This is a genomic window from Mycobacterium sp. RTGN6, assembly GCF_033804605.1.
Taxonomy (GTDB): Bacteria; Actinomycetota; Actinomycetes; order Mycobacteriales; family Mycobacteriaceae; genus Mycobacterium.
In genome coordinates this window covers 112,481-168,919 of sequence record NZ_JAPZKZ010000006.1, presented here as the reverse complement: position 1 = coordinate 168,919, position 56,439 = coordinate 112,481, and the positions used below count along the sequence as shown (strand labels likewise).

Below are 56,439 nucleotides of genomic sequence, written 5' to 3'. Positions count from 1 at the left end.
ACCAATGTCGGCAGGTTTCGCGAGCCTGCCGAGTGGCACGTTCTTGGAGATCGCCGCGATGGAGTCGGCGTCGCCGTAGAACAGCTCCGACTGCTCCGTCTCGACCATCCCGACGACGACCGAGTTCACCCTCACCTTCGGCGCCCATTCGACGGCGAGGGTGGTGGTCATGTTCTCGATTCCGGCCTTCGCCGCGCCGTAGGCGACAGTGCCCGGGGTGGGCCTGCGCCCGCTCACGCTGGTGATGTTCACGATCGACCCGCCAGCGTCCTGGGTCTGCATGACGGCGTTGGCATGGGTCGAGACCGACAGCGCACCAAGCAGGTTGAGTTCGACGATCTTGGTGCTGAACTTCGCCGACGCGTCGGCGGCCAGCACGTAGGGCGAACCGCCTGCGTTGTTGACCACGACGTCGATGCGGCCGTGCTTGGCGACGACGGCCTCGATGAGCGCCTTGACGGAGTCGTCGTCCCGGATGTCACAGGAGTGAAAGTCGTACGGACTGCCCTCGACGGGGCGGCGCGCACACGTGACGACGGTGGCCCCCTGACCGGCGAAGACTGCGCTGATTCCAGCACCGACGCCACGCACTCCGCCGGTCACGAGGACCACTGCACCGGTGAGTTGCAGATTGATTCCAGCGTCGTCGCTCACTGTGCTAGCGTACCAAGCAAGTGCTTGCTTAGGTAGTCACCCCAGGAGTAGCCGCACATGACCATCACCACCAAGACAGTCGAACCGGGCATCGTCGCGGTCACCGTTGACTACCCGCCGGTCAACGCCATCCCGTCCCGCGGCTGGTTCGAGCTCGGCGACGCCATCACCGCGGCAGGCCGCGACCGCAGCACCCACGTGGTGATCCTGCGCGCCGAGGGACGCGGCTTCAACGCCGGCGTCGACATCAAGGAGATGCAGAACACCGAGGGCTTCACCGCGCTCATCGACGCCAACCGCGGCTGCTACCACGCGTTCCGTGCGGTGTACGAATGCGAGGTGCCCGTCGTCGCGGCGGTCAACGGATTCTGCGTCGGCGGCGGCATCGGCCTGGTCGGCAACGCTGACGTCATCGTCGCGTCCGACGACGCCAAGTTCGGGTTGCCCGAGGTCGAACGCGGCGCACTCGGCGCGGCCACCCACCTGTCCCGGCTGGTCCCTCAGCACATGATGCGGCGCCTCTTCTTCACCGCCGCGACGGTCGATGCGGCCACCCTGCACCACTTCGGGTCGGTGCACGAGGTGGTACCGCGCGCCGAACTCGACGAGTCCGCACTGCGGGTGGCCCGCGACATCGCATCCAAGGACACCCGCGTCATCCGGGCGGCCAAGGAGGCACTCAACCTCATCGACGTACAGCCGGTCAACGCGAGATACCGTATGGAACAGGGCTTTACGTTCGAGCTCAACCTGGCCGGGGTGTCCGACGAGCACCGCGACGCGTTCGCGGGCACGACCAAGGGGAAAGAATGAGCGACAAGCGGACCACGCTTGACGACGCCGTCTCGTCCATCGAGAGCGGTATGACCATCGGCCTCGGCGGCTGGGGTTCGCGGCGCAAGCCGATGGCCTTCGTCCGCGCGCTGCTGCGCACCAGTGTCACCGACCTGACCGTCGTCACCTACGGCGGACCCGACCTCGGGCTGCTTTGCTCGGCGGGCAAGGTCAAGCGGGTGTACTACGGCTTCGTCTCACTGGACTCGGCGCCGTTCTACGACCCGTGGTTCGCCAAGGCCCGCACCACCGGAGCCATCGAGGCGCGCGAGATGGACGAGGGCATGCTGCGGTGCGGGCTGCAGGCCGCCGCACAACGGTTGCCGTTCTTGCCGATTCGCGCCGGGCTTGGCAGTGACGTGCGCGCGTTCTGGGGCGACGAACTCAAGACCGTCACGTCGCCGTACCCCACCGGCGACGGATACGAGGAACTCGTAGCGATGCCCGCGCTGAACCTCGATGCCGCCTTCGTGCACCTGAATCTCGGTGACGCACAGGGCAATGCGGCCTACACGGGCATCGATCCATACTTCGACGACCTCTTCCTGATGTCGGCGGCGAAGCGCTTCCTGAGCGTCGAACGCGTGGTGTCCACCGAGGAACTCGTCAAGGCGGTGCCGCCGCAGGCGCTGCTCATCAACCGGATGATGGTCGACACCGTCGTCGAGGCGCCCAACGGAGCGCACTTCACTACCGCCGAACCCGATTACAAGCGAGACGAGAAGTTTCAGCGCCACTACGCGGAAGCCGCTGGCTCCGATGAGACGTGGCAAGAGTTCGTCGCCACGTATCTGTCCGGTAGCGAGGCCGACTACCAAGCGGCAGTTCGCAAATTCAAGGAGGCTGCCCAGTGATCTCCGTGACCCGCGCCGAGGTGTGCGCCGTCGCGTGCGCCGAATTGTTCCGCGACGCAGGCGAAATCATGGTCAGCCCGATGACCACCATCGTGTCGATCGGTGCGCGGTTGGCCCGGCTGACGTTTTCGCCGGACATCCTGCTCAGCGACGGCGAGGCCAGGCTGATCGCCGACACCCCCGCCATCGGGGCCGCCGCCACGATCGAGGGCTGGATGCCGTTCGGGCGCGTGTTCGAGACGTTGGCCTGGGGCCGGCGTCACGTCGTCATGGGGGCCAACCAGCTCGATCGCTACGGCAACCAGAACCTCTCGGCATTCGGTCCGATCCAGCACCCCAAGCGACAGATGTTCGGTGTCCGAGGTGCTCCTGGCAACACCATCAACCACGCCACCAGTTACTGGGTCGGCAGCCACTCCAAGCGGGTCTTTGGCGAGTCCGTCGACATCGTGTCCGGAATCGGCTGGGACAAGGTGGATCCCGACAACCCGGCCTACCGGTTCGTCAACGTCTACCGCGTGGTGACCAACCTCGGCGTGTTCGACTTCAACGGCCCCGACCACCAGATGCGGGCGCTTTCGCTACATCCGGGCGTCGAGGCCGGGCAAGTGGCCGAGAACACCTCCTTCGAGGTGCATGGCCTGGACACCGCCGAGGAGACCCGGCTGCCGACGGGTGACGAGCAGAGGCTGATCCAAGAGGTCATTGACCCGAAATCGCTGCGGGACAAGGAAGTCAAGGTCTAAACCCATGAGCAAGCTGCGCACGCCGCTCACCGAACTGGTCGGCATCGAGCACCCCGTCGTGCAGACCGGCATGGGCTGGGTGGCCGGTGCTCGGCTGGTGTCGGCGACGTCGAATGCCGGCGGGCTCGGCATCCTCGCGTCGGCCACCATGACGCTGGACGAACTCCAGACGGCCGTCACCAAGGTCAAGGCCACCACCGACAAGCCGTTCGGCATCAACATGCGCGCCGACGCGGGCGATGCCGGAGACCGCGTCGACCTGTTGATCCGCGAGGGCGTGAAGGTCGCGTCGTTCGCGCTCGCCCCGAAGCCCGAACTGATCGCCAAGCTGAAGGACGCGGGCGTCGTCGTCATTCCGTCGGTGGGTGCCGCCAAGCACGCGAAGAAGGTGGCGAGTTGGGGTGCCGACGCGGTGATCGTGCAGGGCGGTGAGGGCGGCGGCCACACCGGATCGGTCGCGACGACGCTTTTGCTGCCGTCGGTGCTCGACGCCGTCGCCGACACCGGCATGCCCGTCATCGCGGCAGGCGGGTTCTTCGACGGGCGTGGGCTGGCCGCGGCACTGTCGTACGGCGCCGCGGGCGTCGCCATGGGCACGCGCTTCCTGCTGACCTCGGATTCGACGGTCCCCGAGGCGGTCAAGCGGCGCTACCTCGACGCGGCGTTGGACGGCACCGTAGTCTCCAAGCGCGTCGACGGCATGCCGCACCGCGTACTGCGCACCGGCCTGGTCGAGAAGCTCGAGAGCGGCTCGCGGGCACGGGGTTTCAGCGCTGCGATCGGCAACGCCGCGAAGTTCAAGAAGATGTCGGGCATGACGTGGCGGTCGATGATCCGCGACGGGTTGGCGATGCGCCACGGCAAGGAACTCACCTGGTCGCAGGTGGTGATGGCCGCCAACACTCCGATGCTGCTGAAGGCCGGGCTGGTCGAGGGCAATACGGACGCGGGCGTGCTGGCCTCGGGTCAGGTGGCCGGCATCGTCGACGACCTGCCGTCGTGCGCCGAACTGATCGACTCGATGGTCGCGGACGCCATCAAACACCTGCAGGCTGCGGTCGCGTTCGTCAATTAGCTGAAGCTGCGAAACGGCCAAAACCGCTCCCCGTGGTTCCTACACTCGGCCGGATGAAGACGAACGGCGCAGTGCTGTGGGAGTACGGCTCGAATTGGTCCGTCGAAGAACTCGAGTTGGATCCGCCGGGCGACGGCGAGGTGCTGCTGTCCTGGGAGGCGACGGGGCTGTGTCACTCCGACGAACATGTCCGAACGGGTGACCTCCCCGCACCGCTGCCGATCCTCGGCGGTCACGAGGGGGCGGGCATCGTCCAGGAGGTCGGGCCAGGCGTACGGGACCTCAAGCCCGGCGACCACGTCGTGGCATCGTTTCTGCCCGCGTGCGGGCGGTGCCGGTTCTGCGCGACCGGCCACCAGAACCTGTGCGATCTCGGCGCGCTGCTCATGTCGGGCTTGCAGGCCGACGGCACGTATCGCAGACGGATCCGCGGCCAGGATCTTGGCGTCATGTCCTTCGTCGGCACGTTTTCGCAGTACGGCGTCGTCACGGACGCCTCGTTGATCAAGATCGACGACGACCTGCCGTTGTCGCGCGCCTGCCTGCTTGGATGCGGCGTCACGACTGGTTGGGGCTCTGCGGTCAACACCGCGAACGTCCGGCCCGGAGACACCGTCGTCGTGATCGGCTTGGGCGGCATCGGCAGCGGCGCCGTCCAGGGCGCGCGACTGGCGGGTGCCGAACGGATAGTCGTCATCGAGCCCGTCGAAGACAAACGCGAGCGGGCGATTCAGTTCGGGGCCACGCACTTCGTGACCGCGATGCCTGAGGCCATGGCTCTGATCGCCGAACTGACCAAGGGCGTGATGGCCGACTCCGCGCTGCTCACCGTCGGGCTGCTCGACGGGTCGATGATCGAGGACGCGCTGAACCTCGTCCGCAAGGGCGGAGCGGTGGTGGTGACGGCGCTTGCGTCGATGACCGACGTCACCCCGACGCTTCCGCTGATGATGTTCACGCTGTTTCAGAAGCGCCTGCTCGGAAGCCTCTACGGAGAAGCCAACCCGCGCAACGACATTCCTCGCCTGCTCAGCCTCTACCGCGACGGACAGCTGCTGCTCGACGAGACGGTGACGAGCGAGTACAAACTCAACGACATCAACGAGGCCTACGACGACATGCGTTCGGGCCGCAACATCCGCGGCGTGATCATCCACGACCACTGACGCCGAACGGCGCATCGCCACGCGCGACGTCGATGATCTTGCCAACACGACTACGAATTGATGACAGAATTCATTTGCCACGCCGATGCGTGGCTTCGTAATCGGTGATTGGGGAACGCCGTGTCACGGATTTTATTGAGCCATGCGAGCGCCGATACGCGACAGGCGGTGGCGCTGAAACAATGGCTGTCCCAGCAGCGTCCACAGTTGGCCAATGAGATCTACCTCGATGTCGACCCAGTTTCGGGGATTCAGCTGGGCGACAAGTGGAAAGCTCAGTTGTTCCAAAGCAACTCTCGCTGCGAAGCGGTCATCTGCCTGCTTTCCAGACAGTGGCTGGCCTCTGTGGAGTGCAAGACCGAATTCCGGACCGCCGAAAACCTGGGCAAGCAGATTCTCTGTGCGCGCTTGGAGGACACGGACGATGGGGACATCACGGCCGAATGGCAGCGCTGCGACCTATTCGCCGACGGACCTCAAACCACCGTCGCGGTCGCTGGTGGTCAGCCAGTGCAATTCAACGCCGTTGCACTCGATCGGCTACGAAGGGCGATAGAGGGCACCGGGGTCGGGCCGGAGAACTTCGTATGGCCGCCCGCCGAGGATCTAGAGCGCGCGCCGTATCGCGGCTGGGAGCCGTTCGACGACGTCGACGCCGGGGTGTTCTATGGCCGCGACGCCGCGATCGTGCGCGGACTCGACGAGCTGCGTGCCATGCGGCTGGCGAGCGCAAAGTCGCTGTTCGTCGTGCTCGGCCCGTCGGGTAGCGGCAAGTCGTCGTTCTTGCGAGCGGGCTTGATTCCGCGGTTGCAGCGACAGGACCGCAGCTTCTTCGTCCTCGGAATCATGCGACCCGAACGCGATGCGCTTACTGGGGAGCACGGACTGGCGGCGGCCATCCACAGCGCGCGACATGCGCTGAAGCTGGGTGGAGCACCGTTGGGCGAGGTGAAGCGGGCCTGCCTGGAGAACCCCGAGCGCGTACTCGAGATGCTTGCAGAGATACGCGCATCGGCGGCCGAGCGGTTAGCCGAACCCGGGCACCAGATAAGCGCGCCGACGATGGTGTTGCCGCTGGACCAGGCCGAGGAGCTCTTCAGCTCTGACGCCGGACCCCAAGCCGAGCACTTCCTGGCGCTGCTCGCCGATGTGGTGAGCCGACTCAACGCGACCGAGGTTGGCTTGATCGTGGCGGCCACGATTAGGACTGACCGCTACGAGGCGATGCAGAACCATCCGAGCCTTGGTGCGGTGAATTCGGCGCTGTTCGACGAGCTCAAACCCATGCCACGCGCTCAGTTCAAGGAGGTCATCACCGGCCCGGCCAGCCGCAGCCAACACGCTGAACAGCCAGTCGAACTCGCGCCCGCCTTGGTGGAGCAGTTGCTGTCCGACGCAGCCGAGGGTGCCGACACGCTGCCGCTGCTGTCGCTGACCCTCGCTCGGCTGTACGCCGACTGGATCGATGCCGGCGACGAGGGCCTCACGCTCGAAGACTACGAGTCGATGGGCGGCATGGGCGACGTCGTCAACAACGAGATCGAGCTCGTCCTCGCTAGCAGCGCGCACGATCGCCCGACCGCGCTGACGCTACTGCGATCGGCGTTCATTCCGTGGCTGGCGACCATCAATCCCGAAAGCGATCATCCGATGCGCAGGGTCGCCCGCTACGACGACCTGCCCGACGGGAGCAGGCCACTGATCGACGCACTAGTAGCGAAGCGACTAGTGGTCAAGGACACCCGCGGGGGTGAGACGGTGGTCGAGGTGGCGTTGGAGAGCCTGCTGCGCCAATGGGACGAGCTCGCAGGCTGGTTGCGCGAAGAGCGCCAGAATCTCGTCGCCGCCGACGACGTGGAACGGAACTCGACCGCCTGGGCCGCCCATGACCGCAACCCGGCCTGGCTGCTATCCGGAACCCGGCTCACCGATGCCGAAAGCTTGCTCTTCACAACCGAATTCGGCGACCGAATGGCTGGCACTCGCGACTACGTGACCGCCTCTCGCGCCGCCGAGGACGAGCGGCTGGCCGCCGAGGAACAACACCGCCAAGCCGAGCTACGGCACGCGCAGGAACGCCAACAGACCGCTGAAGCTCACGCCGTTACGTTGCGCAAACGTTCCCGGGTCTTGGCCGTCGTTGCCGTCATCGCCGTCGTCGGCGCGGTCGTGGCCATGATCTCCTACAAGCAGGCAAACGACGCCAAAGCACAAGCCCAGCAGAGCTTCCGTGAAGCCACCGCACTGCGTTTGAACTCAGACGCCGGCGACATGCTGGCTGGTACCAATTCGGGCGGTGATGCGCGTGCCTTCAAGGAACTGCTTGCGGCCCGCACGCTGGGCGGTGCCCTCGACGAGGGGTCCCTTCTCGAGGCCGTCGTGCGACGCGCCACCACACTGAAGATCATCGACACGAACGCCGTCGTCAACGCAGTGGCGTTCAGCGGCCGGCGCGCGGCCAGCGCCGAAGCCGACGGCACGGTGCGGTTGTGGGACGCCGAGAACGGTCAACCGCAAGGTATCCCGCTGACCGGGCATTCTGGCTGGGTATTCAGCGTGGCGTTCAGTCCCGACGGCAACCGGCTGGCCAGCGCGGGCGACGACGGCACGGTGCGGTTGTGGAACGCCGAGACCGGCCAACCGCGCGGCGCCCCAATGACCGGTCACGCTCGCGCGGTCAACAGCGTCGTGTTCAGCCCCGACGGCCACCGACTGGCCAGCGCGGGCACCGACGGCACCGTGCGGTTGTGGAACGCCGACACCGGCCAACCTCTCCGCGATGCACTTACGAGCCGCACCGGTCCCGTCAACAGCGTGGCGTTCAGCCCCAACGGCCACCGACTGGCCAGCGCGGGCACCGACGGCACCGTGCGGTTGTGGAACGCCGACACCGGGCTACCTCAGGGTGAGCCGATGACCGGTCATGCCGGCGCGGTCAACAGCGTGGCGTTCAGCCCCGACGGCCACCGACTGGCCACCGCGGGCGGCGACGGCACCGTGCGGTTGTGGAACGCCGACACCGGCCAACCCTTGGGTGACCCGATGACCGGCCACGTCGACGAAGTGCGGGGTGTGGCGTTCAGCCCCGACGGGGACCGACTGGCCACCGCGGGCGGCGACCGGACCGTGCGTTTGTGGGACGCCCACACCCACAAGCCAATCGGCGACCCCATGCGGGGCCACACCGGCGCGGTGAACGGGGTGGCGTTCAGCTCCGACGGTCACCAGTTGGCCACCGCGGGATTCGACGGCACGGTGCGGTTGTGGAGCGCCGATGGCGGCGAGCAAGCCCTTCCGCTGAAGGGCAACGACGATGCGGTGTTCGGTGTGGCGTTCAGTCCCGACGGAAGCCAGCTGGCCACCGCAGGCGCCGATGGCACGGTGCGGCTGTGGGACGCCGGCACGGGTCGACAGCTGGGCAATCCGATGGCCGGGCATGCTGGCCCCGTAAACGCCGTGGCGTTCAGCCCCGACGGAAATCAGGTCGCGAGCGCGGGCGCAGACAGGACCGTGCGATTGTGGAACGCCCAAACCGGCGAACCTCGCGGCGTGCTGACCGGTCACGGCGGGGCGATATTCGGCGTGGCCTTCAGCCCCGACGGCAGCCGGCTGGCGACTGCCAGCTTCGACCACACCGTGCGGTTGTGGGACGTTCACGCGCGCGCGCAAGTGGGCGACCCGTTGCGGGGTCACACCAACTCGGTGACCGACGTGGTGTTCAGTCCCGACGGGCAACGTTTGGCCAGTGCGAGCGCCGACGAGACGATGCGGTTATGGGACTCGAAAACCGGTCTGCCCGTTGGCGCCCCGATGACTGGGCATACCGGCACCGTCCGCGGCGTGGCGTTCAGCCCCGACGGGCGCCTGTTGGCCAGCACCAGCTACGACACCACGGTTCGGCTGTGGAACGCCGACACCGGCCAACCCATCGGAGCGCCGATGACGGGCCACACCCGGGAAACGGTCGGCGTGGCATTCAGCCCAGACGGACACCGGGTCGCCACCGCGAGCGCTGACCAGACGGTGCGGTTGTGGAACGCCGACACTGTGCAAGCGCTCGGCGTGCTGACGGGCCACACCGACAGGGTGCGCGATGTGGCGTTCAGCCCCGACGGACGGCGCCTGGCCAGCGCCAGCTATGACAAGACGGTGCTCATCTCACCAGCAGTCGCCGAGCCAAAGATGTTGTGCGACAAACTGACCGCCAACTTGAGCCACAAACAGTGGCAGGAGTGGATCTCTCCGGAGCTCCCATACGTCACGCTGTGCCCGGGCCTGCCGATTCCGGTTGACTGAATCGAGCTCCCTGCGGAACTGAAGGCTCCTCAGGCCCCACTACCGGCGGGCAGGTGTCACCCTCGAGCACCCAGGTGCCGTCCGGGCATTCGACGGGCTTGGGGCAACTCTGGCCTTCAGCAACCGAGGTGCCGTCCGGACATGTGACCGTCTGGCCGCAATGCCGTCCAGCGGGTGCCGTGCTGCCGTCGGGACATTGCGTGCCGAAGGTCGACGGCGGGCAGTGGATGCCGTCGGGAGCGCTGCTGCCGTCCGGACATAGGATCGGGCTCTCTTGCGGGCAGCTTTCGCTGGCGGGCGCGGTGCTTCCGTCCGGGCATTCGATTTGGGGGTTTCCGGTGGGAGTCGGGCAACTCTGACCTGCCGGCACCGTGGTGCCGTCAGGACATTCCGTGGGCGACGTCGTCGAACTCGGTCGCGACGTGGACGAGCCGCCCGTCCGCGTACTGCCCTCTGCCGGCGATGTGCTGGTCGACGACGGACTGACGCTGTTAGTGGGCTCCGTAGTCGTGGTGGCCGTGGTGCTAGTAGGTGCACTGCCGCTTCCGCACGCCGAGACGGCTCCCACGCTCAGCGCAAGTACCACTGCCACGAAAAGCGCCACCGGCGCGCGCAAGTACCGTTCCAGCGGCCCGCGTTCGCCGTATCCCAATCCCCGTGTGAAATTTGCATTCCACATGTCGCACCCCCGAGATCACCCTAACGCGGCATCAACTCGCAAAGCGCAATTTTCGAGGAAGTTCGAGCGGTATCACTCGCGCAATGGCACCAGCCGACTCGATATCTTCCGGACTGACGGCGCAACGCTTTTGACCGCGAATTGTTGCCTGGCAACGTGGCACGAACGCGGCGACTAGAGCCGTTCGATGATGGTGACGTTGGCGGTGCCGCCGCCCTCGCACATCGTCTGCAGCCCGTAACGACCGCCGGTGCGCTCCAATGTGTTCAGCATCGTCGCGAACAGCTTGGCGCCCGTCGCGCCGAGGGGATGGCCCAAAGCGATGGCCCCACCGCTGGGGTTGACCTTTGCGGGATCGGCCTTGGTCTCCTTGAGCCAGGCCATGACGACCGGAGCGAAGGCTTCGTTGATCTCGACGGTGTCGATGTCCTCGATCGACAGGCCCGTCTTCTCCAACGCGTAGTGGGTGGCCGGGATCGGGCCGGTCAGCATGTACACCGGGTCGGCGCCGCGCGCGCTGACGTGGTGGATGCGGGCCCGCGGCTTCAGCCCGTGGTCCTTGACGGCCTGCTCGGACGCGATCAGCACTGCGCTTGCGCCATCGGAGATCTGGCTGGCCATCGCGGCGGTCAGGCGGCCGCCGTCGACCAGTGTCTTGAGCCCGGCCATCTTCTCGAGTGACGTGTCACGCGGGCCTTCGTCGGTGACGAACCCGTCGACCGGGATGATCTCGTTCTCGAAGTACCCGGCCCTGATCGCTTCCTGCGCACGCTGGTGGCTGGTCAGCGAGTATTGCTCCATCTCCTCGCGCGAGATGTTCCACTTCTCGGCAATCAATTCCGAGCCACGAAACTGCGAGATCTCCTGATCGCCGTACCGGTGCAGCCAGCTCTTCGACTCGTTGGTGGGCGAGGTGAACCCGAACTGCTCGCCGACGATCATCGCCGAGCTTATCGGGATCTGGCTCATGTTCTGCATGCCACCCGCGACGATGAGGTCGGCGGTACCCGACATGATCGCCTGTGCCCCAAAGGAAATCGCCTGCTGGCTCGAGCCGCACTGGCGGTCGACGGTGACGCCCGGCACCTCTTCGGGGTAGCCGGAGGCGAGCCATGACAGCCGCGCGATGTTGCCCGCCTGGCCGCCAATGGCGTCGACGCAGCCCGCGATCACGTCGTCGACGGCGCCGGGGTCGACGTCGTTGCGGTCGAACAGCCCACGCCATGCGGCGGCACCGAGATCGACCGGATGGACACCGGCCAGCGATCCGTTGCGCTTGCCGACTGCGGTGCGTACGGCATCGATGATGTACGCCTCGGCCATGTTCGTCTCCTTGGGTTACGGGGCCCCGGCGGTGATTCCGCCGAGGACGATGTCGAGGTACTGCCTGCCGACCTGTTCGGCCGTGAGCGGTCCACCCGGCTGATACCAGCGGACCGACACCCAGGTGGTGTCGCGGATGAACCGGTAGACGAGGTCGACGTCGAGGTCCGGCCGGAAGCAGCCCTCGGCGACGCCCTGCTTCAGCACGTCCAGCCACATCTTGCGCTGCTCGCGGTTGCGGGCGTCGACGAAGGCGAACTGCGGCAGCGCCGACAGCCGCTTCGCTTCGTCTTGATAGATGACGACCTGCGCGTGGCGGTGCTCGATCGCCTCGAACGACGCCATGAAGAGTCCCTTTACGCGTTCGAGGGGATCGGCCTCACGGTCGACGATCTCCTGATACCGCGCGAACAGCCAGTCGAGGAAGTCGCGCAGGACCTCCTCGGCCATCTGCTCCTTGGACTTGAAGTGGTGATAGAGGCTGCCCGAGAGGATGCCCGCCGAGTCGGCGATGTCCCGCACGGTGGTGGAACGCAGGCCGCGCTCGGCGAACATCGTCGCGGCGAGCTCGAGGAGTTCGTCGCGGCGGCTCGGAAGGGCCTTGTCCACCAGATCAGAGTATCAACCAAGCGCTTGCTCGGCTAGCGGGGTCTCAGCGCAGGTACGCGGAAACCCAGTACTGCTCGCACTCATCGTCGCCTGAACGGGTGTCGCCGTGGTTGGCACGCGACCGCGACAGGTTGAACTCGTACCAGGCGTCCGGCTCGTCGTCGCGGTACTTCGCGCACCGCCGGATCGACTCGGGCAGGCGTGCGAGGGACTGCTCGACGTCCTCGGACAACGACAGCAGATAGTCGGTGTCCAACTGGCCGGTCTGTTCGTAGCGGTCGATGTTGCGCTCGGCGATCAACCGCTCGGGGTTGATCGCCGCCACGCCGAGCAGTGTCGCCACGCCCGTCACCAGGACCGCGTGGGGAAGCCAGCGTGCCGTCATCCCGATGCCCGCGATGGCGATGAGTACGAACACCGCGCCGAGCCAGGACTCGATCGCGATGACCATGACCCGCTGCACGCTGAACCCGTACGCCTGCTGATAGAGCCACATCCGGTGGATCGCCGAGATCACCACCACCACGGAGGTGACGCACGTCGTCCCCAGCAGTGCCCGCAACATCCGCCGATCGGCGGTCGCGACGCGCCCCGCCACCCGGACGACGGCGCTGATCACGAGCAGGGTCAACGCGGAGACCCAGAGCAGCTGCCAGAACCCCTGGCGGGCGTACTCGGCGTAGGTCAGCCCCTCGGTCTGCAGCACGTGGTCGTGGCCACCGAAGAGGACAGTCGCCTGCACCGCCACGAAGGCGATGAACAGAGCGTCGAGCACGCCGAGCGGCACCGCCCACTCCCACCTCGGGATGGGCTTCATCGGCGCCGGAGCCATGGCGTCCAACCGCGGCGCGAACCGCATCAGGTAGCCGCCGGCCAGCACGAAGGCCACTACGAGCGCACACACCACGACACGGGCGACGACGTCGCCGACGTCGAACGCGGGCACGAGGTTGCCCACCAGGTGCGCGAAGGCCGGATCAGCAGCGGCGAACAACCCGCCGAAGACGAGCAAGAGGGCGAGCGTGACCGCGAAGACCGCAGCGGCGCGGCCCACCTTCGGCAGGCCCACCCGGTGCGGAACCAACTCTGACGCCGCACGCCGGACCCAGCCAGTCACCCGCGCGGGAAGCAGCCACGGCACGAACGGCGCGGTGAACACCGAGGTCCACGTGCGGCCGCCGACCAGCGTGCACCAGCCGACCAACCACGCGGCCATGATGCAGAGCACCCCGAGCCACTGCGCCGCGAGCAGGGCAGGCACCGCAAGCAGCACCAGGGTCAGCCCGATCCCGACCCATTCCCCGCGGGTGGGACGACGCTCGCCGGTGCCGTAGACCACGGCGAAGACCATCACCCCGACGACGAGATAGCCGATGCTCAACACCGACGGCCGCCACAGTGCCGTGCCCAGCACACCGACCAAGAGGGCTCCTACGACGAGCCGACGCGGCGCACTCGCCAGCGGATCGAGCGGCCATACGCGCGGCGGCCACATCGTCCAGCCCGGTTCGCCGTGCCGTGGGAGCGCAGGACCGACCATGGGCGGCGGAGGAGGTGGACCGTACGGGCCCGTGTACATGATCGTCATACAAGCTCCTCCGTCGGCTCTGGAATGGTGACCGCGATGCGGCAACCCGTCCGGGCATCCATGACTTCTATTGCACCGCCGTGCAATTCGACTGCCCACCGAGCGATCGCCATACCAAGGCCGGTGCCTCCCGCGGACGTCGCGCCGCGGGTGAAGCGTTGGAAGACCCGCTCGCGTTCGGCCGCCGGAATACCTGGGCCTTCGTCGCACACCTCCAATCGCAGCGCCGACGGCTCGGCCGCAAAGGCGTGAACGGACACCCGACCACCTGCCGGGCTGTGTCGGATCGCGTTGTCCACCAGGTTGACCACGACCTGCCGCAACCGCGCCTGGTCGGCAACCGCGGCCAATCCGGGCGGGGACACCCGCACGACGACGTCGACGTCGGCGGTCGACACGGCGACGTGCGCGATGGCTTCGCCGAGGAAGTCGCCGACACGGAACCGGCTGATTTGCAAGGGAATTGCGCCGCCTTCCAGGCGGGAGAGGTCGAGCAGGTCGGCGACCAGTTCGCCGAGCCGCTCGGTCTGCGACAACGCCAACCGCATGGTTTCGGCATCGGGTTTCGCGACGCCGTCGACGACGTTCTCGAGCAACGCCTGCAACGCGGCGATCGGCGTGCGCAACTCGTGTGACACATTGCCGATGAGTCCACGCCGGTACTCGTCGGCGGCGCCGAGGTCGGCGGCCATCTGGTTGAAGGCCGTTGCCAGCTGCCCGATTTCGTCGCGTGAGGTGGCGCGCACTCGGCGGCTGTAGTCGCCACGGGCCATGGCGCGCGCGGCGGCGGTCATCTGCCGCAACGGGGACGTCATGCCGTGAGCGAGGAACTGGGTGAACACCAACGACGTACCCAGCGCCGCCAATAGTGCGTAGCGAAACTGCCAGCTGGCGCCCACCCAAAACGTGAACGCCGCCAACGTGATCGCGCCCCCGACGAGCAGCCCGGTCTTGACCTTGAAGGACGCGAACGGATCGAGCGGACGGGGCAACCGATCCCAGAACGCGGCCAGGCCGCTCACCGGGGTGTCTCCAACGCGTAGCCAACCCCGTGCACGGTGCGTATCAGTTCGGCTCCCAGCTTGCGTCGCAGGGCCTTGACGTGGCTGTCCACGGTGCGACTCTCCACGTCGGATGGGGGCCCCCAGATGTGTTCCAGGAGTGCCCTACGTGAAACCGCGGCCCGGGGCCGGCCCGCGAGGAAGGCGAGCACGTCGAATTCGATTCTGGTCAGGTGAATTTCCTCGGCCCCACGATGAACGCGGCGCGCCTGCAGGTCGATTCGGTATTCGCCGACCGAAAGCGGGGCCGCCTCACCCGAGCGCTCCACGCGGCGCAACAACACCCGGACACGGGCGACGAGTTCGCGCATGCTGAACGGTTTTGTCAGGTAGTCGTCGGCACCGATGCCGAGGCCGACCAACATGTCGGTCTCGTCGCTGCGGGCGGTCAGCATCAGCACCGGGGTCGAGCGCACCGCCTGGATGCGTCGACACACCTCCAAGCCATCGAATCCGGGCAGCATCACGTCGAGCACCACCAGGTCCGGTTCGGTGGCCGCGGCCGCCGCCACCGCCGACGGCCCGTCAATCGCGGTCTCCACGAGGAATTCCTCGGCCCGCAGTCGAGTCGCGACCGCGGCCAGGATGGTCGGCTCGTCGTCGACCACCAGAATTCGCTTCACAGAACCGACTGTAGGTGCCAGTCGTGGTGCTTCCGGGCAGCGCTCGTGAAGAAACTGTGGAGAAATGCGCCCGTCAGGCCACGTCGCTGATCTTGGCGTTCTGCTTGTCGGGGCGCTGACAGAAGCCGATGAGGATCACCCGCTCCGCCTTGACGTCACCGGTCGAGGCGTTTCGGCCGTCGCGCTCCTTGAGCATCTTGGCGGTCGTCGCATCCTTGTCGTCCTGGCTCATGACCAGGAAGTCCTTGCAGATGGTGTCGCCGCCGTTGTTGCTCGCACCGCCTGAACACCCGCCGACCAGGGCCACCACGCTCGCGGCCACCGCCAGCGCGGCCGACACTCGACTGATCGCGAACCGTTCCTCTACGCCGTGCACCCGATGAGCATGCCCGACGAGGCTGAGAAACGGCTTACGCGCGCTGACTCGACACCGAGATGACCTCGCCCGTCAGATAGCTCGAATAGTCGCTGGCGAGGAAGGCGACGGTGGCCGCGATCTCCCATGGCTCGGCGGCGCGGCCGAACGCCTCGTCGGACGACAGCTGGTCGAGTAGTACCGACGAGCTGGTCTTCTCGAGGAACTTGTGCCTGGCGATGCTCGGCGACACCGCGTTGATGCGCACCCCGTACTCGACGGCTTCGATTGCGCTGCAACGGGTCAACGCCATCACCCCGGCCTTGGCCGCGGCATAGTGTGACTGGGAGTGCTGGGCACGCCAGCCGAGCACGCTCGCATTGTTGACGATCACGCCGCCGTGGCCGGCGTCGCGGAAGTAGCGCAGCGCGGCGCGGGTGGCTCGCATCACCGATGTCAGGGTCACGTTGAGCACGCGGTCCCATTCGTCGTCGGTCATGTCGACCAACGGTGTCTGGCCGCCCAGCCCGGCGTTGTTCACCAGCACGTCGAGCCGGCCCATCTTCTGCACGGCCGTCTCGATGAGCGCGTCCACGGCCTCGGTCGACGTCACGTCGCACACCACGGCCTCGACCCGGCCGAGGCCCAGCCCGGCGAGCTCGTCGCGAGTCTCCCCCAGCCGCCGCTCGTGGTAGTCCGAGACGACGATGTCAGCGCCCTCGGCGAGCGCCCGCCGGGCGGTCGACGAACCGATGCCGGTGCCCGCGGCGGCCGTCACCAGCACCACCTTGCCCGCGAGCAGCCCGTGCCCCTCGATCTCCTTCGGTGCGACCGATAAGTCCGTCATCCCTTGACTTCCCTGGGTAGACCGAGCACCCGCTCGGCGATGATGTTGCGCTGGATCTCGTTGGAACCGCCGTAGATGGTGTCGGCGCGGGTGAACAGGTAGAGGTGCTGCCACACGTCGAACTCGCCATCTTTGGCCACCAGACCGGCCTTCCCGACGATGTCCATCGCCAGCTCACCCAGATCGCGATGCCAGTTGGCCCACAACAACTTCGACACGTTGTCCTGACCCGGCTGTTCGACGTCCATCGTGGCCAGCGCGTACGACCGCATGGTCTGCAGACCCGCCCACGACCGGGTCAACCGCTCCCGGATCAACGGATCGTCGTCGGCACCGGTGCGCTTGGCCAGCTCCGCCAAGTTGGAAAGCTCACGCGCGTAACGGATCTGCTGACCCAGGGTCGACACACCGCGCTCGAACGTCAGCGTGCCCATCGCAACCCGCCACCCGTCGCCGGGCTCGCCGACGACCAGATCGGCATCGGTGCGGGCGTCGTCGAAGAACACCTCGTTGAAGTCCGCTGTCCCGGTCAGCTGCACGATCGGGCGTATTTCGACGCCCGGTTGGTCCAGCGGCACTAGGAGATACGACAGGCCGGCGTGACGCTTCGAGCCCTTCTCGGTGCGCGCGACCACGAAGCACCACTGCGACAGGTGCGCCATCGACGTCCACACCTTCTGGCCGTTGATCACCCACTGGTCGCCGTCGAGCTCGGCCGCCGTCGACACGTTGGCCAGGTCGCTGCCTGCGCCGGGTTCCGAGTAGCCCTGGCACCACAGTTCGGTGACGTCGAGGATCTTCGGCAGGAAGCGCTTCTTCTGCTCTTCGGTGCCAAACGCGATCAGCGTCGGGCCAAGCAGCTCCTCGCCGAAGTGGTTGACTTTGTGGGGCGCATCCGCGCGGGCGTACTCCTCGTAGAACGCGACCCGGTGCGCGACGGACAAACCACGCCCACCGTGTTCCTCCGGCCACCCAAGACAAGTCAACCCCGCGGCCGCGAGCTGCTGATTCCACGCCCGACGTTCGTCGAAGGCCTCGTCCTCGCGCCCTGGGGCGCCGAGGCCCTTGAGCGCGGCGAATTCGCCGACGAGATTGTCGGAGAGCCATTGCCGGACCTCGGCCCGGAACTCCTGGACCTCTATCACCTCTGTAGGCTAACCTACCAAGCACTTGCTTTGTTAGAGGAGCGTCAATGACGACCGAGCCGAGGACCATTCCCGCGGTCCTGGACCGGATCAGCGTCGAGTTCGCCGATCGCGAGGCCCTGGTCACCGACGACCGCACGTTGACGTACGCGGAGCTGAAGTCCGAGGTCAGGCAGGCTGCGGCGGCGATCATCGACCTCGGCGTTGCGGCCGGCGACCGCGTTGCGATCTGGTCCCCGAACACCTGGCATTGGGTGGTCGCATGCCTGGCCACGCACTACGCGGGCGCCGTCGTGGTGCCGCTCAACACCCGCTACACCGCCAGCGAGGCCTCCGACATCCTGAGCCGGACGGCCGCACCGCTGCTGTTCGTCAGCGGAGAGTTCCTCGGCGCGGACAAGGGTGCCGAACTCGACCGCGGTGCACTACCCGCGCTGCGCGACGTCGTGCGGATCCCCATCGACAAGTCCGATGGCACGTGGGATGAATTCATGGCGCGCGGGACCGCGCTCGCGGAGGTCGACGCCCGCGCCGCCGCGGTGACGCCCGACGACGTGTCCGACGTCCTGTTCACGTCCGGCACCACCGGCCGCAGCAAGGGCGTGCTGTCCGCTCACCGACAGTCCCTCGAGGCGCCGGCGGCGTGGGCCGCGTGTGGAGAACTCACCAGCGCCGACCGCTACCTGTGCATCAACCCGTTCTTCCACAACTTCGGTTACAAGGCCGGGATCCTGGCCTGCCTCCAGAGCGGCGCCACCCTTATCCCCCAGCTGACGTTCGACCCGGAACGCGCGATGAAGGCGGTGCAGGACCAGCGCATCACGGTGCTGCCAGGACCGCCCACCATCTACCAGACCCTGCTCGACCATCCCAAGCGCGGCGACTACGACCTCACGTCGCTGCGGTTCGCCGTCACCGGTGCGGCGACGATCCCAGTGGTGCTCATCGAGCGGATGCAGACCGAGTTGGACATCGACATCGTGCTGACCGCCTACGGGCTCACGGAGGCAAGCGGTTTCGGCACGATGTGCCGCGCCGACGACGACGCGGTCACCGTCGCCACCACCAGCGGCCGCCCGATTGCGGGCTTCGAACTGAGCATCGCCGACGACACCGGCGAGGTGCTGCTGCGCGGGCCCAACGTGATGCTCGGCTACCTCGACGACCCCGAGGCCACCGCGGCGACCATCGACGCCGACGGCTGGCTGCACACCGGCGACGTCGGAGCGCTCGACGAGCGCGGCAATCTGCGCATCACCGACCGGCTCAAGGACATGTACATCTGCGGCGGCTTCAACGTCTACCCCGCCGAGATCGAACAGGTACTGGCCCGCCTCGACGGGGTGACCGAGGCCGCCGTGATCGGCGTGCCCGACGAGCGGCTCGGCGAAGTCGGCAAGGCGTTCGTCGTGCGCAAGCCGGGAGCCGAACTCGACGAGCAGTCCGTGATCGGCTACACCCGTGAGCATTTGGCGAACTTCAAGACCCCGCGCTCGGTGGTCTTCCTCGATTCGTTGCCGCGCAACCCCGGAGGCAAAGTGGTCAAACCTCAACTGCGAGAGCTCACCTGATGGACCTGACGTTCGACGACGAGACGCAAGAGTTCCGCGCCGAGGTGCGCGACTTCCTCGCCGCCAACAAAGCGCACTTTCCTACCGAGTCGTACGACACCGCAGCGGGATTCGAACAGCACCGGCATTGGGACAAGGTGCTGTTCGACGCCGGGCTCTCGGTGATCGCCTGGCCAAAGAAGTACGGCGGACGCGACGCGACCCTGCTGCAGTGGATCGCGTACGAGGAGGAGTACTTCCGCGCCGGCGCACCGGGCCGCGCGAGCGCCAACGGCACCTCGATGCTCGCGCCAACGCTGTTCGCCCACGGCACCGAGGAGCAATTGGACCGCGTGCTGCCGAAGATGGCCAGCGGCGAGGAGATCTGGGCCCAGGCCTGGTCCGAACCCGAGTCGGGCAGCGACCTGGCGTCGCTGCGCTCGACGGCTACCAAGACCGACGGTGGCTGGAAGCTCAACGGCCAGAAGATCTGGAGTTCACGCGCCGTCTTCGGCGACCGGGCGTTCGGGCTGTTCCGCTCCGACCCGTCCGCGCAGCGCCACAAGGGTTTGACGTACTTCATGTTCGACCTCGAGGCCAAGGGGATCACCGTCCGCCCCATCGCCCAGCTCGGTGGTGACACGGGCTTCGGGGAGGTCTTCCTCGACGACGTCTTCGTGCCCGACGAGGACGTGATCGGTGCGGTGCACGACGGTTGGCGCGCGGCGATGAGCACGTCGAGCAACGAACGCGGCATGTCGCTGCGCAGCCCGGCGCGCTTCCTGGCGCCCGCCGAGCGACTCGTCGAGGCCTGGAAATCCGAGCGCAATCCCGCGTATGCCGACCGGGTGGCCGACGCGTGGATCAAGGCCCAGGCGTACCGGCTGCACACGTTCGGCACGGTGACCCGGCTCGCAGCGGGCGGTGAGCTCGGCGCCGAGTCGTCGGTCACCAAGGTCTTCTGGTCGGACCTCGACGTCGCGTTGCACCAGACGGCGCTCGACATGCGCGGCGCCGACGCCGAGCTCGCCGACTCGTGGACCGACGGCCTGCTGTTCGCACTCGGCGGTCCGATCTACGCGGGTACCAACGAGATTCAGCGCAACATCATCGCCGAGCGGCTGCTGGGCCTGCCCCGGGAGCCCAAGTGAGATTCGACCTGGACGACCAGCAGCGTGACTTCGCGTCGAGCATCGACGGCCGGCTGGGCGCCTCGGACGTGCCCGCCGCCGTACGCGCCTGGTCCGATGGAGACACCGGACCCGGTCGCAAGGTGTGGACGGCGCTGGCCGAGCTCGGCGTGACGGCGCTGACCGTCTCCGAGGAGTTCGACGGCATCGACGCGCATCCCGTCGACCTCGTGGTCGCGGCGGAGCGATTGGGGTACTGGGGCGTGCCTGGCCCCGTCACCGAATCGATTGCGGTGGCGCCGGTTCTGCTCGCAGGTGACGAGCGCAGTGCCGCGCTGGCCTCTGGCGACCTCGTTGCGACGGTCGCCATGCCTCCGCACGTGCCGCGCGCCGTCGACGCCGACTTCGCGGGCGTGGTGCTGTTCGCAGCCGACGGCACGGTGTGTGACGGCACCGCAGGCGATTTGCACGCGTCGGTGGATCCGGCCCGCCGGCTGTTCGACGTGACCGCCTCCGGTGAGGCTTGGAATGCCGATACCGCAAGGGCTTTCGAGTTCGGAGCGCTGACGACCGCCGCCCTGCTGGTCGGCGCAGGCCAAGCGATGCTGGACGCGTCAGTCGAATACGCCAAGCAGCGCACCCAGTTCGGCCGGGTCATCGGGTCGTACCAGGCGATCAAGCACAAGCTTGCCGACGTCTACATCGCCGTCGAGCTGGCCCGGCCGCTCGTCTACGGCGCCGCGCTGTCGCTGGCCGACGGTTCGCCCGAAACGGCGAGGGACGTCAGTGCCGCCAAGGCCGCCGCCTCCGACGCCGCACTGCTGTCGGCACGCTCGTCGTTGCAGGCGCACGGCGCCATCGGCTTCACCGAGGAACACGACCTCTCGCTTCTGCTGCTGCGCGTACAGGCCTTGCGCTCGGCGTGGGGCGATCCAACCTGGCACCGTGCTCGAGTCTTGGAGGCCCTCACCGTATGAGTGAAGAACGCGAACTACTGAGAGAGACGGTCGCGTCGCTCGTCGAGAAGCACGCAGGACCAGAGGCCGTGCGCCGGGCGATGGAGTCCGAGCGAGGCTACGACGAGAAGTTGTGGACACTGCTGTGTGAGCAGGTCGGGGCGGCGTCGCTAGTGGTTCCCGAGGAGTTCTGCGGCGCGGGTGGCGAACTGGCCGACGCGGCCGTGGTGATCTCCGAGCTCGGCAAAGCCCTGGTGCCGACGCCGTTGCTCGGCACCACGCTCACGCAGTTGGCGCTGCTGGCCTCCGACGAACCTGACGCCGACGCGTTGGAGAAGCTCGCCGAAGGCAGCTCGATCGGGGCCGTGGTCTTCGATCCCGGCTACGTGATCAACGGTGACGTCGCGGACGTCGTCGTCGCCGCGGCGGACGGCAAGCTCACCCGCTGGACCGAGTTCACCACCGCGCCCGTGACGTCGATGGACCCGACCCGACGGCTGGCACGCCTCGAACCTACCGCCACCACGGAGCTCGGCGCCGACCCCGGCCTGGCCGACACCGCAGCAATCCTGTTGGCATCAGAGCAGATTGGCGCGGCGAGCCGATGCCTCGACCTCACCGTCGCCTACAGCAAGGACCGCGTCCAGTTCGGCAGGCCCATCGGCAGCTTCCAGGCCCTCAAGCACCGCATGGCGGACCTCTACGTCAAGGTGCAGTCGGCGCGCGCGGTGGTCGACGACGCGATCGCCGACCCGACGCAGGTGTGGGCAGCGCTGGCCCGTGTCGCGGCTAGCGACGCGTTCACCGACGTCGCCGCCGAATCCATCCAGATACACGGCGGCATCGCCATCACCTGGGAACACGACATCCAGCTGTACTTCAAACGCGCCCACGGCAGCGCACAGCTACTCGGTCCGCCAAGCGAGCACCTGCGACGGCTGGAATCCGAGGTCTTCTAGCCGAGCGCGACGGCGTTCGCGTCGACGACGTCCGCGGTGCGCCCCGGCGCGCTCTGATGCGACCAGTACAGATTGGTGTGGGCAATCACTTGTTCCGGCGGCGGTGCGCCCCACCGCGTCAAGTCGTCGGTGGTGTGCGCGTCTGCGACGAGTGTGACGTCGTAGCCGCGGGTGAAGGCACCATGCAGCGTGCTGCGCACGCAGGCGTCGGTCGAGGCGCCGACGACGACGAGCCGGCCGACACCCAGTTCGCCAAGGATGCTCTCGAGCGTGGTGTCCTCGAAGGAGTCACCGTAGTGCTTGTCGACGATCGGTTCGCCGTTCCGGGGGTTCAGTTCGGGCACGATCGGCCAACCCTCGCCGCCGTGGGTGAGCTCGTCATCGGAGTGCCGCACCCACACCACCGGCACGCCCTCGGACCGGGCACGGTCGGCAAGCAGGGCGATGGCGGCGACGACGTCGTCGCGTCGAAGCGCGTCGGCCACCACGCCCACCTGGACGTCGATGACGAGCAACGCGCTGTTCGGTCGGTTCTTCAGAGTGGCCATCGTGAGAGCAGACTAGCCTCGAATCGATGACCGACAACAGCCAGCGCGTGGCAGTGCGCGCGGGAATTCCGCCGTTCTACGTGATGGACGTGTGGCTGGCCGCCGCGGAGCGCCAGCGCACGCACGGCGATCTGGTGAACCTGTCGGCCGGCCAGCCCGCCGCCGCGGCACCGCGCCCGGTACGCGCGGCGGCCGCGGACGCATTGGCGAACGACAAGCTGGGATATACGGTCGCACTTGGCATTCCGGACTTGCGCACGGCCGTCGCGGCTTCCTACCTGGATCGCCACGGCATCACCGTCGACCCCGCCGACGTCGTCATCACCACCGGCTCAACGGGTGGCTTCCTGTTGGCGTTCCTCGCGTGCTTCGACGTCGGAACACGCGTCGCCGTGACCTCTCCCGGATATCCCTGCTACCGCAACATCCTTTCGGCGCTGGGCTGCGAGGTGGTGGACGTGCCGTGCGGTCCCGACACGCGGTTCCAGCCGACCGTCGAAATGCTGGCAGCGTTGGATCCGCCCGTGAAGGGGCTGGTGATCGCCAGTCCCGCCAACCCGACCGGCACCGTTCTTCCGCCGGATCAGCTTGCTGACATCGCATCGTGGTGCGAGCAGTCCGGCGTCCAACTGGTCAGCGACGAGATCTACCACGGCCTGGTGTATCCCGGCGCCCCGCAGACCAGCTGCGCGTGGGAGACGTCGCGGGAAGCCATTGTGGTGAACAGCTTTTCGAAGTACTTCGCCATGACCGGCTGGCGGCTCGGTTGGCTGCTGGTCCCGCCTGTGCTTGCCCGCGCCGTCGACCGGCTCACCGGCAACTTCTCCATCTGCCCGCCCACGCTGCCGCAGCTTGCGGCCGTCGCGGCGTTCACGCCGGAGTCGATCGCCGAGGCCGAAGCACTCGTCGAGCAGTACACCGTCAACCGGGACCTGCTACTACGGGGGCTTCCGGCGATCGGACTGCCGCGGCTGGCACCCGCCGACGGAGCGTTCTACGTCTACGCCGACGTGTCCGACTACTCGACGGACTCGCTCGCGTTCTGCGCGAAGCTGTTGGCCGACACGGGGGTTGCGATCGCGCCGGGAGTCGACTTCGACACCGTTAACGGCGGCGCGTACGTCCGGTTGTCGTTCGCCGGTCCGAGGTCCGACATCGAAGAGGCCCTGCGGCGACTGGGCCCCTGGCTGGCCGACCGGCGCTGATCATCGCTCGGGCCGCGCGCCCCCAACTCCGACTCCACGATCAGTCGGCGGCAACCCATGCTAGGTGACCACGACACCACGTTCGGATCTGCGACATACGGGTCACGGACCAAATGACTGTCGGGTTCACGCTGGCGGCCACCTAGCTTCCAGCAAAGATTCAGCACGCTGGCGATGGCGCACCATTGAACGACGCCAACCACGACAACCGGCCAGATGACACCGGCGAGACCGGCGACCAGCATTCGCGTGACCCTGCCCAGCCCAGCCGGGCCTGTCCGCTCCCCGACCACGACGGCGCACAACGTACAAGCGACGAAGCCCAGCAAATACACTGATAGGATGGCATCCGGCATCATCGCGTTGGCACACCGCCGTGTCGTTCGTGCCCCCCGTGGGTCCCCCGTCGGCAGCCGCGCCCGACGTGCAAGCCCACCTCTCGGACACCAAGTGTCCAACCCCCCACCCAAGCCCTCCTCGATAGATTCGTGGCCCCCGCCTACGGTCAGCGGCGCGCTACCGTAGTTCTTGGCAAAGCTTGATGAGTGCGCCTGAGTGCACAGTCCGTACCCTAAGGTCTTCTTACTCTAGAGTCAATTACCTTGGAGTAAGTTACTCATGGGTAAGTTAACGACGCGGGTAACACTCGAGTCGCCCACGGGGCGCGTTCGGATTGGGGCTAGCGGGCGCTCCAGCCGCCGTCCATCGTGTACGACGCGCCGGTCACCATGCCTGCGGCCGCCGAGGCGAGCCAGCCCACCAGGGCGGCGACCTCCTCGGGCTCGACAAGCCGCTTGATCGCCGACTCGGAGAGCAGGATCTGCTCCAGCACCTGCTGCTCGCCGATACCGTGAGTGCGGGCCTGGTCGGCGATCTGCTTGGTTACCAACGGAGTTCGCACGTAGCCGGGGTTGACGCAGTTGCTGGTGACGCCGTGCGGGCCACCTTCGAGCGCGGTGACCTTGGACAGGCCCTCCAACCCGTGCTTGGCGGTCACGTAGGCCACCTTGAACTCAGAGGCGCGTAGCCCGTGGACCGACGAGACGTTGACGATCCGCCCGAATCCCTTGGCGTACATGGAAGGTAGCGCGGCGCGGATCAACAGGAACGGCGCCTCGACCATGAGCGCGAGCATGGAACGGAAGCGGTCCGGCGCGAAGTCGGCGATCGGGTCGATGGTCTGGACACCGGCGTTGTTGACCAGCACGTCGACGTCCAGCGTCAGCTTCTCCAGCGCCTCGACGTCGAACAAGTCGACGGCCCAAGCGGTTCCGCCGATTTCGTCGGCGACCGCCTTCGCCGCGACCTCGTCGACGTCGGCCACCGTCACGCTGGCGCCGCGGGCCGCGAGCTCCCTGGCGCAGGCCGCTCCGATGCCACTCGCGCCGCCGGTGACGAGGGCGGTGCGGCCGGCCAACTCCGTCATCCGACCGCGGCGCGGCGCTCGCCGGCCAACTCCTCTGCATCCGCCTCGTCGAGCGACTTCAGGTCGATGCCGTTGGTCTCGCGGGTGAACAGCACCGCGACGAGGGTGATGGCGCAGGCCGCGGCCAGGTAGATCGCCACCGGTACCGCGGAGTCATAGACGTCGAGCAACTTGACTGCGATGAGCGGGGCCAGCGAGCCCGCCACGATCGAAGTTACCTGATAGCCAAGGGACACACCGGAATAGCGCATCCGAGTGGGGAACATCTCCGCCATGATCGCAGGCTGTGGGGCGTACATGAACGCGTGGATCATGAGTCCGAGCGTGACCGCGGCGGTGATGATGACGTAGTTGCCGCTGTTCATCATCGGGAAGGCGAAGAAGCCCCAGGTGGCGCCCAGGACCGCCCCGACCAGGTACACGGGACGCCGTCCGAAGCGATCCGAGAGGTGCCCGACCAGGGGGACGACGGCGAAGTGCACCACGTGTGCGACAAGCAGGTACCGCAGGATCGAGCTGGTGTTGGCACCCACCTGCACCTTCAGGTACGTGATGGAGAAGGTGACGACCAGGTAGTACATGATGTTCTCGCCGAACCGCAGCCCCATCGCGGTGAAAACGCCACGCGGGTAACGCTTCAGCACCTCGATGACGGACAGCGAGCTGGCCTTCATCCGCTCCGCTTCCTGTTGGGCCTCGACGAAGATCGGCGCGTCGGTGACCTTGGTGCGGATGTAATAGCCGATCAGTACCACCACCGCCGACAGCCAGAACGCCACGCGCCAGCCCCACGACAGGAAGTCCGATTCGGACAGCGTGCCCGTGAGCACGAGCAGGACCACGGTCGCGAGCAAGTTGCCGGCAGGGACGCCGGCCTGTGGCCAACTGGCCCAGAAGCCGCGCTGACGGTTCGGGCTGTGTTCGGCCACCAGCAGCACCGCACCGCCCCACTCGCCGCCGACGGCGAACCCCTGGATGAACCGCAAGGTGACCAACAGCCCGGGGGCCCAGTAGCCGACCTGCCCGAACGTCGGCAGACAGCCCATCAGGAACGTCGCCGCGCCGACAAGCAGAAGCGAGAACTGGAGCAGCTTCTTGCGGCCGTACTTGTCGCCGAAGTGTCCGAACACCACGCCGCCAACCGGACGCGCAACGAAGCCGACCGCGTAGGTGGCGAACGCCAGGAAGATCGCGTTGAGCTCGCTGGTGGTCTCCGAGAAGAACACCTTGTTGAAGACGATGGTCGCCGCAGTGCCGTAGAGGAAGAACTCGTACCACTCGACGACGGTGCCCGCCATCGACGCGACGACGACCCGTCGAAGGCCGGTCGGTATCGGCGTTCTCATCAAAAGACTCCTTTGTGATGCGGCACACATTGGCTCTGAGTATCGATGCAGGTTCCCAGATGTCGCAATGGCCAAACCTGCAGGATCAATCTGCGAAAATGCAGATATGCCCGCCCCCGTGCCAGTGCGCAGGCTCAGCGCTGACGACCTGTTGGTGCTGCTCGCGGTCGGTCGATCCGGTCGCTACGTGACCGCAGCCGAGGAACTCGGCATCAACCACACCACCATCGCGCGCCGCATCACCGCGCTCGAACAGTCACTCGGCGGACGCCTGCTCGCCAGGGTCGCCGGCGGGTGGGAGCTGACCGAACTCGGCCGCGACGCGCTGTCGGCGGCCGAAGCGGTGGAGTCCGCGGTGCGCTCCCTAGCGACCGCCGACGGGGTCAGAACACTGGAGGGCGTCGTGCGCATGTCGGCGACGGACGGCTTCAGCGCCTACATCGCCGCCCCAGCCGCGGCCCACGTGCAGCGCCGACATCCGAAGGTGTCGGTCGAGATCGTCGCGGCGACACGGCGAGCCACCCAGCAGCGTTCCGGGCTCGACATCGAGGTGGTCGTTGGCGAGCCGCAAGTCCACCGTGCCGAGGCGATCCGGCTCGGCGACTACCGCTTGGGTCTCTACGCCTCGCGCGACTACCTCGCCGCCCACGACGCGCCGTCGACGCGCTCGGAGCTGGCCGAGCACCCACTCGTCTACTTCATCGACTCCATGCTCCAGGTCGACGACCTGGACCTGGCCCGCACGCTCACCCCGGGGATGCGTGAATCCATCACCTCCACAAACGTTTTCGTCCACGTCGAGGCCACGCGCGCCTCGGCCGGGCTCGGCCTGCTGCCGTGCTTCATGGCCGATCGGCACGACGACCTGATGCGCGTGCTGCCCGATGACGTCTCACTTCGGCTGACCTACTGGCTGGTCACCCGCAGCGAGACGTTGCGACGTCCCGAGGTGGCCGCCCTGGTCGGCGCGATCGGCGCCCGGATGGAGGAGCAGCGCGACGTGCTACTCGGCGAGGCCTAACGCAGACACCCTGACCGAATACCTTGCGCGGACGCTGCCGGCCTGATGCAGTCGGGGCATGCCATTCCTGAACACCGATGACGGGCGCGCCTACTACCGGCACTGGGCCGCCGAGCACCCGCGCGCCGCCGTGATCTTCCTTCACGGCTTCGGCGAGCACACCGGCGTCTACCACCGGTACGGCTTCGCTCTGAACGCCGCGGGCATCGACCTGTGGGCCGTCGACCAGTTCGGCCATGGGTTGACCCCCGGCGAGCGTGGAGACTTCACGACGCTCGAAGCCAGCATCGGGTTGGCCGATGGGCTGGCCGAGTTGGCGTCGACCGCCACCCCAGGCATTCCGCTTGTCGTGCAAGGACATTCGTTCGGCGCCGTCGCGACACTGTGGAAGCTCGTGGACGGCGCAGGCCCGTACCGGGCAGCGGTCATCTCGGGGGCGCCGCTGGTTCCGGTCCCGGGACTGGTCGACGCCGATAGCACGTTCGAGATCGCGCCCAGCCAGCTGTCGGCCGACCCGTTCTACCTCGACCAGATGGAAAACGATCCGCTGGCCTTCGTCGACGCGGACGGTGGACCGCTCGCCCGGGAACTGGACAGAGGCTGGGACACCTTCGGTGCGAAGTTGCCTGCGCTTGCGGTGCCGACGCTCGCGGTGCACGGCAGCAACGATCCGATCGCACCGGTCGGGGCAGTGCGGGCATATGCCGAGCAGATCGAACCATTGTCACTACTCGAGATCGCCGGAGGAGGACACGACATCCTCAACGACGTGACACACCGCGAGGTGGCAGCGGCGATCATCGAGTTCGTCGGCAAGCACACACAGTGATCCACAGCGGTTGTCCACACTGTGGATGAATCACACCCATGTAATTAAGCCAAGCCTTACCGCACGGCATGAACGTGTCGCTTGCTGCGGCGGATACCCGCGATTCCGCGCAACAAACGACACAAATGCGGTGACGGTTGCGGGCTAGAGCCAGGTGTCGGCCGTCGTGGTGGTGAGGAACGCCTCGAGGTCGTCGCGCCAATGCGCGGGCGTGTTCTTGTCCGGCTCGATGCCGGTGTACTCGCCGCGGTAGAACAGCAACGGCCTTGGCTTGCGCTTGGGCACTTCCGACAGCGAATGCACCGCGCCGAACACGACGAAGTGGTCGCCGCCGTCGTGCACGGAGTGCACCGTGCAGTCGATGTGCGCCAACGTGTGCTCGATCACCGGTGAGCCGAGTTCCGAAGGATTCCAGTCGATTCCGGCGAACTTGTCGGGCTCCTTGGAACCGAATCGCGCCGACACGTGCTGTTGCTTTTCGTGCAGCACGTTCACGCAGAACTTGCCGCTGGCCTCGATGGCCGCCCACGACCGCGACATCTTGGTCGGGCAGAACAGCACCAGCGGTGGATCCAACGACAACGCCGCGAACGACTGGCAGGCGAACCCGACCGCCTCGTCCTCGTGGATGGTGGTGATGATCGTGATGCCAGTGCAGAACTGGCCGAGCACGTGCCGGAACGTGCGCGGATCGATTGTGTCCGACACAGTAGCTACTTGAAACCGATGCTGAAGTCGTGACCCCACAGGCTGACCGCGGTGCTCTCGCGCGCCACCCAGCCCTCGTCATCGACTTCGAGCCCCTCGCAACCGAATTCGACGTCGAATCCGCCAGGAGTCTTCATGTAGAACGACAGCATCTTGTCGTTGACGTGGCGGCCTAGCGTCGCCGACATCGGCACCTTGCGGCGCAGCGCGCGGTCCAGGCACAGTCCGACGTCGTCGCTGTTGCCAACCTCCATCATGAGATGGACAATGCCGCTTGGGGTTTCGCCCGGCATGAAGGCGAGGCTGTGGTGGCGCGGGTTGACACCGAAGAAGCGCAGCCAGGCCGGCGGCCCGTCGGCGGGGCGTCCGACCAATTGCGGCGGCAGCCGCATCGAGTCGCGCAGCGTGAAGCCCAGCACGTCGCGGTAGAAGTGCAGTGACTCCATGTCGTCACGGGTGGTCAGCACGACGTGGCCGAGCCCCTGCTCCTCGGTGACGAACTTGTGGCCGTACGGGCTGACCACGCGGCGGTGCTCGAGCGCGGTCCCGTGAAACACCTCGAGGGTGTTGCCGGAGGGGTCGTCGAAGACGATCATCTCGTCGACGCGACGGTCGGCCAGTTCGGTGGCCGTGGCCTCCTTGTAGGGAGTGCCCTCGACGTCGAGTGCGTTCCGGATGCCCTGCAGCGCTGCGGCGTTCGCGGTCTCCCAGCCGGACTGCAGCAGCCGGTCGTGCTCGCCGGGGACGACGATCAGCCTGGCCGGGAACTCGTCCATCCGCAGGTACAGCGCCCCCTCTGTGGTTCCGCTGCCCTCGACCATGCCGAGCACCTTCAACGCGTACTCGCGCCACGCCGACACGTCGGTGGCCTCGAGCCGCAGGTAGCCGAGTGATTTGATGCTCATCGCCTAACCCCCTAGGAAGTCGATCGTCAGCTTGTTGAACTCGTCGAACTTCTCCAGCTGAGCCCAGTGACCGCACTGCCCGAACACGTGCAACTGCGCGCGCGGGATCTGCTTGAGCGCGACCAGCGCCCCGTCGAGCGGGTTGACCCTGTCCTCACGGCCCCAGATCAGCAGCACGGGTTGGCGCAGCTTGTACACCTCGCGCCACATCATCCCGAGCTCGAAGTCGGGGCCCGCGAACGACTTCCCCATCGCCCGCGCGGCGGCCAGCGACTCGGGCTGGCTGGCGATGGCGAAGCGCTCGTCGATGAGTTCTTCCGTGACGAGCTTCTGGTCGAAGACCATGATGCGCAGGAACTTCTCCATGTTCTCGCGCGTCGGTTCGACGGTGAACTTGCCGAGCAGTTTGACGCCCTCGGTGGGGTCGGGGGCGAAGAGGTTCACGCTCAGCCCGCCCGGCCCCATCAGCACCAGCCGGCCCGCACGCTTCGGGTTGTCGAGCGCGAACCGCACTGCCGTGCCGCCACCGAGCGAATTGCCCACCAGCGCAGCCCGTTCGATGCCGAGCTGGTCGAAAAGACCTAGCAGGGCCAGCGCGCTGTAGCGGTTGTACTGCTCGTGCTCGGTGTGCTTGTCCGAGTGGCCGTAACCCGGCTGGTCGACGGCGAGCACGTGGAAGTGCTCGGCCAACACGGCGATGTTCTTCGAGAAGTTCGACCAACTCGATGCGCCGGGCCCACCGCCGTGCAGCAGTACGACTGTCTCCGGGTTGCCGACGCCCGCTTCGTGATAGTGCAGGCGCATGTCCTCGCGGACCTGTGCGTAGCGCGAGGTGGACTCGAACGTATGGGTGTCCTCGGACTTGGACAAGGACTTAGTCATCAGACCATCGTGTCCTGGGGCGGCAGCCCGAACGCGTCGTTTCCGAAGATCAGGTAGGCCCGCTCGGGCTCGTTGGCGGCGTGGACGCGGCCCGCATGGACGTCGCGCCAGAACCGCTGCACGGGCTGGTCGAGGTTGAGCGCGGTGGCACCGGACGCCTCGAACAGCAGGTCGACCGACGCGATGGCGCGCGCGGTGGCGCGGACCTGGTCGCGGCGGGCACGAGCCCGGAGTTCGAACGGAATCTCCTTCTCGGCCTTCAACAGTTCGTACTCGTCGCGCACGTTGCCGATCAGCTGCCGCCACCCGGCGTCGATGTCGCTGGCCGCCTCCGCGATGCGCACCTTGGCGAACGGGTCGTCCTTGGACTTCTCGCCCGCGAACGCGGCGCGCACCCGCTTGCCCTGGTGCTCGACGTGGGCGTCGTAGGCGCCGTAGGCCATGCCCATGATCGGGGCGGTGATAGTGGTGGGATGCATGGTGCCCCAAGGCATCTTGTACACCGGCGCGGTGTTGTTCTCCAGGCCGCCCGCGGTGCGGTCGTTCATCGCCTTGTACGACAGGAAGCGGTGCCGCGGCACGAACACGTCCTTGACGACGACAGTGTTGGAACCGGTGCCCTTGAGCCCGACGACGTGCCAGACGTCGTCGATGCGGTACTCGCTGCGTGGGATCAGGAAGCTGCCGAAGTCGACCGGCTTGCCGTCCTTGATCACCGGACCGCCGAGGAAGGCCCACGTCGCGTGGCCGGATCCGGACGACCACTGCCAGGCGCCGCTGACCAGGTAGCCGCCGTCGACCACGACGCCCGCGCCCATCGGGGCGTACGACGAGGACACGCGCACGGTCGCGTCGTCACCCCAGACCTCGTCCTGGGCCTGCTGGTCGAACAGGGCGAGGTGCCAGTTGTGCACGCCGATGATCGAGCTCACCCAGCCGGTGGAACCACATGCGCTGCCGAGCCGGCGCACGGCCTCGTAGAAGACGGTCGGGTCGCACTCGAGCCCGCCCCACTGCGATGGCTGAAGCAGCTTGAAGAAGCCGACCTCGTCCAGTTCCGCGATGGTGTCGTCGGGGATCTGCCGCAGGTCCTCGGCCGCTTGGGCCCGCTTGCTGATCAACGGCAACAGATCATCGATACCGTCTAGGACGGACAAGGCGTCGCGTTGTTCAATACTGTCGACGGGCGTCACTGACTGCCTCCAGGCTGGCGGGGCTACTAAGGATCTAGACAGAGATTAGAACACGTTACGATTTGTGTCGAGCAAGGCATTCCTATGGCGGCTAGACCTGCGGAAGCCCGTTTTTGTAACATGTTCTAGTTCCGGGCCGGAAAACGAGACTTGAGGGGGACGCAGCGTGACGGACGAGCCGCTCGGCAGCCACGTGCTCGAGCTGCAGCTGGCCGACGTCGTCGACGAAACCGCCGACGCGCGCTCGCTGGTCTTCAAGGTGCCCGACGGCGCCCAGGTGCCTGCCGATCGCCTGCGGTACGCGCCCGGCCAGTTCCTCACGCTGCGGGTGCCTAGCGACCGGACCGGGTCGGTGGCGCGCTGTTACTCGCTGTGCAGTTCACCGTTCACCGGCGACCCACTGACCGTCACCGTCAAGCGCACCGTCGGCGGCTACGCCTCGAACTGGCTGTGCGACAACGCGCACGTCGGGATGCACGTCCACGTGCTCGCCCCGTCCGGGACGTTCGTGCCCAAGACGCTCGATGCCGACTTCCTGCTGCTGGCCGCCGGAAGCGGTATCACTCCGATGATGTCCATCGTCAAGTCCGCGCTGTCCGAGGGATCGGGCAACGTGACCCTCGTCTACGCCAACCGCGACGAGAAGTCGGTGATCTTCGCCGCCGCCTTGCGCGACCTTGCGGCCAAGTACCCGGACCGCCTGACCGTCGTGCACTGGCTGGAGTCGGTGCAGGGGTTGCCCAACGCCGTCGCGCTCGGCACGTTGGTGGCGCCCTACCTCGGCCGCGACGCCTTCATCTGCGGACCCGGCCCGTTCATGGCCGCCGCCGAGGAAGCACTCAAGGCGGCAGGAGCTCCCCCCGAACACATCCACATCGAGGTGTTCAAGTCGCTGGAGTCCGACCCGTTCGCGGCCGTGGTCATCGAGGCCGATGACAGCGCCGAGGGTCCCGCGACCGCGGTGGTGACCCTCGACGGAACCACCCACGAGATCGCGTGGCCACGCAACGCGAAGCTGCTCGACGTCCTGCTCGACAAGGGCCTCGACGCGCCGTTCTCCTGCCGCGAGGGGCACTGCGGCGCGTGCGCGGTGCTGAGGAAGAGTGGCGAGACGGACATGCACGTCAACGACGTGCTCGAACAGTCCGATCTGGACGAGGGCCTGATCCTGGCGTGCCAGGCGCACCCCAAGTCCGATTCGGTTGAAGTCACCTACGACGAGTAGCCAGCGGGCTAGCCTTTGCCGCGGGATGGGACTAGAGGGAGCAGTATGAGACGGTTTGCCGGCATCACCGCTCTAATCTCGGCGACGTGGCTGTCCATCGCCCTCGTCGCGCCGACCGCCGTGGCATCGGCCGCGGAGAACACCGCGACGGCCTCGATCCCGGTCGACGAGTTCACCACGCTGGAGATCCACACCACCGCCAACTGCGTGAAGGCCGACGGCCAGTGCTACTTCACGTCGGCGGCGAATCTGCGCACTCCCGACGGCCCGACGGGCTTCCCGCCACAGTTCTATGCCCGCCAGAACACCACGGTGCGATCGTCGGACCGCTTGGTCTACCTGGATTCGGACTTCGACGCCCCCAACACCAGGATGATGAAATCCATTGGGCCCGTTGAGTTCCCCACCACCTACTTCGAGGGTGGACCGCCGGAGAAGTTCATGGTGCACGGCAACTCGCGCACCACCGACTGGGCCACCGGACGGCCGAAGCTCGACGCCGACTTCATCGTCTGCTCCTACATCCAGGTGGTCTACGCGAACATCAACCTGACGTCGCCGACGGCCTGCGCCCAGACCACTTACTGACCGCTCGCGGCGAGCATCAGCACCGGTTGGGCTCGGTACTCGGCCGGGAACGTCGACTTGAGCGCGTCCAGCTTCGGCATGTCGTTGGCGGCGATGTAGGGATACGACGGATTCGAGTTCAGGAAGTCCTGGTGGTAGGCCTCCGCGGGGAAGAACTCGGCCTTCGGCGACACGGTCGTGACGATCTTGGCGGGAAAGACTCCGGCCTGGTCCAGCTGAGCGATGTAGGCCGCGGCCACCTTCTGCTGAGTCGCGTCTTGGGCGAATATCGCCGACCGGTACTGCGTTCCGACGTCGGGGCCCTGGCGGTTGAGTTGGGTGGGGTCGGCCACGACCGCGAAGTAGACGTGCAGCAGCTGCCCGAACGTCACCTGCGTCGGGTCGTAGGTGACGCGCACGGACTCGGCATGCCCCGTCTCACCGCCACTGACCGTGTCGTAGTTCGCCGTCGCCGCGTCGCCACCCGCGTAGCCGGATTCCGCTGCGGTGACACCCTTTACGTGCTGGAACACTCCCTGGACACCCCAGAAACAGCCACCGGCGAGCACGGCGGTCTCCAGCGTCGACGACGACGCCACCGGCTCGTCGACGTCCGGTGCCGGAATGGCGCTCGAGGCGGCCTCGCTCCTTGGTGGCGTCGAAGGGCTGACACCGACGACCACTGCGCCGGCGACTCCCACCAGCGCGAGCCACCCGGCCAGCAATACTCTCGAACGCGACGTCATGGCATCCATCATGGGCCCGCAATCACGCGCCCGACGCCCCGCACCGGAATCCGTTCGCAATCGGTAAGACTCGTCGTGCCCCGCCGGACATATTCTTGACCAGTGACCACCCCCCTGAACCGTCGCCGCGTGCTGTTCGGCGCCGCCCTGGTCGGCGTGCTCGCGGGGTGCAGCGCGATTCGCAACCCCCTGGCGAACGGCACCCCGACCACGTCGAACGAGACCTTCGAGGTCACCCACACCGATGACGAGTGGCACCGACTCCTCAACGCCGAGCAGTACGACGTGCTTCGCAACGCCGGTACCGAGCGGCCCTACAGCAGCCCGCTCAACGACGAGCACCGCGCCGGCGTCTTCGGGTGCGCCGGTTGCGCACTCGACCTGTTCTCGTCGACCACCAAGTTCGACAGCGGCACCGGCTGGCCGAGCTTCTGGAAGGCCATGGACGACGGCGTCATCGAGCGCGACGACAGCACTCTGGGCATGACCCGCACCGAGGTGCTGTGCCGCCGCTGCGGCGGGCATCTCGGCCACGTCTTCGACGACGGGCCCCAACCGACCGGCCTGCGGTACTGCATGAACGGCGACGCGCTGACGTTCCGCGCGACATAGGAACGGCGCCTACCGCGGCAGCCCCAGCAGTCGCTCCCCGGCCACCGTGAGCAGGATCTGCTCGGTGCCGCCGGCGATCGTGAGGCAGCGGGTGTTGAGGAAGTCGTGCACCTCTCGATTCTCAAGCGCGCCCGCACCTTCGGACAGTTCCATCCTCAGCTCGGATAGCGCCTGCCGGTATCGCACGCCGATCAGCTTGCGCGCGCTTGCCTGCGGTCCCGGATCCTGGCCGCCGAGGATCAGCTGAGCGATCCGCTGGTCAAGCAGCGAGCCCACCTGAGCCGACCGGATCAGCTCGCCCAGCGCGTCCTGAACGGCCGCGTCGAAGTCGAGTTCGGTCACGGTGCGCAGCAGCTCTTCCATCGGGTTGCCGAGCGCGGTGCCGTGAGCCATCGCGACGCGCTCGTTGGCCAGCGTGGTGCGGGCCAGTCGCCAGCCGTCGTTGACCTGACCGACAACCATTTCGTCGGGCACGAACACGTCGTCGAAGAACACCTCGTTGAACAGGTTGTCGCCGGTGATCTCACGCAGCGGCCGGATGTCGAGCCCCGGCGACTTCATGTCCACGATGAAGTACGTGATGCCGTTGTGCTTCGGCGCATCGGCGTCGGTGCGCGCCAGGCAGACGCCGAACTGCGCCCAGTCCGCCCGCGACGTCCACACTTTCTGCCCCGTGAGCCGCCAGCCACCCTCGGCGCGAACGGCTTTCATGCGCAGTGAGGCGAGATCGGAGCCTGCCCCTGGCTCGCTGAACAGCTGGCACCAGAACAGCTCGCCAGTCAACGTCGGCGGCACGAAGCGTTCGACTTGCTCAGGGCGGCCGTGCTCGAGAATCGTTGGGACAGCCCACCAGCCGATGACCAGGTCGGGGCGCGTCACACCCGCCGCCGCCAGCTCCTGGTCGATCAGCAACTGCTCGGCAGGACCTGCTTCCCGGCCGTACGGCCGCGGCCAATGTGGTGCGAGCAGCCCCGATTCAGCGAGCGCCACTCGCTGATTCTCGGCTGGCAATGCCGCGATTTCAGCAACCGCAGAAGCGATTTCGGGCTGAAGGTCGACCACCGAGTCAAGATCGATGTGCAGCTCGCGGCGCACACCCTGCTTGGTCAACGCGGCGACGCGCCGCAGCCAGCGGGACCGTCCGCCGAGGAACTGCGCAATTCCGTAAGCCCGACGCAGATACAGATGGGCGTCGTGCTCGAACGTGATGCCGATCCCGCCGAGCACCTGGATGCAGTCCTTCGCGTTGGCCTTGGCACTGTCGATGGCGGTGGCCGTTGCGACCGCGGCCGCAATGGACAGCTGACGCTCGTCCTGATTGGCCACCGCGGCGGCCGCATCACCCGACGCCACCGAGATCTGCTCGGCGCGAAGCAACATCTCTGCGCACATGTGCTTGATGGCCTGGAAGCTGCCGATCGGCTTGCCGAACTGTTCGCGCACCTTCGCGTACTCGGTGGCGGTGTGAAGCATCCAGCGCGCCAGCCCGGCGGCCTCGGCGGCCAGCACCGTGGCGGTCAGGTCGACGAAGCGCTGATACGTCACGTCGAGTTTGGCGGCGGGCGCCGACGTCAACGTGACGCGGGCCAGCGGGCGGGAGAAGTCGGTGGCCGTCAGCGTTTCGACGGTGACGCCGTCGGCGCCCGCGTCGACGAGCACCCATTGGTCGCCGGCCGGTAGCACGAGCAGCCCGTCGGCCAGCCCGCCGAGTACGAAGTCCGCCGTGCCCGACGCGGTGGCTCCTTCGACGGTGATCGTCGAACTCAGGGCGACGCCCGCGGTGCGCTCACCGGACGCGAGCGCGTCCAGGATCGTCTCGTCCGTGATGGCGAGGGTGGCCAGTGCCGTCGTCGCGACGGGGCCGGGCACGAGTGCCGCCGCGGCCTCGTCGACCATGGCGCACAGGTCCTCGACACTGCCGCCCGCGCCGCCGAGTTCCTCGGGTATCGCGACGCCGAATATCCCTAGTTGCGCCAGCCCGGTGTAGGGCGCCCGCCAGGCGTCGGCGTTGCCCTGTTCGACGTCGCGCACCGCCTGGATCGCTCCCGAGCCGGCCGCCCAGCTACGGACGAGCTCACGCGCGGCAAACTGTTCGTCAGTGCCGGGTGGGGACCCCGCCACAACAGACTGAGCCATCTCCGGCCTCCTAGCCTCGTGCGAGAACGCGATGCTTCACACTAGAACGTGTTCTAATGGTGACAGCGATCGAACGTCAAGTCGACCGCCATTAGAGCAGGACACGCCGGTGTCCCGGGGGCACGGAGGTGGGAAATCAACGACCGTCTTGCGTATCGTTTTCACCCAGTGCGCAACGTGAAGGAGTTCCCCGCCGCATGTCGACGCCAGCACACACCAACACTGATTCCTCCGCCAGCCCACGGCGGGTGATGAACGTGGCCGTCTTGGCTGAGTCCGAACTCGGGTCCGAAGCACAGCGGGAACGCCGCAAGCGCATTCTCGACGCCACCCTGGCCATCGCCTCAAAGGGCGGCTACGAGGCCGTTCAGATGCGCGCGGTCGCCGAGCGGGCCGACGTCGCCGTCGGCACCCTGTACCGGTACTTCCCCTCGAAGGTGCACCTCCTGGTGTCGGCGTTGGGCCGCGAGTTCGAGCGCATCGACGCCAAGACCGACCGTGCCTCCCTGCTCGGTGGCACCCCGTACCTACGGCTCAACATGATGGTCGGCAGGCTCAACCGCGCGATGCAGCGCAACCCGCTGCTGACCGAGGCGATGACGCGCGCATTCGTGTTCGCCGACGCCTCGGCCGCAGGTGAGGTTGATCACGTCGGCAAACTGATGGATTCGATGTTCGCCCGTGCGATGAGCGAAGGCGAACCCACCGAGGACCAGTACCACATCGCTCGGGTGATCTCCGACGTGTGGCTGTCGAACCTGCTGGCCTGGCTGACGCGACGGGCGTCGGCCACGGACGTCAGCAAACGACTCGACCTGGCCATGCGGCTGCTCATCGGCGACGGCGAGCACCCGAAGATCTGACGGTGAGCGAGCTCCCGGTAGACCTCATCGGCGCGCTCGACGCCGCCGCCGCGACGGAGCGGCTGCTCGTCACGTCCGACTTCGACGGCACCCTCGCGCCGATCGTCAACAACCCAGCCGATGCGCGTCCACTCCCCCAGGCCGCCGAGGCCTTGGCCGCGCTGGCCGAGCTTCCGTCGACGTCCGTCGCGCTCATCTCTGGCCGCGCGCTGAGCGTGCTGCGCGAGCTCTCGGGTGCACCGTCGACGGTCCATCTGGTCGGGAGCCACGGGGCAGAGTTCGACACCGGCTTCGCGCACCACGTGGACGAGGTGCTGCTTGCGCGCATCGCCGCCGCGCTGAAGGCGATCGCGGCGGACCGCCCCGGCGTGACCGTCGAGACGAAGCCCGCCAGCGTCGCGCTTCACGTGCGCAACGCCAGCGCGGCCGACGGCGAAGCCGCGCTGCGAGAGGCGCGTACCGCCGCCGAGTCCTGGGATGCACACGCCACCGAGGGCAAGGCGGTGCTGGAGTTGGCCGTCATCTCCACCGACAAGGGTGAGGCCGTCGACATCATGCGCGCACAGAGCGATGCGACGGCGGTGGTGTTCCTCGGCGACGACGTCACCGACGAGAAGGCCTTCCGCCGGATGCGCGACGCCGACGTCGGCGTCAAGGTGGGACCCGGGCCGACGTTGGCGGCCTACCGCATCGACGCGCCCGACGACGTCGCCGCCGTGTTGGCGTACCTGTTGCAGACTCGCCGCTAGGCCGGCGGGCCGGAGGTGCGGCCGCGCACCAGTTCGGTGTCGAGTACTTCGACCGCCGGCAGGCCCGACCGGGGTGGGTTGACCAGCAACCACCCCGCGCGACGGCCCTTTGCGACGCTCGGCTGCGCCACGGTGGTCAGCCCGCGTGCCAACGCCTCGGGCACCCCGTCGAAGCCCGTCACCGTCATCTGCCCGGGGACGTAGATACCGTGTGCGCGTAGGTAGTCCATCGCCGAGAAGGCCAGCACGTCGGCGGTGCACATGAGCGCGGTGAGCTGTGGATTGGCCTGCAGTGCCACTTCCGCCGCCGCCCCACCTGACGACGGACCGTGTTCGTGACACTCCACCACCGTCAACGAATCTCGTTCCAGCCCAGCATTCCTCATCGCGTCGAGGACGCCGTTGATGCGCTCGCGCTGAACGTGGAAGTGCGGGGTCTGCACCCGGTCGGGGTCGGCGACGGCGGGCGCGGTGCCTTCGTGCGGCCATTCCCGGCCCAACCGCATCGTCAGCAGTCCGATGTGCCGGTGGCCAAGGCCCACAACGTGTTCCGCGATGGATCGCATGGCCGACCGGTCATCGATGCAGACCCTGGAAGCGCCGGGGACGTCCATGGGCTGGTCGACGACGACCAGGGGAAGCCCGCGCTGCGTGACGACCGCCAGGTAGGGGTCGTCGTCGGAGGCCGAGTACACCACGAATCCGTCGACGCCCGCGGCGAGCACCGCTGCGGTCCCGTCTTCCACCGCACGGCCCGGACCCACAGCCACCAGCAGCAGCCCCTGGCCCGCCTCCTCGCACGATTCGGCCAGTCCGGTCACGAAGCCGCGCGCGGCCGGGTCGCTGAACGAGTAGTTGAGCGGTTCGGTGATCACCAACCCGACGGCCCCGGCCTTGCGGGTGCGCAGCGAGCGCGCGACCGGGTCGGGTCCGGCGTAGCCCAGCTCCTTGGCGGCGGCGAGCACCCGTTCGCGAAGGTCGGCCGACAGCTGGTCGGGGCGGTTGTAGGCGTTGGAGATCGTGGTGCGCGAAACGTTGAGTTCCGCGGCCAGCGAGGCCAGGGTGGCACGCCTCCTGGGCACCGCACCTCTGGACATGCTCCATGAGGCTAGCCGCTCCCCTCGGGACGCGTGGAGACGCGTCAGTGGTCGGCGACCGGCGCGCCGTGCGAAGGCGCTGGCGCGCCGCGGGGCTCCCCGCTGCGTTGCGCCACCAACCAGACGACCAGCCAGATGGTGCACACGATGGTCGTGATCACGAAACTGGGCGGCACGTTGAACATCGCCGACAGGGTGAGCCCGCTCCACACCGACAGCACGGCCAGCACCGTCGCGACCGCCATCGCGGCGGCGGGCCGTGCGGTCAACAGAATCGCCGTGGCCGCGGGCGTGACCACCAGCGCGAACAGCAGGAGCGTCCCCACGGCCTGCACCGCCATCGTCACCGCCAGCCCCAGTAGCGCCATGAAGACCACCGACAGCACACGCACCGGCACGCCCTTGGCCTCCGCGACCTCGGCGTTGACCGACGCGAACAGCAGCGGCCGGTACACGAACGCGATGCTCGCGGCGATCACCGCGAGCGCCACCCCGAACGTCACCAACTGCTGATGACTGACGGCCAGCAGGTTGCCGAAGAGCACGTTGGTGACGGTGCTGCTGCTCTTGGTCGCCAGCGAGCTGAAGAAGAGCCCGAGGCCGGTCGCGAAGGCCAGCACCGTCCCGGTCGCGACCTCACGTTCGTCGGCCCGCTTGCCTAGTGCGCCGATGACGAGCGCGCCCCCGACACAGAACACCGCAAGGCCGACGGTGACGGGGAGTCCGAGCAGGACGGCACCGGTGGCACCGGGAAATCCGATGTGGGCCAACGCATGCGCGGCGAAGGCACTGTTGCGCACGATGATGAAGTAGCCGATCAGACCCGCGGCCAACGCGACCAGAGTCCCTCCGATCAACGCGTTGCGCATGAAGGCCGACGTCAGGATCTGCGCCCAGTTGTCTTGGTAGCCGAGCGCCATCACCGACTGAGTCATCACACGCTCCGCATGTAGAGGTCACCCTGCGGGGTGTGAACCACCTGGATCGACGTTCCATAGAGGTGGGTCAACAGCCCTTCGTCGACCACCTCGTCCATGGTGTCGAAGTGCGCGTGACCATCGAGCAGGTAGATCGCGCCGTCCAGGATGCCCAGCAGCGGGTTGAGGTCGTGCGCGACCACGACGATGGTGACGCCGAACTCGTCGCGAATCTTGGCCAGCAGCCCCACGATGCCCCGCTGGTTGCGCACGTCGAGCGCGGTCAGCGGCTCGTCGAGGATCAGCAGTCGCGGCCTTCCGACGAGCGCCTCGGCAATGGCGATGCGCTGCCGTTGGCCGCCGGACAGCTGCGAGAGCCTGCGGCTCGCAAAGTCGTCGGCGTCGACGGCGGCCAGGATCTCGTCGACGCGGCGGCGCTCGTCGGCGCCTGCGCGGCCGAAACCCCAACGGTTGCCGGTCAATCCGAGCATCACCGCATCCCGCGCGCGGATGGCGCTGCCCGCCGCCGCGGCGTAGTTCTGCGGCACGTAGCCGATTAGCCCGGTGGCCGCGCCGGGCAGCTTGCCGAGCACCCGGAGCTCACCGGAGGCCGTCGGGATCATTCCGAGCACCGCGTGAAGCAGCGTCGTCTTACCCGAACCGCTCGACCCGATGACGGCGATGATGCCGCCCGTCGGAACCTCGAAGCTGCCCTCCGACCAGATCAGCCGGCCACCACGGACGACGCTGACGTCGTCGAAGGACAGGGCGGGCGGGGAAGGCTCCGCGTCGTCAGCCTGCGACACCGAGCGCCTTGGCGAGGGATTTGAGTTGGTCCACCTGCCAAGCCTCGAACGAATCCGCGCCCGGCGCCACCGTTTCGGTGACTTCGACGACGGGGACGCCCGCCGCCTCCGCGGCGCTGCGGAGCTGTGCGGGCACCGAGCCCTCCGTCTGGGTGTTGTAGATCAGCACGTCGACGCCCTTGGTGCGAAGCAGTCCGAGGAACGCGTCGAGGTCGGCCGGCGACGGGTCGGACTCGTTGCTCGTCGCGTTCTGGTAGCCCTGCGGGGTCTCATTCTGCAGGCCGACGGCGGCGGCCATGTAGTCGAACACGCTCTCGGTGGCCGCGTACGTCTTGCCGGATGCCGACGCCTTGATCGACGCGATGAGCCGGTCGTACTCGCCGAGCGCGTCGGCGAAGGCGCGTCGGCGATCGGCGAAGTACGCCTTCGCGTCCGGTGCCAACTCGGTGAGTCGGGCGGTCACCGCGTCAGCGACGCCCTTGACGGCCGCCGGTAGGTACCAGATGTGAGGGTTGGCCTCGCCGTGCTCGTCGCCGCCGCTGATCTTCGCCGCGTCGACCACCGGCGCGTCGGGCGCCGAGCCGGCCGCCAGCTTGGTGGCCCACTCGTCGTAGTGGCCACCGTTGACGACGACGAGCCGCGCGCCCTCGAACTTGGCCGCGTCGGCGGGCGACGGCTCGTAGTCGTGCGGATCGACTGACGAGCTCGCCAACAGCGTCGTGACCTTGGCGCACGCCCCACCGAGTTCGGAGACGATGTCGCCCCACTGGTCGACGCTGACCACGACGTCGACGGGCGTCGTCGGGCAGGGGGCGGCGGCGCTCGGCTGCGAGGCAGTCCGCTCGTCGCCGCCGTCGGAGCACGCGGCGAGGAACAACGGGGCGGCCAGCAGGACCGCAGCGGCCAGGCGACGACGAGTGGTGGTGATCGACATGTTGGTAACGATAACCGTTTCCAATAAGGCTCCGCGACCCGGGGTAGGAACCAGTCAGTCGCCCGTCGCCACCGGCCGCGACGGTTCGTTGCACCACTGCGACCACGACCCGGGAAACAGCGCCACCGGCACCCCGGCCGACGCGAGCGCGGCGACCACCACCGACGCGGTGACACCGGATCCGCAGTACGCGCCCGCGGCGTCGCCCCACGCGTGCGTCAGCGCGTCGTGGGACAGAAACGTGCCGTCGGCGTTCAGCAACGATGTGCTCGGCACGTTGACGGCGCCAGGCACGTGGCCGGCGACCGGGTCGACGGGTTCGACCTCCCCGCGGAAGCGCTCGGGCGCACGCGCGTCGGCCAGCCGCGGCCCCAGGGCGCCCGCATGGTCGGCCGTCAGCGTCGGCAACCCACCTGCGTAGAGGTCGTCGTGCGCTACCTCGACGTCGCCAGGCGCCACCGTCGCCGCACCGATCTCGAGTTCGCCGCCGATCGCCGTCCACGCGGCCAGCCCGCCGTCGAGGATGCGCACGCCGGGAATGCCCGCCGCCGTCAGCACCCACCAGGCGCGGGCCGAGCCCGCCCGGTTCCAGTCGTCGTACACGACGACCGTCTCGCCCGTCGCGATCCCCCACCCACGCGCCGCCGCTTCCACGGCCCGCCCGGACGGCAGCGGGTGTCGGCCGCGGCCCGTCACCGCGTGGTCGGTGAGGTCGTCCTCGAGGGATACGTACACGGCTCCCGGCACGTGACCGGCCTCGTAGTCTGCTCGGCCGTCGGGCTTGCCCAGCTGCCAACGCACGTCGAGCACGGTCGGCGGGGCGGCGCCTCCGAGCAGCGCCTCGAGTTCGGTGGCAGTGACGAGCACGTCGTCGCGGGTTTGGCTCACGTCTCGATGCTGCCACCTAAGCTTGCCCACTGTGACCGGGCACGCGTTCGACGAGACCGAGCGCCGCGCGGTCTACCGCGCCATCGCCGAGCGCCGCGACATGCGCGAGTTCGTCGCCGACTCAACCGTTTCGACCGAGGTGCTGGCCCGGTTGCTCGCGGCCGCTCACGCCGCCCCGAGCGTGGGGCTCATGCAGCCGTGGCGGTTCATCCGGATCACCGACGCGGCGTTGCGAGGACGGCTCCACGCACTGGTCGACGACGAACGTCGGCTCACCGCCGAGGCGCTCGGCCCACGCGCCGACGAGTTCCTCGCGCTCAAGGTCGAGGGCATCCTGGACTGCGCCGAACTGCTCGTCGTCGCCCTTGGCGACGATCGCGGAAGGCACGTGTTCGGCCGCCGCACGATGCCGCAGATGGACCTCGCCTCGGTGTCGTGCGCCATCCAGAACCTCTGGCTCGCCGCGCGCGCCGAGGGCCTCGGGATGGGATGGGTATCGATCTTCGACCCGGTTCGGCTGGCCCGCCTGTTGAACATGCCCGACGACGCCGAGCCAGTGGCGATCCTGTGTCTCGGACCGGTACCCGAATTCCCCGACCGACCCGTGCTCGAGCTAGTGGAGTGGACGTTCGGCCGTCCGTTGCCGGAGTTCGTGTCCGAGAACGGCTGGCAGTCGACTTCCGCGGTCGTAGGCTTGCCGGGGTGTCCGCCGTGACGATCGACCTCAACGCCGATCTGGGTGAGGGCTTCGGGGTGTGGCAACTCGGCGACGACGACGCCATGCTCGACGTGGTGACCAGTGCGAACGTCGCATGCGGCTTCCACGCGGGCGATCCGGCCGGACTGGCCCGTACCTGTCGAGCCGCCGCCCAACGCGGCGTACGCATCGGCGCCCAGGTGGGCTATCGGGATCTGGCCGGGTTCGGTCGACGGTTCATCGACGTCACCGCCGAGGACCTCACCGCCGACGTGATCTATCAGATCGGGGCGTTGCAGGCCCTTGCGCACGCCGCCGGTTCGGTGGTCGGCTACGTCAAACCCCATGGCGCGCTGTACAACACGATCGTCACCGACTCCGCGCAGGCGCAGGCCGTCGCCGAGGCCGTGCACGCCGTGGATCCCGCGCTACCGGTGCTCGGGCTGGCCGGGTCGGAGTTCTTCGCCGCCGCGGCACGCCTCGGCCTGCGAACGGTGCCCGAGGCGTTCGCCGACCGCGCGTATCGACCCGACGGCCAACTGGTTTCGCGCCGGGAGCCCGACGCGGCGCTGCACGACCCCGACGAGATCGCCGAACGGGTGGTGACGATGGTGACGACGGGCCGACTGGCCGCCGTTGATGGGTCGATCATCACGGTCGAAGCGGAATCGGTTTGCGTGCATGGGGATTCGCCGGGCGCCGTCCTAATCGCCACGACCCTGCGGGAACGGCTGGTGGCCGAGGGAATCACGTTGGGCGCGTTCACCTGATGCGGCTCAAACTCGGCAGGCCGGCGCTCGGCGACTACGCCGATCACTTCGACGACCCCGCCGCCACCGCGGACTCCCCGATCACCGTCACGTGGGCCGGCGTCACCACCCTGCTGGTCGACGACGGCGATTCCGCGTTGATGACCGACGGCTTCTTCTCCCGCCCCACCCTCGCCGCCGTTGGGACGCGCCGCATCTCGCCCTCGCCACCCCGCGTCGACGGTTGCCTGGCCCGACTCGGTGTCACGGCACTGGATGCCGTGATGCCCGTGCACACCCACTTCGACCACGCGATGGACTCGGCCTTCGTCGCCGAGCGGACGGGCGCCAAGGTGGTTGGCGGCACGTCGGCCGCACACATCGGGCGTGGCCACGGACTGCCCGACGACCGCGTGGTCGTAGCGACCTCGGGAGAGCCGATCACGTTGGGCGCCAAGGCAAACTGGGAAGTCACCCTGATCGAGGGCCACCACTGTCCGCCGGATCGCTTCCCCGGAACGATCACCGCTCCCGTCGTGCCGCCGGTCAGGACTTCCGCCTACAAGTGCGGGGAGGCGTGGTCGACGGTGATCCGCCACGTCCCCACCGACCGCCGGATGCTCGTCGTCGGCAGCGCCGGATACGTGGCAGGCGCACTGCAGGGTCAGCACGCCGACGTCGTATACCTCGGCGTCGGCCAGCTCGGATTGCAACCCGAGCGCTATCTCGTCGACTACTGGACGGAGACGGTGCGCACGGTGCGGGCGCGCCGCGTGGTGCTGATCCACTGGGACGACTTCTTCCGGCCGCTTCACCAGCCGCTGCGCGCACTGCCCTACGTCGCCGACGACCTGGACGTGTCGATGCGGGTGCTGCTCCGGCTGGCCCGCGACGACGGCGTCGCATTGCATCTGCCGACACTGTGGCGGCGCGCTGACCCGTGGAGCTGACGCTGGCGCTCGGCGCGCTGGCCGTGGTGCTCGCGTTCGCGATGGTCCGGCCACGGGGCTGGCCCGAAGCGGTCGTCGCGGTGCCGGCCGCGGGCGTGCTGGTCGCCTCCGGTGTGGTCGCCTGGGATGCCGCCGTAGCTGAGGTAATGCGGCTACTGCCCGTGGTGGGCTTCCTGGCCGCCGTGCTGGTGCTCGCCAAGCTCTGCGACGACGAGGGGCTGTTTCACGCGGCCGGCGTCGCGATGGCCCGTCGCAGCGGCGGCGATCCGCGCGCGCTGCTCGGCTCGGTCTTCGTCGTCGCGGCGGGCACCACGGCCGTGCTCAGCCTGGACGCGACCGTCGTGCTCCTGACCCCGGTGGTGTTGGCGACGGCCCGCACGCTCGGACGTGCCCCAAGACCGCACGCGTACGCCACCGCACACCTGGCCAACACTGCGTCGTTGCTGCTGCCGGTGTCCAATCTGACCAACCTGCTGGCGTTCGGCGCCGCGGGCCTGAGCTTCGCTCACTTCACTGCGCTGATGGCGTTGCCGTGGGTCTTGGCGATCGCGGTCGAATACCTGTTGCTGCGGTTGGTCTTTCGACGTGAGCTCGCCGAGCCGCCAGGTCCGGCTCCGACCCCGCCGCCCGCGGAGGTGCCCGTGTTCGTACTCGTCGTCCTTGGCGCGACGTTGGCGGGGTTCGCGGCGGCCTCGGCGCTCGGCGTGGCACCGGCGTGGGCCGCGTTGGCGGGCGCGGTGGTGCTCGCCGTCCACGGGTTGGTGCGGCGCCGCACCACTATCGCTGGCCTCGTTGGCGCCGCGAACGTGCCGTTCCTGGCGTTCGTGCTGTGTCTCGGCGTTGTGGTCACCGGGGTCACCCAACATGGACTCGGCAGCGCGATCGGTGCCGTGCTGCCGACCGCCGCGACGCTGCCCGCGCTACTCGGCATCGCCGTCGTCGCCGCCCTACTGGCCAACCTGGTCAACAACCTGCCCGCGGTGTTGGTGCTGCTCCCCCTCGTCGCTGGCGCTGGGCCGGCCGCGGTGCTTGCGGTGCTGATCGGAGTGAACGTCGGGCCCAACCTCACCTATCCGGGTTCGTTGTCGAACCTGTTGTGGCGCAACGTCATCCGGCGTGACGGGCTCGACACCGGGTTCGTCGAGTTCAGCCGGATCGGGTTCTGCACCGTGCCCGCGACCCTGGTCGTCGCGGTGCTCGGGCTGTGGCTGAGCGTCGAGCTTTTCGGGGTGTGAGGCTCAGCCGCGGCGCTGGCGGGCGATCTCCGCGAGCACCACACCGGCGGCGACCGACGCATTCAACGACTCCGTCGGCCCGGCCATCGGGATCGACACGACCGCGTCGCAGTTCTCCCGAACCAGCCGCGACAGTCCCTTGCCCTCGGATCCGACCACCACGACGGTCGGGCCCGACGCCTCGAGGGTGTCGAGCGTCGTGTCGCCGTCGGCGTCCAGGCCCACGATCTGCAGGCCCGCGTCGGCCCAACTCTTCAGCGTCCGGTTGAGGTTCGTCGCACGCGAGACGGGAAGGCGCGCAGCGGCTCCCGCACTGGTCCGCCACGCCACCGCCGTCACCGACGCCGAGCGCCGCTGCGGGATCAGCACCCCGTGCCCACCGAACGCGGCGACCGACCGCACGATGGCACCGAGGTTGCGCGGGTCCGAGATGTTGTCCAATGCGACGAGCAGTGCGGGCATGACGTCGGTGGTCGCGGCCTTCAACAGATCGTCGGGATGCATGTAGTCGTACGGTGGCACCTGCAGCGCGACGCCCTGGTGCAGACCGTTGGTGCTCATTCGGTCGAGATCGAAGCGCGGCACCTCGAGGATCGAGATACCGGAATCCGCTGCGCGCGTTACGGATTCAGTCAACCGCTCGTCGGACTCGGCGCCCAGTGCGACGTAGAGGGCGGTGGCCGGGACGCCCGCGCGCAGGCATTCGACCACGGGATTGCGGCCGAGTACGAGTTCGACGTCGTCGGTCTTCTTGCGGGCGGGCCGACCGCGCTGCTGCTTGGCGGCCTGCGCGGCACGCTTGCCTGCCGGATGGTGCGGCCGCTCGTGCGCCGGCGGCGTCGCCCCCTTGCCCTCCAGCCCGCGGCGGCGGACGCCACCCGAGCCGACGGTGGGGCCCTTCTTGGTGCCAGTCTTGCGCACGGCTCCACGGCGTTGCGAATTGCCGGCCATCTACTTGTCGCCCCCATCCAGAAGGCTCCACTGTGGGCCGTCGGCAGTATCGGTGACCTCGATGCCCGCGGCCTTGAGCCGGTCGCGAATCTCGTCGGCCTGTGCGTAGTTCCGCTGTTCGCGGGCTTCCTGGCGCTGCGCAAGCGCCCACTGCACCAGTTCGTCGATGGCGCCGAGCGCGGCCAACGTCTCGTCGCGCGATTCCCAGCGCTCGTCGAGCGGGTCGCAGCCGAGGATGCCCATCATCGCCCGGATGGACTGCGCGTGCGCCATCGCAGCGTCGTGATCGCCCGCGTCGAGCGCACGGTTGCCCTCGGCCCGTGCCGCGTGCACCTCCGCCAACGCCACCGGAACGGCGAGGTCGTCGTCGAGCGCGGCCGCGAACTTCGGCGACCAGGTGCCCGGCACCACCAGCCCCACCCGACTTCGCACCCGGTGCAGGAACTCCTCGATGCCCGTGTACGCCTTGGCCGCATCGTGTAGCGCCGTCTCGGAGAACTCCAGCATCGACCGGTAGTGCGCGCTGCCGAGGTAGTAGCGCAGTTCGGCCGCACGCACGCGATGCAGCACCGCGGGAATGGCGAGCACGTTGCCAAGCGACTTGCTCATCTTCTCGCCGCCCATGGTGACCCAGCCGTTGTGCAGCCAGTACTGGGCGAAGCCGTCCCCGGCCGCGCAGGCCTGGGCGATCTCGTTCTCGTGGTGCGGGAACACCAGGTCCATGCCGCCGGCGTGGATGTCGAACGCGGAGCCCAGATAGGACTCGCACATCGCCACGCACTCGGTGTGCCAGCCGGGCCGGCCCCTGCCCCACGGCGTCGGCCACGACGGCTCACCTGGCTTGGCGCCCTTCCACAGCGTGAAGTCGCGCTCGTCGCGCTTGCCGGTGGCCACGCCTTCGCCCTGATGGACGTCGTCGATGCGGTGCCCCGACAGCTGCCCGTACTCCGGGTAGCTCAGCACGTCGAAGTAGACGTCGCCCCCGCTGGCGTAGGCGTGCCCGCCCTCGATGAGCCGCTCGATCAGTTCGACCATCTGCGTGATGTGGCCGGTGGCGCGGGGCTCCGCCGACGGCGGCAGCACCCCGAGCGCGTCGTAGGCCTCGCTGAACGCCCGCTCGAAGGTGGCGGCCCACTCCCACCACGGGCGGCCGGCGTCAGCGGCCTTGTTGAGGATCTTGTCGTCGATGTCGGTGACGTTGCGAATGAAGGCGACGTCGAATCCCTTGGCCGTCAGCCACCGCCGCAGTACGTCGAACGCGACGCCGCTGCGCACGTGGCCGATGTGCGGCAGCCCCTGCACCGTTGCGCCGCACAGGTAGATCGACGCGTGGCCCTCGCGCAGCGGGACGAAGTCGCGCACGGCACCTGTCATGGTGTCGTGTAGCCGCAATCCGGCGCGATCGGTCACGACGGGCCAGCTTACCGGCCTAATTCCCGGTTGTTTGACACTCAGCCCTCAACAGCCACGACCAGCGCCGTCGCAATGGCCGCCAAGCCCTCGCCGCGGCCCGTCAATCCGAGGCCGTCGGTGGTGGTCGCCGACACCGAAACGGGCGCACCGAGCAGCTCCGAGAGCAGCTCTTGGGCCTCGGCCCGACGCGGTCCCACCTTGGGTCGATTCCCGATGACCTGAACGGCGGCGTTGCCGATCCGATAGCCCTCGAGCTGGAGCAGCCGGTTCACGTGGCGCAACATGTCTGCGCCGCCGACACCGCGCCACTGCGGCTGGTCGGTGCCGAAGACGGCGCCTAGGTCACCGAGTCCGGCCGCACTGAGCAGCGCATCGCACAACGCGTGCGCCGCAACGTCACCGTCGGAATGCCCGGCGCAGCCGTCGGCGTCGTCGAACAACAGGCACAGCAACCAGCACGGCCGTCCGGCCTCGATGGGATGTACGTCGGTACCCAGACCGATGCGCACCAGGTGTCCTTTTAGGACGCGGCGGCGAGTACCTCGTCGAGGATGGTCTCTGCCTTCTCCTCGTCGGTGTTCTCGGCCAGTGCGAGTTCGCCAACCAGAATCTGCCGGGCCTTCGCCAGCATCCGCTTCTCGCCTGCGGAGAGCCCACGCTCCTGATCGCGGCGCCACAGGTCGCGGACGACCTCGGCAACCTTGTTCACGTCGCCGGACGCCAGCTTCTCGAGATTCGCCTTGTAGCGACGCGACCAGTTGGTCGGCTCCTCGGTATGCGGGGCACGCAGGACTTGGAAGACCTTGTCGAGACCTTCTTGTCCAACCACGTCACGCACGCCCACGTACTCTGCATTGTCTGCAGGGACTCGGACGGTGAGATCACCCTGGGCGACCTTCAAGACGAGATATTCCTTCGCTTCGCCCTTGATGGTCCGGGTTTCGATCGCCTCGATCAGCGCGGCGCCGTGATGTGGATAGACGACGGTGTCTCCGACCTTGAAAATCATCAGATTAGAGCCCCTTTCACGTCTCAATGTTAGCACGGGGCGCAGACACGTGTTGAACAACTATGCAGGTCAGGGGCACCACGGGTGAAGACTAGGGGTTGACAGGGTGACGAATCCGTGCAACCGGTATGACTCTGAACGGGCCTTCGGCAACCGCGACGAGCAACTCCGCGGACACGTCGTCGGACCCCGGCGACCTGCCGTAGGAACGGGATTCGGCCGCTGCTCGGGCGCGGCGCAAGACCTCGGCTACCGCGCCCAACCGCCACCTACTACTCTGCATAGTCGAAACCCCGCACCCACGTTCACGGTCGTCTCGTCGGCCGAGCAGGAGGCTTCAGTGAACCGCTTCAGAACGCGCACTTCTGCGATGACCGCGGGCTTGGCGGTGGGCGCCCTCGCCGTCGGGGTGACACTGGCCGGCTGCAGTGCCGGGCAGGTGGCCCAGACCGCCATGCAGCAGCCGGCGGTCAACGGCACTGCCGCGACGGTCGGCGCGATCGACTTGCGCAACGTGCATCTGCGGGCGCCTCAGACCGGCGACTTCCTGCAGCCGGGTAGCGACGTCGAACTGCTGTTCGTCGCCGTCAACGGTTCCCCGGCCGACGGCGATCGGCTGGTGTCGATCTCGTCGGACGTCGGCACCGTCGCGCTGACCGGCGACACCAAGATCGCGCCAGGCGGCACGCTGTTGGTCGGCACTCCGGACCTTCAGCCAAGCCCGTTGGACGCCACCGAGGCTGCCGCGACCGCGGAGGCCGCCGTCGCGCTGTCCAAGCCCATCACCAACGGCCTGACGTATGGCTTCACGTTCACGTTCGAGAAGGCGGGCACCAAGAAGGTCGAGGTGCCCATCTCGGCCGGAGAGGCGCCGCGACGTGAAGCCGAGAATGCCGCCAACGACGGCGAGGGCGCCGACACGGAGGCCCACCACTAGCGCGCCGACGCGGTTCTGTCGGTCGCGGCGGCTACCGTCGGTTCGTGACTAGGGCTGGGCCGAAGGCGCGTTCGCAGTATCGCTGCTCGGAGTGTCGTCACGTCACGTCCAAATGGGTGGGCCGCTGCCCGGACTGCGGTACCTGGGGCACGATCAACGAGGTCGCGGCGATCACCACCCGCCCCGGCGTGGCCGGGAATCGAACCGTCGTCCCGTCGTCACCCGCCGTGCCCATCAGCTCCATCGACCCGGGCACTACGCGGCACTTCCAGACCGGCGTCAGCGAACTCGACCGCGTGCTTGGCGGCGGCCTGGTTCCCGGCTCGGTGACGCTGCTCGCGGGCGATCCGGGGGTCGGCAAGTCGACGCTGCTGCTCGAGGTCGTCCACCGCTGGGCCGAGACGGGCCGACGCGCGCTCTACCTCTCGGGTGAGGAGTCGGCCGGTCAGATCCGGCTGCGCGCCGAACGCACCGGCTGCACGCACGACGAGGTCTACCTGGCCGCCGAATCCGATCTGCCGACCGCGCTCGGGCACATCGAGGCGGTGCAGCCGTCGCTGGTGGTCGTCGACTCGGTGCAAACCATGACCACCACCGAGGTCGACGGCGTCACCGGCGGGGTCACCCAGGTCCGCGCCGTCACCGCCGCGCTGACCATGGCGGCCAAGACCACGGGTGTCGCGATGATCCTCGTCGGCCACGTCACCAAGGACGGCGCGATCGCCGGGCCGCGGTCCCTGGAGCACCTCGTCGATGTCGTGCTGCACTTCGAAGGTGACCGGGCTTCGACGCTCCGCATGATTCGCGGGGTGAAGAACCGGTTCGGCGCGGCAGACGAGGTGGGCTGTTTCCAGTTGCACGACAGCGGAATCGAGGGCATCGCCGACCCTTCGGGATTGTTCCGCGATCAGCGGCCCACACCGGTCGCAGGCACTGCGGTGACGGTGACGTTGGACGGCAAGCGCCCGTTGATCGGCGAGGTGCAGGCGCTCGTCGCCGAAGCGTCCGCCGGCATCCCGCGCCGGGCCACCAGCGGCATCGACTCGTCGCGCGCCGCGATGATCCTGGCCGTGCTGGAGAAGCGCGCCAAGTTGCCGCTCGGGAAGAGCGACGTGTACCTGTCCACCGTCGGCGGCATGCGCCTGTCCGATCCGGCGTCGGACCTGGCGCTGGCCGCCGCGATCGCGTCCGCTGCCAGGGACGTCCCCATGCTCGCCGACGCGGTGTTCATCGGCGAAGTGGGGCTCGCCGGTGACATTCGGCGTGTCACGGGCATGGATCGCAGGCTCGCCGAGGCTGCCCGGCTGGGCTTCAGATGGGCGATGGTGCCGCCCAGCGTCAAGGATGTGCCCAAGGGCCTGCAGATCATCACCTGCGAGGACATCGGCAGACTGTTGCAAGGGGTGCAGCGCATCGCGGACAATGGCGGCCGATCCAAGGAGACGTAATGGCCATGAAGTCGAGCGGTCGGTCGAGCCGCGGCAACGTGGTGCAGCTGGCCCGTCCGACGCTCCGGGAGACCCTGGGCCGGCTGGCCCCTGGGACGGCCCTTCGCGACGGCCTGGAACGCATCCTGCGCGGCCGTACGGGCGCGCTCATCGTGCTGGGCTACGACGACAGCGTCGAAGCGATCTGTGACGGCGGGTTCTCGCTCGACGTCCGGTTCGCGCCGCAGCGGCTGCGCGAGCTCTCGAAGATGGACGGTGCCGTGGTGCTGTCCAGCGACGGAACCCGGATCCTGCGGGCCAACGTGCAGTTGGTGCCCGACCCATCGATCCCCACCGACGAGTCCGGTACCCGGCACCGCTCCGCGGAACGCACCGCCGTGCAGACCGGCTATCCGGTTGTGTCGGTGAGCCATTCGATGAGCATCGTGACCGTCTACGTCGCGGGCGAACGTCACGTGGTGCCCGACTCGGCCGCCATCCTGTCGCGGGCCAACCAGACCATCGCCACCCTGGAGCGCTACAAGACCCGCCTCGACGAGGTCAACCGTCAGCTCTCGGCCGCCGAGATCGAGGACTTCGTGACCCTACGCGACGTGATGACCGTGGTGCAGCGCCTCGAGATGGTTCGGCGGATCAGCCTCGAAATCGACGCCGACGTCGTCGAACTCGGCACGGACGGCCGCCAGCTGAAGCTTCAGCTGGAGGAGCTCCTCGGCGACAACGACACCGCGCGCGAGCTGATCGTGCGTGATTATCACGCCAACCCCGACCCGCCGAACACCACGCAGGTGACGTCCACCTTGGACGAACTCGACGGGTTGAGCGACAACGAACTGCTCGACTTCACCGCGCTGGCAAGGGTTTTCGGGTATCCGACCACCTTGGAGGCGCAGGACTCGGCGATGAGCTCGCGGGGCTACCGGGCGATGGCAGGCATCCCCCGGCTGCAGTTCGCCCACGTCGACCTGCTGGTGCACGCGTTCGGCTCGTTGCAGGGCGTGCTGGCGGCCAGCGCCAGCGATCTGCAGTCGGTCGACGGCATCGGGTCGATGTGGGCACGCCACATCCGGGAGGGGCTGTCTCAGCTCGCCGAGTCGACCATCGCCGACCAGCTGGCCTGACTCAGTTTCCGGCGGGAGCCTCTGGCTGAGCTTCGCCTTCCGGGGCAGGCGGCGGTGCCTCGCCCGGAGGCGCCGGAGCGGCTTCGGCGATCGCGAACGGCATGGTGGCCGACCGAAGATTGCCCAGCTGAACGACCAGGTTGTAGGTGCCAGGGCCGATCGGCTGACGCGGCAGCGGGCAGTTGGGCGCCGAGCCCATTCCGGTCCATGTCACCTCGGTGGTCACCTGCTCACCCGGGTTGAACGTCTTGACCAGGGTTTCGTTGGACGGTGCGCAGTCCAGGTTGGACCACAACCGTGCGTTGTCGAGTCCGTAGACGTAAGCCGCCAGCACCGCGGCGCCGACGTCGCGCTTGCAGGCGACGAGTCCGATGTTGGTGACGACCATCGTGAACTTGGGCTGATCGCCGACGACGTAATCAGGTTGGCTGGTGATGCCCTTGACCGCCAGGGTCGAATCGGGGCAGTCGTCGCCCTCCTTGAGCACCGGGGGCGGGGTGACGGCCGCAGTAGGCGTCGCCGTCGGCGGCGGCGCCTGTGGCGCCGGCGGAAGCACGGGGGACTTGACCTCGGGGTTCTCTCCGGGAAGCGGTGTCGGCCCAGCCGCCGCGGACGGCGCCTGTTCGGTCTTGGTGTCGCCGGTGGCGTTCGACACGACGACTAACACGATGGCCACGACCACGGCGACGACGAGGGCGGCGACCCCGATTGCGAGCATCCGGCGCCGTCGGTAGATCTCTGACGGCAGCGGGCCATGCGGTTCTAGATCCAGCACAATCTCCACGGTAAGGCCAGGTCACCGCTAGTCGTCCGACCCAGCCCGGCGTGTCGCCACTCGAACATGTCCGAACGGTCGGCTAGGTGCCCTCGCCGATGTCGCCCAGGTGGTCGCGGAGCGCCACCCGCCCTTCGGCCAGATGGTAGGTGGCCCCGACGATCGCCAGTTTGCCGGTAATGATCCGCTCAGCGATCGCAGCGGAGCGGATCCTCAACTGCTTGACCGTCTCGTTGACGTGCTGGGTCTCGAACTCGTCGACACGGCTCAACCCCGCGTGACGTCCGAGCAGGATCGACGGGGTGATGCGTTCGACGATGTCACGGACATAGCCACCGGGCACGTCGCCATCGTCGAGGGCCGCCAACGTCGCCTTCACAGCGCCGCAACTGTCGTGGCCGAGCACCACGACCAGCGGCACGTCGAGCACGGTGACGGCGTACTCGATGGAACCCAAAACGGCCGAGTCGGCGACGTGGCCCGCGGTGCGCACCACGAACATGTCGCCAAGGCCCTGATCGAAGATGATCTCGGCGGCCACCCGGCTGTCGGCGCAGCCGAACACCACCGCAGTGGGCTTCTGCCCGTGAGTCAGCCTGGCTCGGTCGTCGATCCCCTGGCTGGGATGCGCTGGCTGGCCGGCGACGAATCGCTCGTTACCCTCCTTCAGTGCTTTCCATGCGGTTACTGGGCTGGTCCGAGGCATGGCGCTCATTGTGCCCGAACGGCGTCAGATGATCGATTCGAGCGAACTGCTCACCTGGTACGGCCGCGAGCAACGCGACCTGCCCTGGCGGCGGCCGGGTGTCACGCCCTGGCAGGTCCTGGTCAGCGAGTTCATGCTTCAACAGACGCCGGTGGCGCGGGTCGAGCCCATCTGGCTGGCCTGGATCGCCCGGTGGCCGACGCCCTCGGCCACCGCCGCGGCCAGCGCGGCCGACGTGCTGCGCGCGTGGGGCAAGCTCGGCTACCCGCGGCGGGCCAAGCGGTTGCACGAGTGCGCGACGGTGATCGCGACCGAGCACGGGGACCGGGTGCCCGACGACGTCGACGTGTTGTTGACGCTGCCAGGCATCGGTGCGTACACGGCGCGGGCCGTCG

The 56,439-nt window shown here is 67.9% G+C and carries 57 protein-coding genes (2 of these 57 only partly in view); 28 read left to right on the top strand and 29 right to left on the bottom strand.

Annotated elements, in window-relative coordinates; genetic code table 11:
• Positions 1 to 654, bottom strand: the 5' portion of a protein-coding gene (locus tag SLQ33_RS16295) for an SDR family oxidoreductase (protein WP_319454898.1). Its footprint begins 120 nt before the window's first position; 654 of the gene's 774 nt are visible here — the first part of the coding sequence; its start codon is at positions 652 to 654; its stop codon lies off the left edge, out of view.
• Positions 655 to 711: 57 nt separating this feature from the next.
• Between SLQ33_RS16295 and echA20 the strand changes: the two genes are divergently transcribed.
• From echA20 to SLQ33_RS16255, 8 genes are all read left to right on the top strand, one after another.
• Positions 712 to 1,467: a (7aS)-7a-methyl-1,5-dioxo-2,3,5,6,7,7a-hexahydro-1H-indene-carboxyl-CoA hydrolase gene (gene echA20 / locus SLQ33_RS16290; protein WP_319454897.1), complete on the top strand. Its 756-nt coding sequence runs from the start codon at positions 712 to 714 to the stop codon at positions 1,465 to 1,467.
• A complete protein-coding gene (ipdA, locus tag SLQ33_RS16285; RefSeq protein WP_319454896.1) occupies positions 1,464 to 2,342 on the top strand; it encodes a cholesterol ring-cleaving hydrolase subunit IpdA in 879 nt (292 codons plus the stop codon). The genes echA20 and ipdA overlap by 4 nt, the downstream gene beginning before the upstream one ends.
• Positions 2,339 to 3,088: a cholesterol ring-cleaving hydrolase subunit IpdB gene (gene ipdB, locus SLQ33_RS16280; RefSeq protein WP_319454895.1), complete on the top strand. Its 750-nt coding sequence runs from the start codon at positions 2,339 to 2,341 to the stop codon at positions 3,086 to 3,088. Before ipdA ends, ipdB begins: the two co-directional genes overlap by 4 nt.
• A 4-nt stretch (positions 3,089 to 3,092) precedes the next feature.
• The gene (gene ipdC / locus SLQ33_RS16275; protein WP_319454894.1) at positions 3,093 to 4,163 is read left to right on the top strand and encodes a (3aS,4S,5R,7aS)-5-hydroxy-7a-methyl-1-oxo-octahydro-1H-indene-4-carboxyl-CoA dehydrogenase; all 1,071 of its coding nucleotides are present in this window, start codon (positions 3,093 to 3,095) and stop codon (positions 4,161 to 4,163) included.
• 53 nt (positions 4,164 to 4,216) lie between these two features.
• The gene (locus SLQ33_RS16270; RefSeq protein ID WP_319454893.1) at positions 4,217 to 5,329 is read left to right on the top strand and encodes an NDMA-dependent alcohol dehydrogenase; all 1,113 of its coding nucleotides are present in this window, start codon (positions 4,217 to 4,219) and stop codon (positions 5,327 to 5,329) included.
• A 120-nt stretch (positions 5,330 to 5,449) separates the two neighbouring features.
• Positions 5,450 to 9,625, top strand: coding sequence for a TIR domain-containing protein (locus SLQ33_RS16265; RefSeq protein WP_319454892.1), 4,176 nt, complete (start codon positions 5,450 to 5,452; stop codon positions 9,623 to 9,625).
• Positions 9,626 to 9,768: 143 nt separating this feature from the next.
• The gene (locus SLQ33_RS16260) at positions 9,769 to 9,984 is read left to right on the top strand and encodes a hypothetical protein (RefSeq protein WP_319454891.1); all 216 of its coding nucleotides are present in this window, start codon (positions 9,769 to 9,771) and stop codon (positions 9,982 to 9,984) included.
• A gap of 33 nt (positions 9,985 to 10,017) precedes the next feature.
• Positions 10,018 to 10,482 (top strand): hypothetical protein, encoded by a 465-nt coding sequence (locus tag SLQ33_RS16255; protein ID WP_319454890.1) that lies wholly within the window; start codon positions 10,018 to 10,020, stop codon positions 10,480 to 10,482.
• Here SLQ33_RS16255 and fadA6 read toward each other — a convergent pair.
• The 8 genes from fadA6 to ipdE1 all read right to left on the bottom strand — a co-directional run bounded on the left by fadA6 (position 10,479) and on the right by ipdE1 (position 17,855).
• A complete protein-coding gene (gene fadA6, locus SLQ33_RS16250) occupies positions 10,479 to 11,627 on the bottom strand; it encodes a steroid 3-ketoacyl-CoA thiolase FadA6 (RefSeq protein ID WP_319454889.1) in 1,149 nt (382 codons plus the stop codon). The two genes, SLQ33_RS16255 and fadA6, sit on opposite strands and share 4 nt — an antisense overlap.
• Before the next feature lie 15 nt (positions 11,628 to 11,642).
• Positions 11,643 to 12,236, bottom strand: coding sequence for a TetR family transcriptional regulator KstR2 (gene kstR2, locus SLQ33_RS16245; RefSeq protein ID WP_413467714.1), 594 nt, complete (start codon positions 12,234 to 12,236; stop codon positions 11,643 to 11,645).
• A 43-nt stretch (positions 12,237 to 12,279) separates the two neighbouring features.
• Positions 12,280 to 13,824: a DUF4173 domain-containing protein gene (locus SLQ33_RS16240; protein WP_319454888.1), complete on the bottom strand. Its 1,545-nt coding sequence runs from the start codon at positions 13,822 to 13,824 to the stop codon at positions 12,280 to 12,282.
• Complete coding sequence (locus SLQ33_RS16235) at positions 13,821 to 14,837, bottom strand: HAMP domain-containing sensor histidine kinase (protein WP_319455166.1); 1,017 nt, start codon at positions 14,835 to 14,837, stop codon at positions 13,821 to 13,823. Before SLQ33_RS16235 ends, SLQ33_RS16240 begins: the two co-directional genes overlap by 4 nt.
• Positions 14,838 to 14,842: 5 nt before the next feature.
• On the bottom strand, positions 14,843 to 15,508 hold the full coding sequence (locus SLQ33_RS16230) for a response regulator transcription factor (RefSeq protein WP_319454887.1): 666 nt from the start codon (positions 15,506 to 15,508) through the stop codon (positions 14,843 to 14,845).
• A 73-nt stretch (positions 15,509 to 15,581) separates the two neighbouring features.
• Positions 15,582 to 15,884 (bottom strand): hypothetical protein, encoded by a 303-nt coding sequence (locus tag SLQ33_RS16225; protein WP_319454886.1) that lies wholly within the window; start codon positions 15,882 to 15,884, stop codon positions 15,582 to 15,584.
• 34 nt (positions 15,885 to 15,918) lie between these two features.
• Positions 15,919 to 16,710 carry a (5R,7aS)-5-hydroxy-7a-methyl-1-oxo-2,3,5,6,7,7a-hexahydro-1H-indene-carboxyl-CoA reductase gene (ipdF, locus tag SLQ33_RS16220; RefSeq protein ID WP_319454885.1) on the bottom strand — a complete coding sequence of 264 codons (792 nt, stop codon included), beginning with the start codon at positions 16,708 to 16,710 and terminating at the stop codon, positions 15,919 to 15,921.
• Positions 16,707 to 17,855, bottom strand: coding sequence for an acyl-CoA dehydrogenase IpdE1 (ipdE1, locus tag SLQ33_RS16215; protein ID WP_319454884.1), 1,149 nt, complete (start codon positions 17,853 to 17,855; stop codon positions 16,707 to 16,709). The genes ipdF and ipdE1 overlap by 4 nt, the downstream gene beginning before the upstream one ends.
• 47 nt (positions 17,856 to 17,902) lie before the next feature.
• Between ipdE1 and fadD3 the strand changes: the two genes are divergently transcribed.
• The 4 genes from fadD3 to SLQ33_RS16195 are packed head-to-tail and all read left to right on the top strand — an operon-like array spanning position 17,903 to position 22,450.
• Positions 17,903 to 19,426, top strand: coding sequence for a 3-((3aS,4S,7aS)-7a-methyl-1,5-dioxo-octahydro-1H-inden-4-yl)propanoate--CoA ligase FadD3 (fadD3, locus tag SLQ33_RS16210; protein WP_319454883.1), 1,524 nt, complete (start codon positions 17,903 to 17,905; stop codon positions 19,424 to 19,426).
• Positions 19,426 to 20,556 (top strand): acyl-CoA dehydrogenase family protein, encoded by a 1,131-nt coding sequence (locus SLQ33_RS16205; RefSeq protein WP_319454882.1) that lies wholly within the window; start codon positions 19,426 to 19,428, stop codon positions 20,554 to 20,556. Before fadD3 ends, SLQ33_RS16205 begins: the two co-directional genes overlap by 1 nt.
• Positions 20,553 to 21,512, top strand: coding sequence for an acyl-CoA dehydrogenase family protein (locus SLQ33_RS16200; protein ID WP_319454881.1), 960 nt, complete (start codon positions 20,553 to 20,555; stop codon positions 21,510 to 21,512). The genes SLQ33_RS16205 and SLQ33_RS16200 overlap by 4 nt, the downstream gene beginning before the upstream one ends.
• The gene (locus SLQ33_RS16195) at positions 21,509 to 22,450 is read left to right on the top strand and encodes an acyl-CoA dehydrogenase family protein (protein WP_319454880.1); all 942 of its coding nucleotides are present in this window, start codon (positions 21,509 to 21,511) and stop codon (positions 22,448 to 22,450) included. Before SLQ33_RS16200 ends, SLQ33_RS16195 begins: the two co-directional genes overlap by 4 nt.
• Here the strand turns inward: SLQ33_RS16195 and SLQ33_RS16190 are convergent.
• Positions 22,447 to 22,998 (bottom strand): cysteine hydrolase family protein, encoded by a 552-nt coding sequence (locus SLQ33_RS16190; RefSeq protein ID WP_319454879.1) that lies wholly within the window; start codon positions 22,996 to 22,998, stop codon positions 22,447 to 22,449. The two genes, SLQ33_RS16195 and SLQ33_RS16190, sit on opposite strands and share 4 nt — an antisense overlap.
• Before the next feature lie 26 nt (positions 22,999 to 23,024).
• Between SLQ33_RS16190 and SLQ33_RS16185 the strand changes: the two genes are divergently transcribed.
• Positions 23,025 to 24,203 carry a pyridoxal phosphate-dependent aminotransferase gene (locus SLQ33_RS16185; protein ID WP_319454878.1) on the top strand — a complete coding sequence of 393 codons (1,179 nt, stop codon included), beginning with the start codon at positions 23,025 to 23,027 and terminating at the stop codon, positions 24,201 to 24,203.
• A gap of 679 nt (positions 24,204 to 24,882) precedes the next feature.
• On the opposite strand, the gene SLQ33_RS16180 is transcribed toward SLQ33_RS16185, so the two are convergent.
• Entirely contained in the window at positions 24,883 to 25,629 is a 747-nt protein-coding gene (locus tag SLQ33_RS16180) for a 3-hydroxybutyrate dehydrogenase (protein ID WP_319454877.1), read from the bottom strand.
• Entirely contained in the window at positions 25,626 to 26,975 is a 1,350-nt protein-coding gene (locus SLQ33_RS16175) for an MFS transporter (protein ID WP_319454876.1), read from the bottom strand. The genes SLQ33_RS16180 and SLQ33_RS16175 overlap by 4 nt, the downstream gene beginning before the upstream one ends.
• Positions 26,976 to 27,042: 67 nt before the next feature.
• Between SLQ33_RS16175 and SLQ33_RS16170 the strand changes: the two genes are divergently transcribed.
• Together SLQ33_RS16170 and SLQ33_RS16165 are read left to right on the top strand one after the other, a co-directional pair.
• Positions 27,043 to 27,996 carry a LysR family transcriptional regulator gene (locus tag SLQ33_RS16170; protein WP_319454875.1) on the top strand — a complete coding sequence of 318 codons (954 nt, stop codon included), beginning with the start codon at positions 27,043 to 27,045 and terminating at the stop codon, positions 27,994 to 27,996.
• Positions 27,997 to 28,054: 58 nt separating this feature from the next.
• Positions 28,055 to 28,825, top strand: coding sequence for an alpha/beta hydrolase (locus tag SLQ33_RS16165; protein WP_319454874.1), 771 nt, complete (start codon positions 28,055 to 28,057; stop codon positions 28,823 to 28,825).
• Between the two features lie 144 nt (positions 28,826 to 28,969).
• Here the strand turns inward: SLQ33_RS16165 and hsaB are convergent, their stop codons facing one another.
• Genes hsaB through hsaA form a run of 4 tightly spaced genes read right to left on the bottom strand, consistent with a single transcriptional unit; the run spans position 28,970 to position 32,513 of the window.
• Complete coding sequence (gene hsaB / locus SLQ33_RS16160; protein WP_319454873.1) at positions 28,970 to 29,533, bottom strand: 3-hydroxy-9,10-secoandrosta-1,3,5(10)-triene-9,17-dione monooxygenase reductase subunit; 564 nt, start codon at positions 29,531 to 29,533, stop codon at positions 28,970 to 28,972.
• Between the two features lie 5 nt (positions 29,534 to 29,538).
• Positions 29,539 to 30,438: an iron-dependent extradiol dioxygenase HsaC gene (gene hsaC / locus SLQ33_RS16155; protein WP_319454872.1), complete on the bottom strand. Its 900-nt coding sequence runs from the start codon at positions 30,436 to 30,438 to the stop codon at positions 29,539 to 29,541.
• A gap of 3 nt (positions 30,439 to 30,441) precedes the next feature.
• Complete coding sequence (gene hsaD, locus SLQ33_RS16150) at positions 30,442 to 31,320, bottom strand: 4,5:9,10-diseco-3-hydroxy-5,9,17-trioxoandrosta-1(10),2-diene-4-oate hydrolase (RefSeq protein WP_413467713.1); 879 nt, start codon at positions 31,318 to 31,320, stop codon at positions 30,442 to 30,444.
• Complete coding sequence (gene hsaA, locus SLQ33_RS16145; protein ID WP_319454871.1) at positions 31,320 to 32,513, bottom strand: 3-hydroxy-9,10-secoandrosta-1,3,5(10)-triene-9,17-dione monooxygenase oxygenase subunit; 1,194 nt, start codon at positions 32,511 to 32,513, stop codon at positions 31,320 to 31,322. Before hsaA ends, hsaD begins: the two co-directional genes overlap by 1 nt.
• 166 nt (positions 32,514 to 32,679) lie before the next feature.
• Here hsaA and SLQ33_RS16140 point away from each other — a divergent pair, with 166 nt between their 5' ends.
• Positions 32,680 to 33,738 carry a ferredoxin--NADP reductase gene (locus SLQ33_RS16140; RefSeq protein ID WP_319454870.1) on the top strand — a complete coding sequence of 353 codons (1,059 nt, stop codon included), beginning with the start codon at positions 32,680 to 32,682 and terminating at the stop codon, positions 33,736 to 33,738.
• Positions 33,739 to 33,783: 45 nt separating this feature from the next.
• The gene (locus SLQ33_RS16135; RefSeq protein ID WP_319454869.1) at positions 33,784 to 34,326 is read left to right on the top strand and encodes a hypothetical protein; all 543 of its coding nucleotides are present in this window, start codon (positions 33,784 to 33,786) and stop codon (positions 34,324 to 34,326) included.
• On the opposite strand, the gene msrA is transcribed toward SLQ33_RS16135, so the two are convergent.
• Entirely contained in the window at positions 34,320 to 35,051 is a 732-nt protein-coding gene (gene msrA, locus SLQ33_RS16130) for a peptide-methionine (S)-S-oxide reductase MsrA (protein WP_319454868.1), read from the bottom strand. The two genes, SLQ33_RS16135 and msrA, sit on opposite strands and share 7 nt — an antisense overlap.
• 102 nt (positions 35,052 to 35,153) lie before the next feature.
• Here msrA and msrB point away from each other — a divergent pair, with 102 nt between their 5' ends.
• On the top strand, positions 35,154 to 35,663 hold the full coding sequence (msrB, locus tag SLQ33_RS16125; protein ID WP_413467712.1) for a peptide-methionine (R)-S-oxide reductase MsrB: 510 nt from the start codon (positions 35,154 to 35,156) through the stop codon (positions 35,661 to 35,663).
• Positions 35,664 to 35,672: 9 nt separating this feature from the next.
• Here the strand turns inward: msrB and SLQ33_RS16120 are convergent, their stop codons facing one another.
• The gene (locus SLQ33_RS16120; protein ID WP_319454867.1) at positions 35,673 to 37,799 is read right to left on the bottom strand and encodes an acyl-CoA dehydrogenase; all 2,127 of its coding nucleotides are present in this window, start codon (positions 37,797 to 37,799) and stop codon (positions 35,673 to 35,675) included.
• A gap of 257 nt (positions 37,800 to 38,056) precedes the next feature.
• On the opposite strand from SLQ33_RS16120, the gene kstR reads away from it, so the two are divergent.
• Together kstR and otsB are read left to right on the top strand one after the other, a co-directional pair.
• On the top strand, positions 38,057 to 38,662 hold the full coding sequence (gene kstR / locus SLQ33_RS16115) for a cholesterol catabolism transcriptional regulator KstR (RefSeq protein ID WP_319455163.1): 606 nt from the start codon (positions 38,057 to 38,059) through the stop codon (positions 38,660 to 38,662).
• A gap of 2 nt (positions 38,663 to 38,664) precedes the next feature.
• Positions 38,665 to 39,411: a trehalose-phosphatase gene (otsB, locus tag SLQ33_RS16110; RefSeq protein ID WP_319454866.1), complete on the top strand. Its 747-nt coding sequence runs from the start codon at positions 38,665 to 38,667 to the stop codon at positions 39,409 to 39,411.
• On the opposite strand, the gene SLQ33_RS16105 is transcribed toward otsB, so the two are convergent.
• The 5 genes from SLQ33_RS16105 to SLQ33_RS16085 are packed head-to-tail and all read right to left on the bottom strand — an operon-like array spanning position 39,408 to position 44,053.
• Positions 39,408 to 40,508, bottom strand: a complete 1,101-nt coding sequence (locus tag SLQ33_RS16105) for a LacI family DNA-binding transcriptional regulator (RefSeq protein ID WP_319454865.1) — start codon at positions 40,506 to 40,508, stop codon at positions 39,408 to 39,410. The genes otsB and SLQ33_RS16105 overlap by 4 nt on opposite strands.
• A gap of 44 nt (positions 40,509 to 40,552) precedes the next feature.
• Positions 40,553 to 41,443 carry a metal ABC transporter permease gene (locus SLQ33_RS16100; protein ID WP_319454864.1) on the bottom strand — a complete coding sequence of 297 codons (891 nt, stop codon included), beginning with the start codon at positions 41,441 to 41,443 and terminating at the stop codon, positions 40,553 to 40,555.
• Complete coding sequence (locus SLQ33_RS16095) at positions 41,443 to 42,231, bottom strand: metal ABC transporter ATP-binding protein (RefSeq protein WP_319454863.1); 789 nt, start codon at positions 42,229 to 42,231, stop codon at positions 41,443 to 41,445. The genes SLQ33_RS16100 and SLQ33_RS16095 overlap by 1 nt, the downstream gene beginning before the upstream one ends.
• Positions 42,218 to 43,165, bottom strand: coding sequence for a metal ABC transporter solute-binding protein, Zn/Mn family (locus tag SLQ33_RS16090; RefSeq protein ID WP_319454862.1), 948 nt, complete (start codon positions 43,163 to 43,165; stop codon positions 42,218 to 42,220). Before SLQ33_RS16090 ends, SLQ33_RS16095 begins: the two co-directional genes overlap by 14 nt.
• Positions 43,166 to 43,219: 54 nt before the next feature.
• Complete coding sequence (locus tag SLQ33_RS16085) at positions 43,220 to 44,053, bottom strand: sulfurtransferase (RefSeq protein WP_319454861.1); 834 nt, start codon at positions 44,051 to 44,053, stop codon at positions 43,220 to 43,222.
• Between the two features lie 31 nt (positions 44,054 to 44,084).
• Between SLQ33_RS16085 and bluB the strand changes: the two genes are divergently transcribed.
• From bluB to SLQ33_RS16065, 4 genes are read left to right on the top strand one after another with little or no spacing between them, the layout of a single operon-like run.
• Positions 44,085 to 44,768, top strand: a complete 684-nt coding sequence (gene bluB / locus SLQ33_RS16080) for a 5,6-dimethylbenzimidazole synthase (RefSeq protein WP_319454860.1) — start codon at positions 44,085 to 44,087, stop codon at positions 44,766 to 44,768.
• The gene (locus SLQ33_RS16075; RefSeq protein ID WP_319455162.1) at positions 44,765 to 45,520 is read left to right on the top strand and encodes a 5-oxoprolinase subunit PxpA; all 756 of its coding nucleotides are present in this window, start codon (positions 44,765 to 44,767) and stop codon (positions 45,518 to 45,520) included. Before bluB ends, SLQ33_RS16075 begins: the two co-directional genes overlap by 4 nt.
• On the top strand, positions 45,520 to 46,449 hold the full coding sequence (locus SLQ33_RS16070) for an MBL fold metallo-hydrolase (protein WP_319454859.1): 930 nt from the start codon (positions 45,520 to 45,522) through the stop codon (positions 46,447 to 46,449). Before SLQ33_RS16075 ends, SLQ33_RS16070 begins: the two co-directional genes overlap by 1 nt.
• Positions 46,440 to 47,684: an SLC13 family permease gene (locus tag SLQ33_RS16065; protein ID WP_413467711.1), complete on the top strand. Its 1,245-nt coding sequence runs from the start codon at positions 46,440 to 46,442 to the stop codon at positions 47,682 to 47,684. Before SLQ33_RS16070 ends, SLQ33_RS16065 begins: the two co-directional genes overlap by 10 nt.
• 3 nt (positions 47,685 to 47,687) lie before the next feature.
• On the opposite strand, the gene rlmB is transcribed toward SLQ33_RS16065, so the two are convergent.
• The 4 genes from rlmB to carD are packed head-to-tail and all read right to left on the bottom strand — an operon-like array spanning position 47,688 to position 51,057.
• Positions 47,688 to 48,635: a 23S rRNA (guanosine(2251)-2'-O)-methyltransferase RlmB gene (rlmB, locus tag SLQ33_RS16060; RefSeq protein WP_319454858.1), complete on the bottom strand. Its 948-nt coding sequence runs from the start codon at positions 48,633 to 48,635 to the stop codon at positions 47,688 to 47,690.
• On the bottom strand, positions 48,636 to 50,045 hold the full coding sequence (cysS, locus tag SLQ33_RS16055) for a cysteine--tRNA ligase (protein ID WP_319454857.1): 1,410 nt from the start codon (positions 50,043 to 50,045) through the stop codon (positions 48,636 to 48,638).
• Positions 50,046 to 50,086: 41 nt separating this feature from the next.
• Positions 50,087 to 50,560, bottom strand: coding sequence for a 2-C-methyl-D-erythritol 2,4-cyclodiphosphate synthase (ispF, locus tag SLQ33_RS16050; RefSeq protein ID WP_413467719.1), 474 nt, complete (start codon positions 50,558 to 50,560; stop codon positions 50,087 to 50,089).
• An 8-nt stretch (positions 50,561 to 50,568) separates the two neighbouring features.
• The gene (gene carD, locus SLQ33_RS16045) at positions 50,569 to 51,057 is read right to left on the bottom strand and encodes an RNA polymerase-binding transcription factor CarD (protein WP_319454855.1); all 489 of its coding nucleotides are present in this window, start codon (positions 51,055 to 51,057) and stop codon (positions 50,569 to 50,571) included.
• Between the two features lie 340 nt (positions 51,058 to 51,397).
• Here carD and SLQ33_RS16040 point away from each other — a divergent pair, with 340 nt between their 5' ends.
• Genes SLQ33_RS16040 through disA form a run of 3 tightly spaced genes read left to right on the top strand, consistent with a single transcriptional unit; the run spans position 51,398 to position 54,563 of the window.
• Positions 51,398 to 51,994, top strand: coding sequence for a hypothetical protein (locus SLQ33_RS16040; protein ID WP_413467710.1), 597 nt, complete (start codon positions 51,398 to 51,400; stop codon positions 51,992 to 51,994).
• 44 nt (positions 51,995 to 52,038) lie between these two features.
• The gene (radA, locus tag SLQ33_RS16035; protein WP_319454854.1) at positions 52,039 to 53,442 is read left to right on the top strand and encodes a DNA repair protein RadA; all 1,404 of its coding nucleotides are present in this window, start codon (positions 52,039 to 52,041) and stop codon (positions 53,440 to 53,442) included.
• Positions 53,442 to 54,563: a DNA integrity scanning diadenylate cyclase DisA gene (gene disA, locus SLQ33_RS16030; protein ID WP_413467709.1), complete on the top strand. Its 1,122-nt coding sequence runs from the start codon at positions 53,442 to 53,444 to the stop codon at positions 54,561 to 54,563. The genes radA and disA overlap by 1 nt, the downstream gene beginning before the upstream one ends.
• Before the next feature lies 1 nt (position 54,564).
• Here the strand turns inward: disA and SLQ33_RS16025 are convergent, their stop codons facing one another.
• Complete coding sequence (locus SLQ33_RS16025; RefSeq protein WP_319454853.1) at positions 54,565 to 55,338, bottom strand: hypothetical protein; 774 nt, start codon at positions 55,336 to 55,338, stop codon at positions 54,565 to 54,567.
• An 82-nt stretch (positions 55,339 to 55,420) separates the two neighbouring features.
• Positions 55,421 to 56,044, bottom strand: a complete 624-nt coding sequence (locus tag SLQ33_RS16020) for a carbonic anhydrase (protein WP_319454852.1) — start codon at positions 56,042 to 56,044, stop codon at positions 55,421 to 55,423.
• Here SLQ33_RS16020 and SLQ33_RS16015 point away from each other — a divergent pair.
• Positions 56,043 to 56,439, top strand: partial view of an A/G-specific adenine glycosylase gene (locus SLQ33_RS16015; protein WP_319454851.1) — the 5' portion only. It continues 521 nt past the right edge of the window; only the first 397 of its 918 coding nucleotides appear in the window; its start codon is at positions 56,043 to 56,045; its stop codon lies off the right edge, out of view. The two genes, SLQ33_RS16020 and SLQ33_RS16015, sit on opposite strands and share 2 nt — an antisense overlap.

Bases quoted from the DNA above. Each gene is read 5' to 3' on its own strand.
- fadA6 (WP_319454889.1), bottom strand. From the start codon at position 11,627: ATGGCCGAGGCGTACATCATCGATGCCGTACGCACCGCAGTCGGCAAG.
- echA20 (WP_319454897.1), top strand. From the start codon at position 712: ATGACCATCACCACCAAGACAGTCGAACCGGGCATCGTCGCGGTCACC.
- SLQ33_RS16205 (WP_319454882.1), top strand. From the start codon at position 19,426: ATGGACCTGACGTTCGACGACGAGACGCAAGAGTTCCGCGCCGAGGTG.
- SLQ33_RS16120 (WP_319454867.1), bottom strand. From the start codon at position 37,799: ATGGCTCAGTCTGTTGTGGCGGGGTCCCCACCCGGCACTGACGAACAG.
- fadD3 (WP_319454883.1), top strand. From the start codon at position 17,903: ATGACGACCGAGCCGAGGACCATTCCCGCGGTCCTGGACCGGATCAGC.
- SLQ33_RS16185 (WP_319454878.1), top strand. From the start codon at position 23,025: ATGACCGACAACAGCCAGCGCGTGGCAGTGCGCGCGGGAATTCCGCCG.
- SLQ33_RS16090 (WP_319454862.1), bottom strand. From the start codon at position 43,165: ATGTCGATCACCACCACTCGTCGTCGCCTGGCCGCTGCGGTCCTGCTG.
- ipdC (WP_319454894.1), top strand. From the start codon at position 3,093: ATGAGCAAGCTGCGCACGCCGCTCACCGAACTGGTCGGCATCGAGCAC.
- hsaD (WP_413467713.1), bottom strand. From the start codon at position 31,320: ATGACTAAGTCCTTGTCCAAGTCCGAGGACACCCATACGTTCGAGTCC.
- hsaC (WP_319454872.1), bottom strand. From the start codon at position 30,438: ATGAGCATCAAATCACTCGGCTACCTGCGGCTCGAGGCCACCGACGTG.
- ipdF (WP_319454885.1), bottom strand. From the start codon at position 16,710: ATGACGGACTTATCGGTCGCACCGAAGGAGATCGAGGGGCACGGGCTG.
- SLQ33_RS16180 (WP_319454877.1), bottom strand. From the start codon at position 25,629: ATGACGGAGTTGGCCGGCCGCACCGCCCTCGTCACCGGCGGCGCGAGT.
- SLQ33_RS16100 (WP_319454864.1), bottom strand. From the start codon at position 41,443: ATGACTCAGTCGGTGATGGCGCTCGGCTACCAAGACAACTGGGCGCAG.
- SLQ33_RS16105 (WP_319454865.1), bottom strand. From the start codon at position 40,508: ATGTCCAGAGGTGCGGTGCCCAGGAGGCGTGCCACCCTGGCCTCGCTG.
- SLQ33_RS16070 (WP_319454859.1), top strand. From the start codon at position 45,520: ATGCGGCTCAAACTCGGCAGGCCGGCGCTCGGCGACTACGCCGATCAC.
- msrA (WP_319454868.1), bottom strand. From the start codon at position 35,051: ATGACGTCGCGTTCGAGAGTATTGCTGGCCGGGTGGCTCGCGCTGGTG.
- SLQ33_RS16240 (WP_319454888.1), bottom strand. From the start codon at position 13,824: ATGACGATCATGTACACGGGCCCGTACGGTCCACCTCCTCCGCCGCCC.
- SLQ33_RS16175 (WP_319454876.1), bottom strand. From the start codon at position 26,975: ATGAGAACGCCGATACCGACCGGCCTTCGACGGGTCGTCGTCGCGTCG.
- SLQ33_RS16270 (WP_319454893.1), top strand. From the start codon at position 4,217: ATGAAGACGAACGGCGCAGTGCTGTGGGAGTACGGCTCGAATTGGTCC.
- disA (WP_413467709.1), top strand. From the start codon at position 53,442: ATGGCCATGAAGTCGAGCGGTCGGTCGAGCCGCGGCAACGTGGTGCAG.
- SLQ33_RS16170 (WP_319454875.1), top strand. From the start codon at position 27,043: ATGGCCAAACCTGCAGGATCAATCTGCGAAAATGCAGATATGCCCGCC.
- SLQ33_RS16020 (WP_319454852.1), bottom strand. From the start codon at position 56,044: ATGCCTCGGACCAGCCCAGTAACCGCATGGAAAGCACTGAAGGAGGGT.
- rlmB (WP_319454858.1), bottom strand. From the start codon at position 48,635: ATGGCCGGCAATTCGCAACGCCGTGGAGCCGTGCGCAAGACTGGCACC.
- carD (WP_319454855.1), bottom strand. From the start codon at position 51,057: ATGATTTTCAAGGTCGGAGACACCGTCGTCTATCCACATCACGGCGCC.
- SLQ33_RS16165 (WP_319454874.1), top strand. From the start codon at position 28,055: ATGCCATTCCTGAACACCGATGACGGGCGCGCCTACTACCGGCACTGG.
- ipdA (WP_319454896.1), top strand. From the start codon at position 1,464: ATGAGCGACAAGCGGACCACGCTTGACGACGCCGTCTCGTCCATCGAG.
- SLQ33_RS16190 (WP_319454879.1), bottom strand. From the start codon at position 22,998: ATGGCCACTCTGAAGAACCGACCGAACAGCGCGTTGCTCGTCATCGAC.
- SLQ33_RS16135 (WP_319454869.1), top strand. From the start codon at position 33,784: ATGAGACGGTTTGCCGGCATCACCGCTCTAATCTCGGCGACGTGGCTG.
- SLQ33_RS16195 (WP_319454880.1), top strand. From the start codon at position 21,509: ATGAGTGAAGAACGCGAACTACTGAGAGAGACGGTCGCGTCGCTCGTC.